58 protein-coding genes (2 of these 58 running past the window's edge) are annotated in these 54,096 nt (G+C 68.7%); 19 read left to right on the plus strand and 39 right to left on the minus strand.

Annotated elements, in window-relative coordinates; all coding sequences use genetic code 11:
• The 4 genes in view from ACFPJ1_RS23025 to ACFPJ1_RS23040 are tightly spaced (at most 26 nt apart) and all read right to left on the minus strand, a layout consistent with a single transcriptional unit that may run on beyond the window.
• On the minus strand, nt 1-98 hold the 5' portion of the coding sequence (locus tag ACFPJ1_RS23025; protein WP_380106885.1) for an alpha-amylase family protein. 1,333 nt of this gene lie to the left of the window's left edge; 98 of the gene's 1,431 nt are visible here — the first part of the coding sequence; its start codon is at nt 96-98; the stop codon falls past the left edge of the window.
• Nucleotides 99-124: 26 nt separating this feature from the next.
• Nucleotides 125-940: a carbohydrate ABC transporter permease gene (locus ACFPJ1_RS23030; protein ID WP_380106887.1), complete on the minus strand. Its 816-nt coding sequence runs from the start codon at nt 938-940 to the stop codon at nt 125-127.
• A complete protein-coding gene (locus ACFPJ1_RS23035; protein ID WP_380106889.1) occupies nt 937-1,866 on the minus strand; it encodes a carbohydrate ABC transporter permease in 930 nt (309 codons plus the stop codon). Before ACFPJ1_RS23035 ends, ACFPJ1_RS23030 begins: the two co-directional genes overlap by 4 nt.
• A gap of 5 nt (nt 1,867-1,871) precedes the next feature.
• Nucleotides 1,872-3,170: an ABC transporter substrate-binding protein gene (locus ACFPJ1_RS23040; protein WP_380106891.1), complete on the minus strand. Its 1,299-nt coding sequence runs from the start codon at nt 3,168-3,170 to the stop codon at nt 1,872-1,874.
• A gap of 169 nt (nt 3,171-3,339) precedes the next feature.
• On the opposite strand from ACFPJ1_RS23040, the gene ACFPJ1_RS23045 reads away from it, so the two are divergent.
• Complete coding sequence (locus tag ACFPJ1_RS23045; protein ID WP_380106893.1) at nt 3,340-4,359, plus strand: LacI family DNA-binding transcriptional regulator; 1,020 nt, start codon at nt 3,340-3,342, stop codon at nt 4,357-4,359.
• A 110-nt stretch (nt 4,360-4,469) separates the two neighbouring features.
• Here the strand turns inward: ACFPJ1_RS23045 and ACFPJ1_RS23050 are convergent, their stop codons facing one another.
• The gene (locus ACFPJ1_RS23050) at nt 4,470-5,336 is read right to left on the minus strand and encodes an LLM class F420-dependent oxidoreductase (RefSeq protein WP_380106895.1); all 867 of its coding nucleotides are present in this window, start codon (nt 5,334-5,336) and stop codon (nt 4,470-4,472) included.
• Nucleotides 5,333-5,896, minus strand: a complete 564-nt coding sequence (locus ACFPJ1_RS23055; RefSeq protein WP_380106897.1) for a TetR/AcrR family transcriptional regulator — start codon at nt 5,894-5,896, stop codon at nt 5,333-5,335. The genes ACFPJ1_RS23050 and ACFPJ1_RS23055 overlap by 4 nt, the downstream gene beginning before the upstream one ends.
• Before the next feature lie 171 nt (nt 5,897-6,067).
• Here ACFPJ1_RS23055 and ACFPJ1_RS23060 point away from each other — a divergent pair, with 171 nt between their 5' ends.
• Complete coding sequence (locus ACFPJ1_RS23060; protein ID WP_380106899.1) at nt 6,068-7,117, plus strand: glycosyltransferase family 2 protein; 1,050 nt, start codon at nt 6,068-6,070, stop codon at nt 7,115-7,117.
• Nucleotides 7,005-8,282 carry a hypothetical protein gene (locus tag ACFPJ1_RS23065; RefSeq protein ID WP_380106901.1) on the plus strand — a complete coding sequence of 426 codons (1,278 nt, stop codon included), beginning with the start codon at nt 7,005-7,007 and terminating at the stop codon, nt 8,280-8,282. Before ACFPJ1_RS23060 ends, ACFPJ1_RS23065 begins: the two co-directional genes overlap by 113 nt.
• 41 nt (nt 8,283-8,323) lie before the next feature.
• Here ACFPJ1_RS23065 and ACFPJ1_RS23070 read toward each other — a convergent pair whose 3' ends face one another.
• Nucleotides 8,324-8,905, minus strand: coding sequence for a TIGR03086 family metal-binding protein (locus ACFPJ1_RS23070; RefSeq protein ID WP_380106903.1), 582 nt, complete (start codon nt 8,903-8,905; stop codon nt 8,324-8,326).
• Between the two features lie 143 nt (nt 8,906-9,048).
• On the opposite strand from ACFPJ1_RS23070, the gene ACFPJ1_RS23075 reads away from it, so the two are divergent.
• Together ACFPJ1_RS23075 and ACFPJ1_RS23080 are read left to right on the plus strand one after the other, a co-directional pair.
• Nucleotides 9,049-10,029 carry an aldo/keto reductase gene (locus ACFPJ1_RS23075; protein ID WP_380106905.1) on the plus strand — a complete coding sequence of 327 codons (981 nt, stop codon included), beginning with the start codon at nt 9,049-9,051 and terminating at the stop codon, nt 10,027-10,029.
• A gap of 91 nt (nt 10,030-10,120) precedes the next feature.
• The gene (locus tag ACFPJ1_RS23080; RefSeq protein ID WP_132189322.1) at nt 10,121-10,465 is read left to right on the plus strand and encodes a YciI family protein; all 345 of its coding nucleotides are present in this window, start codon (nt 10,121-10,123) and stop codon (nt 10,463-10,465) included.
• A 49-nt stretch (nt 10,466-10,514) separates the two neighbouring features.
• Here ACFPJ1_RS23080 and ACFPJ1_RS23085 read toward each other — a convergent pair whose 3' ends face one another.
• On the minus strand, nt 10,515-11,747 hold the full coding sequence (locus ACFPJ1_RS23085; protein ID WP_380106906.1) for an MFS transporter: 1,233 nt from the start codon (nt 11,745-11,747) through the stop codon (nt 10,515-10,517).
• Nucleotides 11,747-13,156: an FAD-dependent oxidoreductase gene (locus tag ACFPJ1_RS23090; protein ID WP_380106908.1), complete on the minus strand. Its 1,410-nt coding sequence runs from the start codon at nt 13,154-13,156 to the stop codon at nt 11,747-11,749. The genes ACFPJ1_RS23085 and ACFPJ1_RS23090 overlap by 1 nt, the downstream gene beginning before the upstream one ends.
• Nucleotides 13,157-13,289: 133 nt before the next feature.
• On the opposite strand from ACFPJ1_RS23090, the gene ACFPJ1_RS23095 reads away from it, so the two are divergent.
• Both ACFPJ1_RS23095 and ACFPJ1_RS23100 read left to right on the plus strand, forming a co-directional pair.
• Complete coding sequence (locus ACFPJ1_RS23095) at nt 13,290-13,634, plus strand: ArsR/SmtB family transcription factor (protein WP_380106909.1); 345 nt, start codon at nt 13,290-13,292, stop codon at nt 13,632-13,634.
• A complete protein-coding gene (locus tag ACFPJ1_RS23100; protein ID WP_380106910.1) occupies nt 13,631-13,798 on the plus strand; it encodes an arsenate reductase/protein-tyrosine-phosphatase family protein in 168 nt (55 codons plus the stop codon). The genes ACFPJ1_RS23095 and ACFPJ1_RS23100 overlap by 4 nt, the downstream gene beginning before the upstream one ends.
• An 11-nt stretch (nt 13,799-13,809) precedes the next feature.
• Here the strand turns inward: ACFPJ1_RS23100 and ACFPJ1_RS23105 are convergent, their stop codons facing one another.
• The 7 genes from ACFPJ1_RS23105 to ACFPJ1_RS23135 all read right to left on the minus strand — a co-directional run bounded on the left by ACFPJ1_RS23105 (nt 13,810) and on the right by ACFPJ1_RS23135 (nt 21,788).
• Nucleotides 13,810-14,100 carry a hypothetical protein gene (locus ACFPJ1_RS23105; RefSeq protein ID WP_380106912.1) on the minus strand — a complete coding sequence of 97 codons (291 nt, stop codon included), beginning with the start codon at nt 14,098-14,100 and terminating at the stop codon, nt 13,810-13,812.
• Between the two features lie 63 nt (nt 14,101-14,163).
• Nucleotides 14,164-14,604 carry an acetyltransferase gene (locus ACFPJ1_RS23110; RefSeq protein WP_380106913.1) on the minus strand — a complete coding sequence of 147 codons (441 nt, stop codon included), beginning with the start codon at nt 14,602-14,604 and terminating at the stop codon, nt 14,164-14,166.
• Between the two features lie 60 nt (nt 14,605-14,664).
• Complete coding sequence (locus ACFPJ1_RS23115; protein ID WP_465261083.1) at nt 14,665-15,819, minus strand: VWA domain-containing protein; 1,155 nt, start codon at nt 15,817-15,819, stop codon at nt 14,665-14,667.
• 2 nt (nt 15,820-15,821) lie between these two features.
• Complete coding sequence (locus ACFPJ1_RS23120) at nt 15,822-17,999, minus strand: DUF5682 family protein (protein WP_380106917.1); 2,178 nt, start codon at nt 17,997-17,999, stop codon at nt 15,822-15,824.
• Nucleotides 17,996-19,084 carry an ATP-binding protein gene (locus ACFPJ1_RS23125; RefSeq protein ID WP_380106918.1) on the minus strand — a complete coding sequence of 363 codons (1,089 nt, stop codon included), beginning with the start codon at nt 19,082-19,084 and terminating at the stop codon, nt 17,996-17,998. The genes ACFPJ1_RS23120 and ACFPJ1_RS23125 overlap by 4 nt, the downstream gene beginning before the upstream one ends.
• Nucleotides 19,081-20,481 (minus strand): DUF5691 domain-containing protein, encoded by a 1,401-nt coding sequence (locus ACFPJ1_RS23130; RefSeq protein WP_380106919.1) that lies wholly within the window; start codon nt 20,479-20,481, stop codon nt 19,081-19,083. The genes ACFPJ1_RS23125 and ACFPJ1_RS23130 overlap by 4 nt, the downstream gene beginning before the upstream one ends.
• Nucleotides 20,478-21,788, minus strand: a complete 1,311-nt coding sequence (locus ACFPJ1_RS23135) for an SWIM zinc finger family protein (RefSeq protein WP_380106921.1) — start codon at nt 21,786-21,788, stop codon at nt 20,478-20,480. The genes ACFPJ1_RS23130 and ACFPJ1_RS23135 overlap by 4 nt, the downstream gene beginning before the upstream one ends.
• Before the next feature lie 384 nt (nt 21,789-22,172).
• On the opposite strand from ACFPJ1_RS23135, the gene ACFPJ1_RS23140 reads away from it, so the two are divergent.
• Nucleotides 22,173-23,576: an FAD-binding oxidoreductase gene (locus ACFPJ1_RS23140; protein WP_380106922.1), complete on the plus strand. Its 1,404-nt coding sequence runs from the start codon at nt 22,173-22,175 to the stop codon at nt 23,574-23,576.
• A 383-nt stretch (nt 23,577-23,959) separates the two neighbouring features.
• On the opposite strand, the gene ACFPJ1_RS23145 is transcribed toward ACFPJ1_RS23140, so the two are convergent.
• The 6 genes from ACFPJ1_RS23145 to ACFPJ1_RS23170 all read right to left on the minus strand — a co-directional run bounded on the left by ACFPJ1_RS23145 (nt 23,960) and on the right by ACFPJ1_RS23170 (nt 29,951).
• On the minus strand, nt 23,960-24,652 hold the full coding sequence (locus ACFPJ1_RS23145) for a GAF and ANTAR domain-containing protein (protein ID WP_380106924.1): 693 nt from the start codon (nt 24,650-24,652) through the stop codon (nt 23,960-23,962).
• Nucleotides 24,653-24,753: 101 nt separating this feature from the next.
• Nucleotides 24,754-25,704, minus strand: a complete 951-nt coding sequence (locus tag ACFPJ1_RS23150) for an amidohydrolase family protein (RefSeq protein WP_380106926.1) — start codon at nt 25,702-25,704, stop codon at nt 24,754-24,756.
• A 2-nt stretch (nt 25,705-25,706) separates the two neighbouring features.
• Nucleotides 25,707-26,597: an SDR family oxidoreductase gene (locus tag ACFPJ1_RS23155; protein WP_380106927.1), complete on the minus strand. Its 891-nt coding sequence runs from the start codon at nt 26,595-26,597 to the stop codon at nt 25,707-25,709.
• 142 nt (nt 26,598-26,739) lie between these two features.
• Complete coding sequence (locus ACFPJ1_RS23160) at nt 26,740-27,489, minus strand: SDR family oxidoreductase (protein ID WP_132287186.1); 750 nt, start codon at nt 27,487-27,489, stop codon at nt 26,740-26,742.
• Between the two features lie 100 nt (nt 27,490-27,589).
• Nucleotides 27,590-28,525: a LysR family transcriptional regulator gene (locus tag ACFPJ1_RS23165; protein WP_380106928.1), complete on the minus strand. Its 936-nt coding sequence runs from the start codon at nt 28,523-28,525 to the stop codon at nt 27,590-27,592.
• A gap of 547 nt (nt 28,526-29,072) precedes the next feature.
• Nucleotides 29,073-29,951, minus strand: coding sequence for an alpha/beta fold hydrolase (locus ACFPJ1_RS23170; RefSeq protein WP_380106930.1), 879 nt, complete (start codon nt 29,949-29,951; stop codon nt 29,073-29,075).
• 112 nt (nt 29,952-30,063) lie between these two features.
• On the opposite strand from ACFPJ1_RS23170, the gene ACFPJ1_RS23175 reads away from it, so the two are divergent.
• The 3 genes from ACFPJ1_RS23175 to ACFPJ1_RS23185 all read left to right on the plus strand — a co-directional run bounded on the left by ACFPJ1_RS23175 (nt 30,064) and on the right by ACFPJ1_RS23185 (nt 33,617).
• Nucleotides 30,064-31,995, plus strand: coding sequence for an AfsR/SARP family transcriptional regulator (locus ACFPJ1_RS23175; protein ID WP_380106932.1), 1,932 nt, complete (start codon nt 30,064-30,066; stop codon nt 31,993-31,995).
• 72 nt (nt 31,996-32,067) lie between these two features.
• On the plus strand, nt 32,068-32,340 hold the full coding sequence (locus ACFPJ1_RS23180; protein ID WP_380106933.1) for a hypothetical protein: 273 nt from the start codon (nt 32,068-32,070) through the stop codon (nt 32,338-32,340).
• 167 nt (nt 32,341-32,507) lie between these two features.
• Nucleotides 32,508-33,617 carry a serine hydrolase domain-containing protein gene (locus tag ACFPJ1_RS23185; RefSeq protein ID WP_380106934.1) on the plus strand — a complete coding sequence of 370 codons (1,110 nt, stop codon included), beginning with the start codon at nt 32,508-32,510 and terminating at the stop codon, nt 33,615-33,617.
• Between the two features lie 47 nt (nt 33,618-33,664).
• Here the strand turns inward: ACFPJ1_RS23185 and ACFPJ1_RS23190 are convergent, their stop codons facing one another.
• Nucleotides 33,665-33,838, minus strand: coding sequence for a hypothetical protein (locus ACFPJ1_RS23190; RefSeq protein WP_241994967.1), 174 nt, complete (start codon nt 33,836-33,838; stop codon nt 33,665-33,667).
• A gap of 373 nt (nt 33,839-34,211) precedes the next feature.
• Here ACFPJ1_RS23190 and ACFPJ1_RS23195 point away from each other — a divergent pair, with 373 nt between their 5' ends.
• Complete coding sequence (locus tag ACFPJ1_RS23195) at nt 34,212-34,403, plus strand: hypothetical protein (RefSeq protein WP_380106935.1); 192 nt, start codon at nt 34,212-34,214, stop codon at nt 34,401-34,403.
• A 56-nt stretch (nt 34,404-34,459) separates the two neighbouring features.
• On the opposite strand, the gene ACFPJ1_RS23200 is transcribed toward ACFPJ1_RS23195, so the two are convergent.
• Nucleotides 34,460-34,831, minus strand: a complete 372-nt coding sequence (locus ACFPJ1_RS23200) for a glyoxalase superfamily protein (RefSeq protein WP_380106937.1) — start codon at nt 34,829-34,831, stop codon at nt 34,460-34,462.
• Between the two features lie 183 nt (nt 34,832-35,014).
• Here ACFPJ1_RS23200 and ACFPJ1_RS23205 point away from each other — a divergent pair, with 183 nt between their 5' ends.
• Nucleotides 35,015-35,296, plus strand: a complete 282-nt coding sequence (locus ACFPJ1_RS23205) for a DUF4235 domain-containing protein (protein WP_380106938.1) — start codon at nt 35,015-35,017, stop codon at nt 35,294-35,296.
• Between the two features lie 191 nt (nt 35,297-35,487).
• On the opposite strand, the gene ACFPJ1_RS23210 is transcribed toward ACFPJ1_RS23205, so the two are convergent.
• Nucleotides 35,488-36,309, minus strand: coding sequence for a class I SAM-dependent methyltransferase (locus tag ACFPJ1_RS23210; protein ID WP_380106940.1), 822 nt, complete (start codon nt 36,307-36,309; stop codon nt 35,488-35,490).
• A gap of 101 nt (nt 36,310-36,410) precedes the next feature.
• On the opposite strand from ACFPJ1_RS23210, the gene ACFPJ1_RS23215 reads away from it, so the two are divergent.
• The 3 genes from ACFPJ1_RS23215 to ACFPJ1_RS23225 all read left to right on the plus strand — a co-directional run bounded on the left by ACFPJ1_RS23215 (nt 36,411) and on the right by ACFPJ1_RS23225 (nt 39,539).
• The gene (locus tag ACFPJ1_RS23215) at nt 36,411-37,283 is read left to right on the plus strand and encodes a LysR family transcriptional regulator (protein WP_380106942.1); all 873 of its coding nucleotides are present in this window, start codon (nt 36,411-36,413) and stop codon (nt 37,281-37,283) included.
• Between the two features lie 825 nt (nt 37,284-38,108).
• Nucleotides 38,109-38,936 carry a SigB/SigF/SigG family RNA polymerase sigma factor gene (locus ACFPJ1_RS23220; RefSeq protein WP_380106944.1) on the plus strand — a complete coding sequence of 276 codons (828 nt, stop codon included), beginning with the start codon at nt 38,109-38,111 and terminating at the stop codon, nt 38,934-38,936.
• A 96-nt stretch (nt 38,937-39,032) separates the two neighbouring features.
• On the plus strand, nt 39,033-39,539 hold the full coding sequence (locus ACFPJ1_RS23225) for a DNA polymerase ligase N-terminal domain-containing protein (protein WP_380106946.1): 507 nt from the start codon (nt 39,033-39,035) through the stop codon (nt 39,537-39,539).
• Nucleotides 39,540-39,543: 4 nt separating this feature from the next.
• Here the strand turns inward: ACFPJ1_RS23225 and ACFPJ1_RS23230 are convergent, their stop codons facing one another.
• The 8 genes from ACFPJ1_RS23230 to ACFPJ1_RS23265 all read right to left on the minus strand — a co-directional run bounded on the left by ACFPJ1_RS23230 (nt 39,544) and on the right by ACFPJ1_RS23265 (nt 45,735).
• Nucleotides 39,544-39,852: an AzlD domain-containing protein gene (locus tag ACFPJ1_RS23230; protein ID WP_380106948.1), complete on the minus strand. Its 309-nt coding sequence runs from the start codon at nt 39,850-39,852 to the stop codon at nt 39,544-39,546.
• A complete protein-coding gene (locus ACFPJ1_RS23235) occupies nt 39,849-40,565 on the minus strand; it encodes an AzlC family ABC transporter permease (RefSeq protein ID WP_380106950.1) in 717 nt (238 codons plus the stop codon). The genes ACFPJ1_RS23230 and ACFPJ1_RS23235 overlap by 4 nt, the downstream gene beginning before the upstream one ends.
• Entirely contained in the window at nt 40,562-41,104 is a 543-nt protein-coding gene (locus ACFPJ1_RS23240; RefSeq protein ID WP_380106952.1) for a CGNR zinc finger domain-containing protein, read from the minus strand. The genes ACFPJ1_RS23235 and ACFPJ1_RS23240 overlap by 4 nt, the downstream gene beginning before the upstream one ends.
• A gap of 78 nt (nt 41,105-41,182) precedes the next feature.
• A complete protein-coding gene (locus ACFPJ1_RS23245; RefSeq protein WP_380106954.1) occupies nt 41,183-41,827 on the minus strand; it encodes a nitroreductase family protein in 645 nt (214 codons plus the stop codon).
• A gap of 38 nt (nt 41,828-41,865) precedes the next feature.
• Nucleotides 41,866-42,837 carry a penicillin-insensitive murein endopeptidase gene (locus ACFPJ1_RS23250; protein WP_380106955.1) on the minus strand — a complete coding sequence of 324 codons (972 nt, stop codon included), beginning with the start codon at nt 42,835-42,837 and terminating at the stop codon, nt 41,866-41,868.
• A gap of 115 nt (nt 42,838-42,952) precedes the next feature.
• A complete protein-coding gene (locus ACFPJ1_RS23255; protein WP_380106957.1) occupies nt 42,953-44,464 on the minus strand; it encodes a carboxylesterase/lipase family protein in 1,512 nt (503 codons plus the stop codon).
• A 242-nt stretch (nt 44,465-44,706) separates the two neighbouring features.
• Nucleotides 44,707-45,327: an L-threonylcarbamoyladenylate synthase gene (locus tag ACFPJ1_RS23260; RefSeq protein ID WP_380106959.1), complete on the minus strand. Its 621-nt coding sequence runs from the start codon at nt 45,325-45,327 to the stop codon at nt 44,707-44,709.
• Nucleotides 45,328-45,441: 114 nt separating this feature from the next.
• Nucleotides 45,442-45,735 (minus strand): hypothetical protein, encoded by a 294-nt coding sequence (locus tag ACFPJ1_RS23265; protein WP_380106961.1) that lies wholly within the window; start codon nt 45,733-45,735, stop codon nt 45,442-45,444.
• A gap of 656 nt (nt 45,736-46,391) precedes the next feature.
• On the opposite strand from ACFPJ1_RS23265, the gene ACFPJ1_RS23270 reads away from it, so the two are divergent.
• The gene (locus ACFPJ1_RS23270) at nt 46,392-46,925 is read left to right on the plus strand and encodes a hypothetical protein (RefSeq protein WP_380106962.1); all 534 of its coding nucleotides are present in this window, start codon (nt 46,392-46,394) and stop codon (nt 46,923-46,925) included.
• Here ACFPJ1_RS23270 and ACFPJ1_RS23275 read toward each other — a convergent pair.
• The 4 genes from ACFPJ1_RS23275 to ACFPJ1_RS23290 all read right to left on the minus strand — a co-directional run bounded on the left by ACFPJ1_RS23275 (nt 46,909) and on the right by ACFPJ1_RS23290 (nt 50,811).
• A complete protein-coding gene (locus tag ACFPJ1_RS23275; RefSeq protein ID WP_380106963.1) occupies nt 46,909-47,811 on the minus strand; it encodes a 1-aminocyclopropane-1-carboxylate deaminase/D-cysteine desulfhydrase in 903 nt (300 codons plus the stop codon). The two genes, ACFPJ1_RS23270 and ACFPJ1_RS23275, sit on opposite strands and share 17 nt — an antisense overlap.
• An 89-nt stretch (nt 47,812-47,900) precedes the next feature.
• Nucleotides 47,901-49,289, minus strand: a complete 1,389-nt coding sequence (locus ACFPJ1_RS23280) for a S41 family peptidase (protein WP_380106965.1) — start codon at nt 49,287-49,289, stop codon at nt 47,901-47,903.
• A gap of 71 nt (nt 49,290-49,360) precedes the next feature.
• Complete coding sequence (locus tag ACFPJ1_RS23285; protein WP_380106966.1) at nt 49,361-49,885, minus strand: class F sortase; 525 nt, start codon at nt 49,883-49,885, stop codon at nt 49,361-49,363.
• Nucleotides 49,886-49,998: 113 nt separating this feature from the next.
• On the minus strand, nt 49,999-50,811 hold the full coding sequence (locus ACFPJ1_RS23290) for a DUF4397 domain-containing protein (protein ID WP_380106968.1): 813 nt from the start codon (nt 50,809-50,811) through the stop codon (nt 49,999-50,001).
• Nucleotides 50,812-51,035: 224 nt separating this feature from the next.
• Here ACFPJ1_RS23290 and ACFPJ1_RS23295 point away from each other — a divergent pair, with 224 nt between their 5' ends.
• Nucleotides 51,036-51,755 carry a hypothetical protein gene (locus ACFPJ1_RS23295; RefSeq protein ID WP_380106969.1) on the plus strand — a complete coding sequence of 240 codons (720 nt, stop codon included), beginning with the start codon at nt 51,036-51,038 and terminating at the stop codon, nt 51,753-51,755.
• A gap of 45 nt (nt 51,756-51,800) precedes the next feature.
• Nucleotides 51,801-53,300: an MFS transporter gene (locus tag ACFPJ1_RS23300; protein WP_380106970.1), complete on the plus strand. Its 1,500-nt coding sequence runs from the start codon at nt 51,801-51,803 to the stop codon at nt 53,298-53,300.
• Here ACFPJ1_RS23300 and ACFPJ1_RS23305 read toward each other — a convergent pair.
• On the minus strand, nt 53,284-53,499 hold the full coding sequence (locus ACFPJ1_RS23305) for a neutral/alkaline non-lysosomal ceramidase C-terminal domain-containing protein (protein ID WP_380106971.1): 216 nt from the start codon (nt 53,497-53,499) through the stop codon (nt 53,284-53,286). The two genes, ACFPJ1_RS23300 and ACFPJ1_RS23305, sit on opposite strands and share 17 nt — an antisense overlap.
• A gap of 250 nt (nt 53,500-53,749) precedes the next feature.
• Nucleotides 53,750-54,096: the final stretch of a DNA alkylation repair protein gene (locus ACFPJ1_RS23310; RefSeq protein ID WP_380107365.1), read on the minus strand. The gene runs 472 nt beyond the window's last position; the window shows 347 of its 819 coding nt (coding positions 473-819); its start codon lies beyond the right edge, outside the window; it ends in the stop codon at nt 53,750-53,752.

Raw genomic sequence — 54,096 nt, forward strand, 5'->3', positions numbered from 1 at the left:
GTGGCGAGGAACAACGCGTTCACCGCGCCCCGCTCGGCCAGGATGTCCAGCGTCTGGTCGACACCTTCGTCGACGAACGAAACCGCCCCGATCTGCATAGCCACAAGCCTGTCCGGCAAGTCGCTCACCCCTTCATTCCTGTCATCGTGATGCCCTGGATGAAATAGCGCTGTGCAAAGAGGAATACGGCGATCACCGGTACGACGGAGACCGTCGCACCGCACATCAGCAGACTGATCTGGGTGAAGTACTCGCCCTGGAACTGGGCCAGCGCCACCGGCAGCGTCTGCAGGTTCTCGGAGTTGATGTAGATCAGCGGACCGAACAGGTCGTTCCACGACTCGAGGAAGGTGAACACCCCGATCGCGGCCAGCGCAGGCTTGGTCTGCGGCAGCATGATCCGCCAGTAGATGCCGAAGGTGGACGCGCCGTCGATCTTGCCGGCGTCCTCCAGTTCCTTCGGGATGGTCAGGAAGGACTGGCGCATCAGGAAGGTGGCGAACACCGGCGTGAGCACCTTCGGCACCCACAACGGATATTGCGTGTCCACCCAGCCGATGTGCCGGAAGACGATGTACTGCGGGATCAGGTACGCGATCCCCGGGATGATCGAGGTGGCCAGCAGCACCATGAACGCGATGTCGCGGCCGGCGAACTGCAGTCGGGCGAAGGCGTAGCCCGCCATCGACGCGACGATCAGGATGCCGATCACATTGAGCCCAGCCAGCTTCACGCTGTTCCACAGGAACACCGGGATCAGCTCGAACACCTGCCGGTAGTTGTCCCACTGCGGGTCCGTAGGCAGGAACTTCGGCGGCACCGACAGCACCTGCGCCTCCGGTCGCAGCGAGGCGCTGATCATCCACACCAGCGGCGCCAGGAAGGCCACCGCGAACAGTCCCATCACCAGGTACTGCGACGTCCGGCTCGCGATCCTCATGAGTAGAACACCCATCTCTTCTGCAGTTTCCACTGCAGGAAGGTGACGGCCGCGATCACCGCGAACAGGATCCACGCCATCGCGGAGGCGTAACCGACCTTCCCGAAGCCGAAAGCGTTCTGGTAGATGTTGAAGATGTAGACGCTGGTCGCGTGGCCCGGCCCGCCCTTGGTCATCACGTAGATCAGGCCGAACACCTGGAACGACGTGATGAACTGGGTGATCAGCAGGAACAGGAAGTGCGGCGTGAGCAGCGGCAGCGTGATGTAGCGCAGCCGCGCCAAGGCACTCGCTCCGTCGATCCGGGCGGACTCGAAGTACTCCTCGGGCAGACCCTGCAGGCCGGCCAGCAGGATGATCATCGGATAGCCGATGCCCTGCCAGACGCTGACCAGGATCACCGCCGGCATCGCCCAGGTCGAGCTCGACAACCACTGCGGCCCGGTCACGCCCAACTGGCTCAGCAGCCCGTTCACCACGCCGTTGTCCGGCTGGAAGAACCAGAACCAGACGAACCCGATGGCGACCACGTTCGTCACGTAGGGCGCGAAGTACGCGGTCCGGAAGAACGACACCCCCTTGATCGGCCGGGCACACAGCAACGCCAGCACCAGGCCGATCCCGATCGTCAGCGGGATGCTGACTCCGGTGAAGTACAGGGTGTTCTTGAACGTCTGCCGGAACAGCGGGTCGTTGCCGAACAGGTCCTTGAAATTCTGCAGCCCGACGAACTTCGGCGCCGAGATGCCGTTCCAGCTGGTCAGCGACGCACCCATCGAGACCAGGATCGGGAAGAACTGGAAGACCACCACACCGACCACCACGGGGCTGATGAACAACCAGCCCACCAGGTTCTGCTTGCGTCGTTCGCGCCGGGCGTCGGCGACCGCGACGGATCGGCTCCGGGTCAAGGTCATCGTTGCCATCGACATCAACCCTTCAAGGCGGTCTCCACCTGCGGCTTGATCTGCTGCAGCACCTCGCCGACCGGCTTCTCGCAGTTGTAGGCGTTGTCGAGCGCCGGCCGGTACAGCTCGCGGGCGCCGAGCGTGTTCTTGGTCTGGTTGGTCGCGGTCAGGTGCTTGGACGCCTCACCGAACAGGCCGATGTGCTGCGGCATCTTGCCACCAGGCGCGAGCTCGGCGGCAGCCTTGTTGTTGATCGGCGTGAACGCCCCGCCCTGCAGCAGGATCCGGCCACCGTCCTCGCTGGCCAGGTACTTCAGCAGGCCCCAGGCCTGGTCGGGATTCTTCGCCTTCTTCGGGATGCAGAACACGATCACGCTGGACTCGGTCTTCTGCTCGACGTCCGCCGGTGGCGGGGCGACGTCCCAGGTGAAGTCCTTGATCGTGCTGCGCAGGTACGGCACGGTGCCGAACGTCGCGTACATCATCGCCAGCTTGCCCTGGGCGAACAGTTGCGTCTCCGCGTTGTCCTGCTGCAGCATCGACCACGGCGGCTGGACCTTGTCCTTGCAGGTCAGGTCGGTGGCCCACTGCAGCGCCTCGACCTCCTTGTCGCCGGCCAGCGTGAACTGGCTGCCGTCCGGGGAGAAGATGCCGGTCTGGCTGCCGTGGTTGACCGTGAAGGTCTGCTCGTACCCGGTGTCCAGGTAGACCAGCGCGCCCCAGCGCTTGCCCGGGATGGTCAGTTTCTTGGCCCGGTCGGCGAACGCGTCCCAGGTCCAGGCCGTGCCGGTCCAGGTGGTCGGCGGCAGCGGGACCCCTGCCTCCTTGAACAGATCGACGTTGTAGAAGACCAGGCGGGGCTCGTACCCGACCACCCAGGCGGTGTGCGATCCGTCCGCCTGCTTGGGGAACTCGAACACCTCCTTGGCGAACTGGGCGGTGTCGAGGCCGTCCTTCTCGATGTAGGGCTTCAGGTCCAGCAACGCGCCCTGCTCGGAGAAGCCGCGGACGAAGTCGTCGTTGATCCGCATCACGTCCGGCGGACTCCCGCCGGCCAGCAGTGTGCGCATCTTGGTGTCGTACTCCTGGGTGACCGCCGGCTGGACGGTGACCGACGTACCGGAGGACTTCTCGTACGCCTGGATCGCCTGCTCGAGCGGGGTCGCCTTGACCTGCTGCCAGTTCAGGAAGGTCAGACCGTTCTTGCCGCCCGCACCGCTGTCACCGTTACCGCCGCAACCGGCGAGCAATCCGCCGGCCGCGAGGCCGGACAAGCCGGCGAGAAACCTGCGGCGGCTCAGATCTGAAGGGAATGTCTGCACCGGAATCTCCCATCTACGTCGTCTCGAGATGGCCTGCGCAAGCCCTGTGTAGGACAATGTGAATACGTATACACGCGCGTCGGCACGGGGTCAACGGCACAGAACCAACGACCTGTTCATGAGACTCTCTGCTGGAGCGCGCACGGCGATTACGGGAGGGGAACCGACGATGGGCGGAACTGGGCGGCCACCGACGAGCAGGGATCTGGCGCGATTGGCCGGGGTATCGCAGGCCACGGTGTCCCGGGTGCTGACGAACAGCCCACGCGTCTCGCCCGACACCCGGGCCCGGGTGCTGCAGGTGCTGAAGGACGCGAACTACACGCCGAACGCGCTGGCCAGGGCGATGAAGACCGGGCGGACCGACACCATCGGCGTCTTCATGACCCGGGTGACGAGCCCGTTCCACGCCGCCCTGCTGGACGAGATCGGCCGGCTGCTCAGCGAGGTCGGCCTGCACATGATCCTGTGGAACATCGAGCACGACCCAGAGGAGACCGTCAGCGAGGTGATCCAGCAACGACTCGTGGACGGCTTCATCCTGACCTCGGCGACCTACGACTCCAAGCTGCACAGCATGGCCCTGGCCTCCGGTACGCCGACCGTGCTGCTGCATCGCGGCATCGACGGGCTCGACTGCGACCAGGTCGTCGGCGACAACTGGCAGGGCGCCTTCGACGCCGGCCGGTACCTGGTCGAGGCCGGTCACCGCGACATCGGCCTGGTCACCCTGGAACACACCGGCAACACCTCCCGCGACCGCGATCTCGGCTTCCGCGCGGCTCTCGCCGCGGCCGGGGTGCCGATCAAGGAGCGCAACGTGATCAGCACCGGGGTCTCGCACGAACACGGTCATGCCGCGGCGGTGCAGCTGCTCTCGGCCGAGCAACCGCCGACCGCGATCTACACGGTGACCGACCTGCTCGCGTTCGGGCTGCTCGACGGCGCCCGCGCCCAGGGGGTCAAGGTCCCCGAGGACGTCTGGGTGATCGGGTTCGACAACACCGACATGGCGTCCTGGGAGGGGTTCGACCTCACCTCCGTGAACCAGCCGATCCACGCGATCGTCGAGCAGGGCATCGACCTGCTGCGCCGCCGGATCGGCGATCCGGCGGCGGAGACCACCATCATCAACCTGCCCTGCCCGCTGGTGGTCCGTGGCTCGACGGCCAACACCGTCATCGGCTGAAACCGCCTGGCCGACAGCGGCACCCGGGTCCGGAGTACGGATTATGAATTTCTTGTTTCGGCCAGGGCACGGGAGACGTCGAGGAGGAGGGGATCACCGTGATCGGCTACTCAGCGATCCTGCAGCAATGGCAGGACGTCTCGTAGTACGGCTGCGTGCTCCTCGGGCTTGGCGAGACCCATGTTCATCGTGTTCACGCACAGGTGGGTGGCGCCGAGCTCACGCCAGCCGTCGACGAACGCGGGCCACTCCTTCTCCGGGACCGCGCCCAGACTCAGGCGCGCCTCGATCCCGACCTCGGCCGGGTCCCGCCCAGCCTCTGCCGCGGACGTGCGGATCAGCTCGACCTGGGCACGGGCTTTGTCATCCGGCGGGCTCTGCGGCATCCACCCGTCACCGATCCGCCCGGTACGCCGGAGTACGGCGTCGGCACTTCCGCCGAACCAGACCGGGATGTTCCGACGCGGCGGCAGCGGGTTGAGCCCGGCCTCGACGACCTGGTGGAAGCGGCCCTCGTAGCTGATCACCGGCTCGGCCCAGAGCTTGCGCAGTAGGTCGACCTGCTCGGTGAGCCGGGCGCCACGCTGCTCGAAGGGGACGCCGAGCGCCTGGTACTCGACCTCGTTCCAGCCGATGCCGACGCCGAGCCGGAGGCGGCCACCGCTGAGCACGTCGACTTCGGCGGCCTGCTTCGCGACGAGCGCGGTCTGCCGTTGTGGCAGCACGAGCACCCCGGTGACGAGCTCGAGCGAGGTGGTGATGGCGGCGAAGTACCCGAACAGGACGAAAACCTCGTGGAACAAGGACTTGTCGGTGTATCCCTTCCAGCCCGGGCGATTCGCCGGGCTGGCGCCGAGCACGTGGTCATAGGCGAGGGCATGGGTGTAGCCGGCACTCTCGACGGACAGGGCCCAGTCGCGGACCACCGCCGGATCCGGCCAGATCTCCAACTGCGGGAAGACGGCACCGATCCTCATGCGCTCACTCCTGCCAGCAACGTGATCAACCCTTCCACTGCCTGCTCGAACGGTTCCTCGGAGTCTGCGGCCCGCGCCAGGACATAGCCACCCTGGAGTACCGCGGCGATGGTGGCCGCCGTCCTGGTGGCGTCCAGCGCGGCCGGGTATTCGCCCTTCTTCTTGCCCTCGGAAATGATCTCGGCGAGCCGGCCGCGGAGCCACTGGAAGGTCTCGTCGATCGGTGCGCGCAGGGCCGGATCGGCGATCACGTCGGGGTCGGAGGTCAGCCGGCCCATCCGGCAGCCCCTGAGCACCTCCCGGTCGCGCTCGAGGTACCGGGTGATCCGGTCGGTCGCCGTACCGCCGCTGCTGAACTGCTCTTCGGCGGCCGCGCGCAACTCGGCACCGGACCGCTCGATCGCCGCCCTGGCGAGCTCGGCCTTGCCGCTGAAGTGGTGGTACATGCTGCCCTGGCCGGCCTCCGCGGCGAGCTGGATCGCCTTCGGGCTGGTGCCGACGTAACCCCGTTCCCAGAGCAGTTCCTGGGTGCTCCGGATCAACCTTTCCGCTGTCTCCACGCCGTCACTGTACCCACTCGTAGGTACAGCAGAATTCGCGACTATTGTTACCGGTTGATTTCAGGCTGTTGTCCAGACCGGGCCGACCGGGTGCCGCACCACAGCGGCGGCGGGGTTCGAGGCACGGCCGGATCTGACCCCGCCTGGGTCCAACAGATAGTCTCGGCCAACATGTGCACCCAGGTCGCGATCGCCGTCATCACCTTTCGGCGACCCAGCCTGCTGAAGTGCCTGCTCGACAGCCTGCTGGCCCAGGAACTTCCGGAGGGCTCCGGCTACCAGGTGCGCATCATCGTGGTCGACAACGACGACGAGGGATCAGCGAGCGAGGTGATCGCACTCGCCGCCAAGGACGGCCGTTATCCGGTCGTGGCGGCCGTGGAACCCGAGCCCGGTATCCCGTTCGCCCGGGAGAAGTCGGTCCGGCTCGCCTGGGACGACGACGCGCTGATCTTCGTGGACGACGACGAGGAGACCCCGCCCGGCTGGCTGGCCGCCCTGCTGGACGCGTGGGAGACGACCGGCGCCGATGTGGTCACCGGCCCGGTCAAGGGCATCCTGCCGCCCGGCGCACCCGCCTGGAACCGGTACAGCGACGTGCACGACTCGACCGGGCGGCACCAGACCGGCGACGCGCTGAACAAGGCGTACACGAACAACACCCTGGTCGCGCGGCACGTCTACCACTCGGTGACGCCGAGCTTCCACCCCGCCTTCCGCTACACCGGGTCCAGCGACCTGCACTTCTTCCTCCGGGTGCACCGGGCCGGGTTCCGGATCGTCTGGTGCGAGCAGGCCCGGATCCACGAGAACGTGCCGCCCGCGCGCACCACCCTGCGCTGGCTGATCCGCCGCGCCTTCCGCTCCGGCAGCGGCGACACCATCAGCCGGCTGCTGATCCGGCCGGGCGCCGGAGGCTACGTGCAGGTGCTGGCCTATTCTTTGGCCCGGATCGTCTCGGCCGCGGGTTTCGGCCTCGGCGGTCTGGTACTGCTCCGCAAGGCGTACCTGCTGAAGGCTGTCCGCCGGTTCTTCTCGGGGATCGGCAGTCTCGCGGGGATAGTAGGGATCAACCACGACGAGTACCGGGAGCGGCACCATCCTGACGGTGACGACGCTGTGCCAGGCGATCTGGAAGGTGGAGCAGGAACTGGACCTGCTGACCTGGCGGATCAACGGAGCACACCCCTGGCCGATCATCCGGATGCGGGTCTTCCATGAGCTGACCAGGCGCAGCGGACTGCACGGCAACCCGCACCCGGTCCGCCGTACCCGCTCTGACCAGGCACGACTCGTCGCCCGGCACGTCGCGGGCACCGTGACCCGCAACCCGTTCCTGGCCCGCGGCCCGTTCGACGCCCTGGTGGTCCCGCACCCGCGGAAACCGGGCGGTGTCGAGATCTACACCGACCGGTTGCGCGCCGCCCTCGGAGACTCGGCCCTGGTGATCGACTCCGGCATCAACGGGACCCCGCTGACCGGCAGCCGCAACCTCGACTTCTTCACCTCGGCCTCGGGGGCGATCCCCAGCCGCTCGGTCGACGCGCGGTGCAGCGAGATCGCCGACGCCCTGGAAGGCCTGACCGGGGTCAAGGTGCCGATCGGGGCACTCGTCGCCCGCGAACTCCCGAAGCACATCCGGCTCCGCGCGCTCTACCGCTCGCTGCTCAAGCGCCGGCGGATCAAGACCGTGTACGTCGTGGTCGCCTACTTCCACCAGCACATCGTCGGCGCAGCGCGTGATCTGGGGATCCGGGTGGTCGAGCTCCAGCACGGCGCGATCAGCCCGTTCCACCTCGGCTACAGCTACCCGGGCCGGCCGGTGGTGGCGGACCAGCCGGACGAGCTGTGGACCTTCGGCTCGTACTGGTCCGAGGTGGCGGAACTGCCGGCCGGGATGCGGACCCAGGTGGTCGGGGCGTCGTTCATCCAGCCGCTGTCGGAGGAACAACTGGCAGCGAAGGATCCGCGGCGAGTGGTGTTCCTGTCACAGGGGACGATCGGGCCACTGCTGCTCGAGTACGCCGTCGCGCTGGCGGAGGCCCGGCCGGAGCTCGAGGTGATCTTCCACCTCCATCCGAGCGAGCGCTCCAACGACTACCCCGCGCCTTCGTCGGTGCGGGTCTCGTCGGAGGACATCCTCGGGCTGTTGGCGTCGGCCACCTACCAGGTGGGCGTGGCGACCACCGCGCTCTTCGAGGGCATGGTGCTCGGGTGCCGGACGGGCGTGGCGGATCTGCCGGGGCACGAGTACCTGGACCCGGCGATCGAGCGCGGTGACGCCGTACTGGTGCCGAGCCCCGAGGTCCTGGCGACCGGGCTGGCCACTTTGCCCCGGAGCAGCGACCCCACGGCGTACTACGCGCCCCTCGCGCTGCCGCTCTGACCTCAGCCGAGCGGGCTCGCAGTACGGGCTGGGTATGGCGGCTAGGGCGTGCGGCCGATGAAGCCCAGCAGGCGGTCCTGCAGCGGCGCGTCGGCCGGAACCATGACCTCCGGGCCGAAGACCTCGACGCCTGGTCCGAAGGCATCCGGGGTGCGGTACATCTCGATCACCTCGGGCGGGATCGCCGAATTGCTCGACCACAGCCGCTCGACGTCGCCCGGGTCCATGGTCTCGTCCTGGCCGGTCGCCCGGGCCAGGTCCCAGCCGTGCAGGACCAAGTCGTCGCTGATCACCTGGTCGATGTGCGCCTCGGTCGTCATCCGGCCGGCCGGGGTGTCGGACTCCTGCTTCGCGAGCGCCGGATCGTCCAGCACCGCCTCGACCGCGGCCCGCGCCGCCTGGAACGCCGCCAGCGGGTCCTCCTGCACAGTTGTGGCACCGTCGAGGGATCGGCCGGCCGGCATCAGCATGTAGCCGTGCATGCCGACGATGTGGTCGACCACGTCGCGCGCGGTCCACTTCTCGCAGGGCGACTGGTCGCCCCACTGCTCCGGCCGCACCGCGGCGACCTTGTGCTCGAACGCCGCCGCCCGACGGCGATAGCGCTCCGCGATCTCTTCCATCTCGCCCTCCCCTTCTCGGCACCCGACTCTCGGTCGGCTGCCGTGGCGACGAGTATGCACCTCGGCTCGGTCAGTCTGAAGGCACCGGGAACACCGAAGCCGCCGACCCGGAAATGTCGGTGGAGGCTTCTACGCTCGCGGGCATGAAGTTGGTGGAGCTGGGGCGGACGGGGTTGAGGGTCAGTCGGTTGGGGCTCGGGTTGGCCTCGCTGGGTGGGATGTTCGCCGCAGTGCCGGAGCAGCAGGCCGTCGCCACGATCGACCGGGCCTGGGAGCTCGGCATCCGCCTCTTCGACACGGCTCCCGTCTACGGCTATGGGCTGTCCGAACAGCGGGCCGGGCTCGCGCTGCGCGGCCGGCCGCGGGGCGAGTTCGTCCTCTGCAGCAAGGTCGGCAGGCTGATCGAGCCGGGCGGACCGGACATCCAGCCGATCTGGGCCGAGCCGCCGGCCGGACTCGGTCCGCGACTCGACTACTCCTACGCCGCCGTCATCCGCTCCTTCGAGGACAGCCTCAGCCGGATGGGGATCGACCGCATCGACATCCTGCACATCCACGACCCGGACCTCGACTTCGCGACGGCGTCCACCGAGGCGTTCCGTGCCCTGGCCGAGCTTCGCGGCCGCGGCACGATCCGGGCGATCTCCCTCGGCATGAACCACGCGGACGTCGCGGCCCGCTTCCTCCGCGAGACGGGCCCGTCCGGCCCGGACTGCGTCCTGCTCGCCGGTCGCTACACCCTGCTCGACCAGACCGGCGCCGACGAACTCCTCCCGCTCTGCTACAACCTCGGCGTCGCAGTACTGGCCGCCGGCGTCTTCCAGGGCGGCGTACTCGCCGACTCCTCGGACGGAGCCCCGCACGGCTACGCCACAGTCCCACGAGCACTTGCCGCGCGCATCAGCGGACTACGCACGCTCTGCCGCCAGTACGACGTACCGCTGCTGGCCGCCGCGATGCAGTTCCCGCTCGCACACCCATCCGTCCCGGCGGTGGTCGTCGGCGCTCGGAGCCCGGCCGAGATCTCCGAGGTGGCGTCCCTGCTCGACGAGGAGATCCCGGCCGATTTCTGGTCGGCGCTCGAGCGGGAAGGCTTGATCGCCGCCAGCGCGTGCGCCGGCTGACCCATCCGGACTCGCTATGCCCGGCGGGTGGGGTGGCTGATGACCGGCCGGACTGGTTACGGTCAGGGTCTGGCGACCGGAGGGTGGACCGATGCGGTTCATGTTGTTGCACAAGTCCAACGAGGGGCTCGAGGCAGGCCAGCCACCTGACCCCGAGATGCTGGCGCGCGCCGACGCGGTACTGGAGGAGATGCGCCAGGCCGGCGTCCTGCTCACCGCCGAGGGCCTGCTCCCGAGTTCCCGCGGCGCCAGAGTCGCCTTCCCCGACGGCAAGGAGGCCCGCGTCATCGACGGCCCCTTCACCGAGACCAAGGAACTCGTCGCCGGCGTCTCGATCATCCGCGTCGACTCCAAGGACGAGGCCGTCCGCTGGGCCCTCCGCTTCGCCGCCGCCGACCCCGGCACCGAGATAACCATCCTCGAGATCGCCGACTGACCGGCCCCACGAGACCGCTCCCTGAAGCCGGGTCCACAGCAAGTGGAGCTCACCCCGGCGGACGCCCTAGGCGGAGCGTCAGGGCCAGAGCTGCAGCAGCGGTCAGACAGATAGCGGCGGTGGCGAGGACCAGCGAGCGGTAGCCGACGGTAGTGGCGATGACGGCCGCGCCGAGTGGGGCAGTTGCTCGGGCGATGGTGGTGGGCGTGTTGAGGATGCCCGCGATGGTCGCGTAGTCCTGGTCGCCGTACCGATCGAGCAGGATCGCAGGGATCGCGATCGAGGCGACTCCGAAGCCCAGACCGAACAGCACCAGACAGCAGGCCGCACCGGTGACGGTCCGGCCGAGAAACGGCAGCAACCCGATCGCAGCAGCTTGCAAGGCGATGATGGCCGCCGTGATCGACGCTATGCGCAACCACCGCTGCAACACCGTCGTAAGCACCCGGCCGGTGACCGACAACAGCCCGAGCAGGCCCGTGAGGCTCGCGGCGACGGTGGCCGAATGTCCGAGTCTGGTGAGCAACACGACCAGGTGAACCGCCACGATCGCGAGCGCCGCACCGTGCAGGACGAAGGCGAACGCGAGGAGCCAGAAGCCCACGTCGCGGAGCACCCGGCCCGGCGAACCACGCCGGCGCTCTCGTCCGGCAAGCGGCCGGGTACCGCGCAACGCGACCGCGTGCAGCGGAACGGTGACCACGGCAACGATCAGTGCGAGCACGACCAACGCGCCACGCCAGCCGTAGGCGTGGACGAGCAGTCCGGTCAGCGGGATGAAGATCGAACTCGCGAAGCCTGCGACCAGAGTGACGCCCAGCAACGCGTTGGTCCGCTTCCCCGCAGCGGTGACCGCGACGATCACGGCGAACGCCGGCTGGTACAGCACCATCGCCGATGCCGCGCCGACAGCGACGAACACCCCATAGAGCTCGACAGTCGTCTGAACCTGCGACCACGCCAGCACCGCCGCGGCACCAAGCAGCGAACCCGCCGTCATCAGGGCATGTCCACCATGACGATCCAGCCAGCGGCCGACGGGTATCGCCAGTGCTGCGCTCACCAGTACTGCGAGAGTCAGCGCGCCCGTGACGGTCGGCGCGGAGATCCCGAGATCCGTGCTCATCGGCTCGAGCAGCACGCTGAACGCGTAGTACAGGACGCCGTAGCCGATGGTGGTGCTGACGGCCAGTGCGGCAATTACGTCGGGCCGCGAACCGCCGCGGCGACCACCTGTCCCGGCAGAACCGGTGTCGGTGACCGTCGCGGCGGTGTGGAGCATCAGTTGCAGCAGCCCTTTTGGTTGGTGGGCTCGGAGTCGACCACTGTGAGGAGGCCGCCGGTGATTCCGGTGGCCAGGCCTCGGCTGGCTGGGGCGGCCAGGTCGACTGTCTGCGGTGCGGGACCGCAGCAGCCGCCGCTGGACTCGGAGTCGCTGTCGCCGTAGGCGAGGTTGGAGGAGCAGACGCCGGTTTCTGGCAGGGCTAGTTGGACGTCGCGGGCGGCGGCCCAGTCGCCGGCGAGGGCCGCTACCACCGAGCGGGCCTGCTCGTAGCCGGTGGCAAGGAGGAACGTCGGGGCGCGACCGTAGGACTTCGCTCCGATCGCGTAGTAGCCGGGCTCGGGATGAGCGAGCTCGTCGGCACCATGCGGCGGCACCGTGCCGCAGGAGTGCTGGTTCGGGTCGATCAACGGCGCCAGCGCCCGCGTGGACCCGAGGATCGGATCCAGGTCGAGCCGCAACTCCCCGACAATCCCGTGATCCGGACGGAACCCGGTCGAGTTCACGACCGTGTCGGCGACGACCCTGCGGTCGCCGGTGACCAGCTCAACCCGGCCGTCGGCGGTCTTCGCGACCGCTTCGATCCGGAAGCTGCTGACAAGCTCTACCCGGCCTGAGCGGACGAGTTTGTGGAGGCGGGAGCCGAGGGCGCCGCGGGCGGGGAGTTCGTCGGCGTCGCCGCCTCCGTAGGTGCGGGCCTGGTCGGCGCCGCGGACTACCCAGACCACCTCGGTGCCGGGGACCTGCTCGGCCAGTTCACCGAGATCCAGCAGCGTCGTCGCAGCGGAGTGACCCGCACCGACGACCGCAGTACGGCGGCCGGCGAAGCGCTCGCGGTCACGGCCCAGTACGTCGGGTAGCGCGCGGGAGATCGACCCTGCGGCGTCATCCTCGCCGCGCGCGGGGATGCCTGAGCCGCCGAGCACGTTCGGGCGGCGCCAGGTGCCGGCCGCGTCGACCACTGCCGAGGCGAGGAGTTCGGTGCCATCCGCCAGCCGGACGAGGAACGGCGCGTCCTCCCGGCCCGCAGTACGGATGCGGTCGAAGCCGAGCCGGGTCACGGCGACAACCGGCGCGTTGTAGCGGATCTTGTCAGTCAGCGGCGCAGTCTTCGCCAACGGCGCGAGGTAGTCGTCGATCAGGTCGCCGCCCGTGGGCAAGGTGTCGGGATCGGGCGCGTTCCAGCCGCCAGCCTGCTCCAGCAAGCGCTGCGCGGCCGAGTCGATGTCGTAGCGCCAAGGGCTGAAGAGTTTGACGTGCCGCCACTCGTCGATCGCGGCGGCCACGCCCGGACCAGACTCCAGTACGGCGAAGTCGAGGCCGCGCTCGGCCAGGTGGGACGCCGCGGCAAGCCCGATCGGGCCTGCACCGATGACCACGACCGGGAGGTCGGGCTGGGTGACGCTCATGGGTGAGTCTCCAAGCTGTGCGTGAGGTGCTCGGCGAGACGGCCGGGCTCGCCGAGTGCGGGACAAAATAGATGTTCATCTAAACAGCGATGTCCACGTTGCCTCTTGAATAGACAGATGTCAAGATAGACGCATGTCGAAACAGCAGGAGGCCGAAGTCCGCGCCGGCGGTTGTTGCGCGCCGATCAGCGTGTCTCCGCTCGACCCGGCCCAGGCCGTCGAGGGCGCGACCGTCTTCAAGGCGCTCTCCGACCCGATCCGGCTCCGGCTGATGTCGATCATCGCCTCGTCCGGCGAGGAGGTCTGCGTCTGCGACATCACCCCGCACTTCGACGTCAGCGGGCCGACCATCTCGCACCACCTACGCGTACTACGCGAGGCCGGCCTGGTCGACTGCGAACGCCGTGGCACCTGGGTCTACTACTGGCCGATCCCCGACCGCCTACAGTGGCTCTCCACCCTTCTGGCCACGCCGTGAACACCCCGGAAGTTCTCTTCGTCTGCATCCACAATGCCGCGCGGTCGCAGATGGCTGCGGCTCTGCTGGATCACGCGGCGACTGGGAGGGGCTCGACGTCGTCGCGGTTCGCCCGATCCGCGACGAGATCGACCGGCGGATGCGCGAACTACTTGCCGAGTTGATCCCAGAGTGATCAGAAATCCTCGGTGACACCTTCTTCGGCGGTGACGAGAGCATCGATCGCGGCGAAGAAGCGGGCGATGCCGGGGAGGTTGCCGCCCTTCTCGCGGGACGCGGCGAAGTCCTCGGGGGTCGCCCACTCGACGATGTCCAGCCACTCGCCGTCCGGCAGGCGCACTAACTGCGCGCGGACGAACCCGGTCCGGTCGGCCTCGAAGTCTTTCAGCATCCCCGGCCGCGAGGCGAGCAGTTCCCCGGTCTTCTCGGCCGCCACCTTGAACCGGGTCAGTTCGATCGTGCTCATCGCCATCTCCACTAGTCATCGATCCTGATAGTCACTATCGATGACTATATCCTGCGTCAGGGATCAGGAGTTGGAAAGGGCGAGGTGGAGCAGTGGGTAGGGCTTGCCGAGGCCGTCCAGGGCTGAGCGGCCGACCTGATGGAAGCCCTCGTGCAGGTAGAAGCCGACCGCCTGCGGGTTCTGCTCGTTGACGTCGACGGTGGTCGCGCCGAAGACGGTCACCGCGTGCCGGAGCAACAGCTTGCCGCCGCCCTGACCGCGGACGGCCGGGTCCAGGAACAGCATCTCGACCTTGTCCCCCTCGACCCCGACGAAGCCGACCAGCAGATCGTCGTCGTCCCGCAGTACGGCGAGGTGCCGGATCTCGCCGAAGGAGGCGTGCACCAGCGGACGGAACAGCGCGATGTCCGCATCGGTGACGAAGTCGTGCGTCGCCCGGACGGACGCCTCCCAAACCTGCGTCGCCCGGTCGTGCTCGTCGTCCCGGATCTGCGTAACCCTCACCACAACCCCCTGATCAGCCCTCCCCGACGGTAGAGCGGCAGCCCGTCGGGCGCGACCGGATTAGCTCTCCAGGTTTGTGGCGGCCCAGCCGGCGATGTCGTCGCGGCGGATGGCGGCGGCCATCAGATCGGGGAAGAGATCGGGCGTGCACGCGAAGGTCGGGATGCCGAGCTCGGCGAAGGCGGCCGCGTTGTCGGCGTCGTAGGACGGCGTACCCGAGTCGGCCAGCGCGAGCAACGCGATCAGCTGGACGCCGGAGTCGACGAGCGAACGGACCCGGCGGAGCAACTCCTCCCGCGAGCCGCCTTCATAGAGGTCGCTCACCAGCACCATCACCGTCTCCGCCGGGCGGCTGACCAGACCCTCGCAGTACGCAAGGGCGCGGTTGATATCGGTCCCGCCGCCGAGCTGGGTGCCGAAGAGTACGTCGACCGGGTCGTCCAGCTCCTCGGTCAGATCCACCACCGCTGTGTCGAAGACGACCAGGCTGGTCCGCAGCGCCCGCATCGACCCCAGTACTGCGCCGAACAGGCTGGCGTAGACGACCGACTCCGCCATCGACCCCGACTGGTCGATCGCCAGCACCACATCACGTTGCACGCTGTGATTGCGCCGGGCATAGCCGACCAACCGATCCGGCACGATCGTGCCGAGCGAGGGCGAGAAGTGCTTCAGGTTGGCCCGGATCGTTCGGTCCCAGTCGATGTCCGAGTGACGCGGCCGCCCGGTCCGGCCGGCGCGGTCGAGCGCGCCGGTCACGGCGGCCCGGGTTCGCTCGGCCAGGCGTTCCTCGAGCTCGACCACCACTCGGCGGACGACCTCACGGGCGGTCTGCTTGGTCTCCTCCGGCATCACCTCGTTCAGCGCGAGCAAGGTGCTGACGAGGTGGACGTCGGGCTCGACCGCGTTGAGGAGCTCGGGCTCCATCAGCATCCGGGTGATGCCAAGCCGCTCGACCGCGTCACGCTGCATCACCTGGACGACCGTGCTCGGGAAATAGGTCCGGATGTCGCCCAGCCAACGAGCCACCCGGGGTGCCGACGAACCCAGTCCGGCCGATCGCTTGGTCCCCGGCTCGCCCCGCTCCGCGTCGTACAAAGCAGCCAGGGCCGCGTCGACGGATCTGTCCGCGGCGGACAACGTCGTACCGGTCTCCGGGTCGGCCTCGCTGCCGAGCACCATTCGCCAACGGCGCATGCGTTCGTCTTCGGACACCGTCACACCCCCAGCAATCTCGCCACGACCGGCAACACGGATGCCGCCAGCAACGAATCCAGCTCGTTGTCGTCAGCAACCACCATGGCAGCGGGATCACCCAGCGCGCGGGCCCGGTCCCCGATCGACCGGCGCTCCGGCGAGGCGAAGGTCCCGAAGGTACGCCGGAGCAACGGCAGCGCCTCTAGGAACGCGTCGTCGGGGATCGCCGTCAGCCACGAGTCCACCAACGCGAGCAGGCGTTCGTCGTGCACCAGCAACAGACCACCACCGGCCAGGAATCCCTCGACATAGCCGGCGGCATCGGCGGTCGGAGTACCGGGGGAGAGCGCCCGGCCCAACCGGAGCGCAACCTCGGCGGCATCCAGTCGCGAGGTGTCGAGCATCAGCCGGGTCAGCCGTCCGGCGATCAACGGCGGCACCGACGGTCGCCCGCTGAGGACTTCCAGCGTCGCCAACCACTCGAGCCGGACGGCCTCGTCGAGCAAGGCGGTCGCATCCTGCACCCCGTCGATCAGTTCGAGCACCGACGCCGCGGCCTCGGGATCCAGCCCGTGCACGGTCCGCCCGAGCCCGGCGCACACTCGCGAGACCATCCGCCCGGCGACCAACCCCAGTCCCTCGGCAGAGCTTCCACGCACATCGCCATACCGAGCGGATCGCGCCAACGCGGGCAGCGCGGCCATCAGATGACCTACGTCGGCGTCCTTCGCCGCCCTGGTGTCGACGCCCTGCAGCAGAGCCGGCAACGCCTCGGCCAGATCAGCGAGCAGCGACCGCTCAAGCGCAGAAGTCACCTCGGCCAACGTGGACGACTCGTCGGCGACCCGCAGCATCACCGTCGTCGCAGCACCGAGCACGGTCGTCCCATGAGCACCGGCGGCTACGAGATCGACCTCCAGACCGGGATCCCAGGCGAGCGTCCAGGTCTCCCGGAACGTGCCCTGGTTGCGTCGCTCGTCAGCTGTCGGGACTCCCCAGTCGATACCGAGAATCCGCAACCGGTGCAACAATCTCGACTTCTCCAGGTCGTTCGGCTTCCGGAGGTCGAGCTCCACCACGCGTTCGGCGGCGTCCCGCTTCAACCGCAACCGCCTGGCCTGTGCGGCAAGGTCCGCCGCCACCGGCGCCTGCGGAGTGTCACCCGGTACCGCGCCGAGCAGCTCGCCCACCACAGCCTCGCGAGTGACCAGGTCGAGCAGTACGTCGTTGCCGCCGCACATGACCGCCCGGGTGGCCTCCGTGACTTCGCTCAACCCGGCGAGCGGTCGCTCCCGCAGCGCAGCCAGGGTTTCCGCCAACCGGACAGCCTCGATCACGTGAGCACTCGACACCGGCAGGTCCTCGGCCCGCAGTACGCGCGCGACCTTGCCGAGCCAGCGCGCGGTGATCTGGTCGGGCGCCGTGAACAGATGGTGGTACCAACCAGGCGAGGTGACGCCGGCGCCGTACCCGCTGGAGCTCGCGAGCCGGCCGTGCGTCCACGGCACCCAGGTGCAGGCGACCTTGCGTTTGGGCAGTCCCTTGAGGATGCGCGCGTCGTGAGTTGCCGGGGGCAACGGCGCTTGCAGAGCAGGCACATGCCAGGCGCCACAAATCACGGCGATCCGCTCGAATCCCTCTCGCAGCGCCTTGCGCAGCACCGTGCGCATGTAGGCCTCGCGCTGCGCCTCGCGGCCGGCCGCCGTCTCGTCCCGGCGCAGCTCACCCATCGCCTCCGCGATAACCGTGAACGGTTCGGCCCCGTCCCGCCGATGCTCGATCACGTCGTCCCACCAGCGCTCGGGATCGTCGTACCCACCAGCCGCGGCCAGCGTCGCCAGCGGATCCGCCGACAGCCCCCGCCGCTCCGAGCGATCCGAGCTGCCGAACTGGTACGCCGCCGGCAGATCGCAGAACCGTACCGGTACTCCGGCCGCCAGCGCGTGCCGGATCGCCTGCCATTCGGGGCTGAACACCGCGAACGGCCAGAAGGCGGCCCGGGTCGAATCGTCCACCGCATAGGCGAGCAACGCCACCGGCGGCACCATCTCCTCCGATGCGGCGAGCTCCACCACCTTGTCGGCCTCGGGCGGTCCCTCGATCAGCACGACGTCAGGCTGCAACTCCGTCAGGGCGGCCGCCAGCGCCCGGGCCGAACCCGGTCCATGGTGCCTGATCCCGAAGAGGTGAACGGTCATCCGGTGATGTCCCTGCAGGCCCGGTAGAAGTCGGCCCATCCGTCCCGCTCGCGGACCACCGTCTCCAGGTACTCCGACCAGACCACGCGATCCGCCGACGGATCCTTGACCACGGCTCCGAGGATGCCGCCCGCCACATCATTCGAGCGCAGTACGCCGTCGCCGAAGTGCGCCGCGAGGGCGAGACCACCGGTCACCACGCTGATCGCCTCCGCGGTCGACAGCGTGCCGGACGGCGACTTCACCGCGGTCCGGCCGTCCTCGGTCCGCCCGGCGCGGAGCTCCCGGAACACCGTGACCACCCGGCGGATCTCGTCCAGCGCGTCGTCCTGCTGCGGCAGTTCGAGCGACGACCCGAGCTGCGCAACCCGGCGCGACACGATCTCCACCTCGTCCTCGGCGGAATCCGGCAACGGCAGCACGACCGTGTTGAAGCGCCGCCGGAGCGCGCTCGACAGCTCGTTCACGCCCTTGTCGCGATCATTGCTGGTGGCAATGACGTTGAATCCCTTGCGGGCCTGGACCTCCGTGCCCAGCTCGGAGATCGGCAGCGCCTTCTCGGACAGGATCGTGATGAGGGCGTCCTGGACGTCGGACGGCATCCGGGTCAGCTCCTCGATCCGGGCGATCTTCGCGTCCGCCATCGCCCGGAACACCGGACTCGGCACCAGCGCCGCCTCACTGGGGCCCTGGGCAATCAACTGCGCGTAGTTCCAGCCGTAGCGGATCGCCTCCTCGGCGGTGCCCGCGGTCCCCTGCACCAGCAAGGTGGAATCCCCGCTGATGGCCGCCGCGAGGTGCTCGCTGACCCACGTCTTCGCAGTACCCGGTACGCCGAGGAGCAGCAGCGCGCGATCCGTCGCCAGCGTCGCGACGGCGACTTCCACGAGACGCCGCGGGCCCACGTATTTCGGCGTGATCTCCATGTCTCCCGCCTTGCCACCCAGGAGATACGTCACCACCGCGGCCGGGGACATCCGCCAGGCAGGCGGCCGCGGCCGGTCGTCCGCGGCGATCAGCGCGGCCAGCTCTCCCGCGTACTCGTCCTCAGCGTGCGGGCGCAGGATTGCAGGGCTCACGGTCATGACAGCTCCTCGTACATCTCACGACGGAAGATCAGGGTCTCGACAAGACGCCGCCGCCAGGTGTCTTCCTCACCAGTCGGCTCACGAGTGATCAGATGGTTCAGTACGTCGGCCGGAACCGCGCGCGCGGCGATGCTCGCCAGCCGGGCCCAACTGCGAGCGGCTCCTACCTTCGCGAGCTGATCGAGCACGAAGGCCCCCAGTGGCGCCGGCCACGGCACGGGTAGTCCGCCGACCAGGTCCGCGAGGTCGATCCTTGCCCGCAGCAACTCGATGGCGGACACCCACTCCTCCGGTGGCAGGGTCCGCAGCAGCTCGGCGGTCCGGTTGTCCGTCGTGGCGCCCGTGGTGAGCAAGGCGCGCGCCCAGTCGGCTGATCGCTCGCGCACGGCCGCCTCCGCCCAGGCGACCTGAAGGACCTCCGGGGCACACCCTTCGACCGGCATCCCGAGCTGCTCGAGCTTGGAGGCGGACAACGGCGCCGCGGCAAGGACCTGCCTGAACCACCAGGCCCGCTTGCCGAGCCCCTCGTGCGGTTGCGGGTCGATTCCGTCCCGCAACATCGACGGGTCAACCTTGGTCGGCAGGGTGACCGCGATGACCCCTTGGCTGACCGTCAGATGGGACCACACCCGCCGCGCCATGCGTTCGCCGTACTGCGAACCGGGGATCCGCGCGAGCAGGGTCGCCGCGGCCCGGCGTACTTCCTTCGCGCGGTCGTCGAGGGCGGCCTCGCAGAACTCCTCGTCGGCCGGCGACAACTGCTCAGCAAGCAGCCCGAGGAAGTCCAGCCGGGTGGCGGCGGGTTCGGTCGGCCAGACCTCCTGGAGCGCCTCGAGCGCAGCAGCGGGATCACGGCGACGCAACGAGCGCAACCAGCTCCGGCGCTGCAGGACGTTGCCATGCGTCCAGATCGCCGGATCGTTGCCCTCCACAACCGCATCGTGCAGGAACCGCCAGTCCGGGTTGAGCTCCGCGAGCCAGCTCGCCCGCCGCCCGGCCGCCGCGACCACCAACGGCCGGTACTCCGCGCGGTTGCGCGCGTAGTCGGCTAGCGCGGGAAGGTGTTCCGGCGGAACACCCCAGCCTCGTTCGTTCGCCGCGCGCAGCCACTCGCCGAGCGCAGCGGTCTGGAAACCGGTGAGCATCGCGGCGAGTCTGCGGATCGCCACCGGTCTTGGGAGCGGACGGTCTTCCCCCGCGGCAGGTTCGAGCGGCGTGAGGCCTTCGAGCGGCGTGCGGCCGGCTCGTTTGTAGAGGGTCGCGAGCGCGGCAGCGTCGAGCAAGCCCCCGTCGCCCAACTGCTCCTGGATCTTCTCCGGCAGCTCCTCGAACCGCGGCGGCCGCCGCTCGGTCCCGAGCAACGCCGAACTGACCAAGCCGTCCCAGCCCCTCATGACAGGATCACCGGCCGATCGCCGTCCCAGCAGGTCATCGGCTTGAACCCGGCGCGATTCCACTCGCCGGCCACCGTCACGGGATCACCGGCCGAGACCGCGAGCAGCTTCCACAGATCCACGCCGGGTAGCACCTCCAACGCGTCACCCGCTTGATCCACGAGCGCCCAGTTCTCGCCGTTCTTCGCCGGACGCACGTCTGCCAGGACGAGCGGCCAGCGCTCGTTCCAGGGATCCGCAGCCAGCGATTCGACGTACGACGCCAGCGCCTGCTTGGCGTTCAGGCCACCCGGCCTCGGGGAGGGCAGGCGGGGTGCCGTCTGAGTGAGAAGGGCGCGCATCGGCAAGGCGCCCGGGTAGAACGACAGCACGCCGGGGACAAGCTCGCCCGGACGGGCCGGAAGGGGATCGAGTTGCCGCCCGGCCGGCGCGAAGTTGAGGATCAGCGCGAGCCTGCCGGTGGTCACCCCGCGCAGCCACAAGCGCCGTACGGTCAGGCGGTCGTCCGGCTCGATCACCCGGCCGAGAACGAGCCAGTCGTCCTCGACCTTCTCCCCTTCGGCCAGAACCCGCGCGGTTTCAACCGTCCAGCCGATCCTGGACTGCACAGTGTCGGCCAGTGCGGGCGGCAGCTCGCCGAGCCTGCCGTGGGCGGACACCACCAGGTGGATGAGGGACAACTCCTCCAGCAGTTCGCCGGGCCAGCCGTGTCCGCGCCCGACCACCCCGGCGGCTCGGCGTACGGCTCCTGCCACACCTGGAGCCTGCGCGTCCACCATGCGCGCAGCCAGCCGGCTCAGCTCGGAGTACCCGCGCTGCTCGAACCCGCTCAGCCCTCGGCGTACCTGGTCGTCCAACCAGCTCTGGAGCTCGGCCATGCCCGCCGAGACCCGATCAGCCCGCCGGGACGCCCGCTGTTGGGCCGCCAACGGGTCGGCTACCTCGCCCGGCTTCTTCTCAGCCCGCTCCGCAGACCGCTCGGCCCGACCGGCGCGCTCGGCCAGCCAGCCGGACACCCAGTCAGGTTCTTCAGCGGGTGGTACCTCGCCGGTCGCCCACAGCAACAGCAGCCCCAGAGCGTGCTTGCAGGGAAACTTCCGGCTGGGACACGAACACTTGAACGCAGGCCCGGCTAGCTCCACCACCGTCTGATACGGCTGCTTCCCACTCCCCTGGCACAACCCCCAGACCGCCTGCTCAGAAGCGCCAGCACCGGCCCACTTGGCCCCCCGAGCCTGCCCCTGCCCAGCCTTGGCCGAAGCAGCATCCGGCGCCAGCGCCAGCACCCGCTCCAATTCCCAAGCCACCCCGAGAGCATGCCACCTGACGCCGACAGCTCAACTCCCGAGCCGGTCGCTAGTGCCCTACCCGAACGCCTGCCGTTCGGAGTCGTAGGCGCCGCTCTCCGCACATGTGGCTTGAGGTCGACGAGTCCACCGACCCCGAGGGCCACCTGCTGGTCCACGCCACCGCCACGGACGTTTGCCAAAGGGGCGCATGCTGCCGCACGCGAGGTGTATCCGGGTCGGTCCGGGGCCCTCACAGGAGGAACGCCGAGAAAAGAGGCCGCCAAGACTGCGGCACAGCACCTCTCGCACGGGTCAGGATTCGGGGCAGCGACATCAGTCTCCGCGAGCCCTGAAGCAGACCGCACAAGCCGGAATATTCGCATTCGCAATAGCATGTATGTGATGACTTTCAATGATTCGTCCCTGCCGCCGGTCCTGCCGGAGGATGCCGCGTCCCTCGTGGCCGCGGTGACGGGTTCGGTTCTGCTGCCGGGCGACGCCGGATACGACGACGAACGCGCCGTCTTCAACCTGAATCACGACCTGGTACCCGCGGTGATCGTGGTGGCGGAGAGCACGGCCGATGTCCGGGCCGCCGTCGCCTTCGCGGCAGGGCAGCACCGGCCGGTCCTGGTGAAGACCACCGGCCACCAGATGGTCGGCCCGGCGCACGGCGCCGTCGTGATCGCGACCCGCCGGATGAATGACGTGGCCATCGACGCGGTCGGCCGCACGGCCCGGGTCGGCGCCGGAGCGATATGGGCAGAGGTCGTCAAGAAGGCTGCCGAGGCCGGGCTGGCTCCGCTGAACGGGTCGAATCCCACGGTGGGAGTCTCCGGTTACACCCTGGGCGGCGGACTCAGCCCGACCCTCGGCCGCTCCCACGGCTACGCCGCCGACCATGTCCGCTCGCTTGACGTGGTGACCGCGGACGGCGAACTGCGCCATGTCAACGCGCAGTCCGAACCCGACCTGTTCTGGGCGCTGCGCGGCGGCAAGGGCAACTTCGGCGTGGCCACCGCGCTTGAATTCGACCTGTTCCCGGTGCCCCGCCTCTACGGCGGCGGCATCTACTTCCCCGGTGAGCGTACGGCCGATGTGCTGCGCGCCTGGACCGCCTGGCACCCGGGCACGCCGGAGACCATGATCTCGTCGTTCGCCGTACTGCGGCTACGAGCGCTGCCCCAACTGCCCGAGTCCCTCTACGGGGAGTTCGTGGTGCACCTGCGGATCGCCTACAACGGCACGGCCGCGGACGGCGAGCGTATGGTGGCGCCGCTTCGGGCGGTAGCTCCGGCACTCCTGGACACCGTGGCGGACATGCCGTACACGAAGGTCGCGTCGATCCACAACGAGACGACCGAACCAGTGCCCTACTACGAACGGAGCATCATGCTACGGGAGTTCCCCGCAGATGCACTGGACAAGCTGGTGGAACTCGCCGGCCCGGACTCCGCAAACACCCTGACGATGGTCGAACTGCGTGCCCTGGGCGGGGCGTGGGACCGGGAGCCGGCGGTGCCCAACGCCGTGGCGACCAGGGGTCTGCCGTACGTCCTGCTGGGCGTCGCGGGCGGTCCGGTGTCGGAGGAACAGCAGCTCAAGGAGTCGGTCGCGGTGCTGCTCGACGGTATGGAGCCCTGGCGGGGCGACCGACGGCTGGTGAACAACCTCGCGCCGGACGAGGCAACCGACGCCGCCGCGATCTACGGCCCAGAGCGCTACAAGCGCCTGGCGGCCGTCAAGAAGACCTACGACCCGACGAACATGTTCCGGATCAACCACAACGTGGCGCCCGCCGCCTGAGCGGACACTGGCAGCCGGGCAGAGCCGGACGTGATCGTTTCGTCGATCCTGTCCGGCTCCACCGCCTCGAGCAGAGCCCGCCCGGGGGCACCGGCACCGCCACACGACTCCCACGCAGCGACCCGCAGACCCCCAAACCCCGTCAGGCCGAAATGCTGACGCACGTGCTTCGGCCCGGCCCGACCCTGCGGGTGCCGATTAATCATCCGGCCTGGTCAGGCGGCATGGTGGTACTCGTGGAGGGTTCCGCCGAGTCGGTCCCGTCGATGAACCTTCAGACGTCTGATCGAGTGTCCTTTCTCAGCCCCCACTGACGTTCCTCACCGTAGGGACGGAGAATGACAGTTCACTGACTCAGCGCGAGGACCGCGCGCGGTATCCCTTCAGGACGGGAGTTTCCGGGTGTCGATCAGCCGCTGGGCGACGTCGCGGAGCTTGATGTTGTTGTCCTGGGAGTAGCGGCGCAGGACCGCGAACGCCTGGTCGCCGTCGATGCCGGAGCGCTCCATCAGGATGCCCTGGGCCTGGCCGATCAGCTTGCGCGCGTCGATCGCGTGCCACAGCGAGGCCTCCTGGCGCGCGTTCGACAACGCCACCGAGGCGTGCCGGGCGAGGATGTGCGCGACCGCGTCGTCGTCGGCCTCGAACGCGTCGGGTTCGGTGTTGAACAATTGCAGCACGCCCAACGTCGAGCCGCTCGTGTGCAGCCGGACGGTCAGCACACTCCGCAGACCGAGCGCCGCGGCCTTCGGACCCCACAGCGGCCAGCGATCGTCGCTCTCGGTGTCGGCGATCAGGATGGTGTCGCGGTTCGCGAGCACAGCGAGCGAAGGGCCCTCGCCGCAATCGAGCTGGAGCTGGTCGGACTGTTCGACGAGCGGATCGGTGACGGCGATCGTTTCGAACTGCCGCCCGCGTTGCGCCAAGGCCACGCCCGCATGGGTGCAGCTGACCGCCTGTAACGCGAACTGGACGACCGCCTCGACGGTCTCGGTGAGACCCGTCTCCTCGTGCAGCTCGACCGCCAGCCGGGCGAAGACGTCCGCGACGTCCGCTCCGTCATCACTTACGTCCACCAAGCCACCTCTCGTCCGGATCGCTGCTTCGGGCAGGCTGACCACTCACTTCCGATTATCGTCGATCAGTCCCCGGCTTACACGCCAACCTCGTTGCGCTCTCAGGCATCGACCCGCGCCGGCAGCAGCCGTGCTGCGTTCCCCATGGTTCTGGCTCTCCAGCCCTCGGCCGCGGGTGACGCGTCCAGGGCTGCCACCTGCTCCGCGATCGCCTCGTTCGGAGTGAAACCGTAGTCGCTGCCATAGAGCAGGCGGTCCACCCCTGCGACTGCTTCGAGGATCTGCAGTTGCCCCGGCACCGGCGTACCGGCGACGTCGTACCAGAGCTTCCGCAACTGGGAACTGACGGCGGGCAACTCGTCCACCGGCGCAGTGGAGTAGGTGTGCCGGAAGAGGTCCAGCCGATCGCCCAGCAGCGGCAGTACGTCGCCGGCGTGGGTGACGATGAACCGCACGTTCGGGTAGCGGGTGAAGATCCCGGTCAGCGCTAGGTCGGCCACCGCCCGGGCCTCGTCGAAGAGGAACTCGATCATCGGCCGCGGGCGGTCCAACGCGACCTGTCGCCACTGTGGAGGCGAGGTCGGGTGCAGGAAGACCACTGCGGACCGCGCGTCCAGCTCGCGCCAGAGGCGATCCCAAGACGGATCCCCCGGGTACTGCCCGCCCGCGTTGCTCGTCAGTACGACGCCGTCGGCGTGCAGGCTGTCGTAGGCGTACTCGAGCTCCACCAGCGCGCCGTCCACGTCCGGGAGCGGCAGGCTGGCGAAGAACCCGAACCGGCGCGGGTGGTCCTTGCCCAGCTCGGCGGCCGCCTCGTTCATCCGGCGGGCCAGCACCTGGGCCCGGAAGTCGTCCCCGAAGTGCACGCCCGGGGACGACACCGAGAGCACCGACCTGGTGATCCCGGTGTCGTCCATCAGGTCCAGCTGCCGACGCACGTTCCACTCGGGCCACCCCGGCATCCCGTCCGGGCGGAGGTGTCCGGCCCGCTCCGCCGCCGCGACGTACTCCGGCAGCAGGAAGTGGGCGTGAACGTCGATCGTCGGTTCCATGGTCACGCCGACGGGTGCAGGAGGTCGTCCAGCTCGACCCGGCGGAGGAACTCGGTCCGGACCCGGTCGGCTACCGCGTTCACCACGGCCGCGCCGTCGTCGGAGGGGTCGATGTGGACCCGGAACGGCCGCTTGCCCTTCTCGGTGTCGACCACGGTCACGATCGCCTTGGCCACCTCGGCGACGTCGGCCCATTCCGGCTCGAGTTCACGCAGCTTCTGCGCGACCTGGTCCATCAGCCCGGCGTACCGGGTCTCGTAGGCCGCGACGATGTCGGCGTCGGCCGGCTTCCCGCTGTGCGCGAAGTGGTTCGTGCCGTGGGTGAAGGAGCCCGGGACGACGATCGTGGTCTCGATGCCGAACCGAGCCACCTCCAGCGCGTAGCTGACCGCCAACGCGTCCATGGCCGCCTTCGCCGCGAAGTACGGAGCCAGGTACGGCGGGGTGCCGCCGCGGGTGCTGGAGCTTCCGACCCACAGGAGCAGGCCGTCGTGCTGTTCGCGGAGATGCGGGAGAGCCGCGCGGTTGAGGCGCTGCGTGCCGAGCACGTTCGTGTCGTACAGGTCGGCCAGTTGCTCGGGGGTGAATGCCTCGGCCGGGCCGGTGACCATGTGGCCGGCGTTGTGGATCAGGACGTCGAGCTTGCCCTGCTCCGCGAGCACCGTCTGCACTGCCTGCCGAGTGGACTCGTCGGAGCTGACGTCGAGCTCCACGGTGCGGAGGTTGACGTTGTGTTCGTCGGAGTACTGCTTGGCCTCGGCCGCGGCAGCCGCGTTCCGGCCGGCGACATCGCGCATCCCGGCGTACACGGTGTGCCCGGCGTCGGCCAGAGCGTGCGCGGTGAGAGCGCCGAAGCCGCTGGAAGCACCGCTGATCAAGATCGTCTTGCTCATCTCAGGTATCCACTTCTCGGGAATCTGGCATGGGGGTATCCGGCGGTGGACGCCGCCCAGGTTTTCGGAGGATGTGAGCCGGCCACGGGTTCGCCGGTGAGTCAGGCGGCCAGGCCGCCGGGGTGGTTCGAGGCGACGAAAGTCAGGCGGCGGAGCCGCCGTTGGCGTAGATGACCTGGCCGTTGATCCAGCGGGCCGGGCCGGCCAGGAAGGCGACGATCTCGGAGATGTCCTCGGGCTGGCCCAGGCGCTCCAGCGGCGGCTCGGCGGCGATCCGGTCGATCAGTTCCTGCGGCTTGCCTTCGAAGAACAGCGCGGTCGCGGTCGGGCCGGGGGCCACCGCGTTGACGGTGATGTCGCGGCCGCGGAGCTCACGGGCCAGGATCAGCGTGATCGCCTCGACGCCACCCTTGGTCGCGGCGTAGGCCGAGTAGTTCGGCCGGGCGAGCTTGGTGAGCGAGCTGGAGATGTTGATGATCGAGCCGCCGTTGCGCAGCCGGCGGGCGGCCTGCTGGTCGACTACGAAGGTGCCGCGCAGGTTGGTCCGGACGACACTGTCGAAGACCGCGAGGTCGAGGTCCACCAGCGGCGCCAGCGGCATGATGCCGGCCGCGTGGACGATGACGTCCACCCCGCCGAAGGCTTCCTCGGTCTGGTCGAACAGGCTCGCCACCGCGGTCTCGTCGGCGACGTCGGCCCGGACCGCGATCGCCCGGCCGCCCGCCTGCTCGACCTCCTTGACCGCTTCCTCGGCCTCGGCCTGGTTGCTGGCGTAGTTGATCACGACCGCGTAGCCGTCGCGGCCCAGGCGCGTCGCCGTCTCGCGGCCGATGCCCCGGGAACCGCCGGTCACGATCGCGACCCGCTCGGTGGTGGTGTCGTTCTGCGTCATCGCCCTTTGCTCCTTCAGATCAGGTGCTGCGTTTCTTGCTGACACCTAGATCCTGCTCCGGGCGATGCATCAAGTCCAACGACTCAAGTCGATGGATGGATCAGTTCTGGTGATCCATCAGATCGCGGCCCAGCTCGGTCCCCTCGGGGTGCCGGAGATGCGCGGTGACCAGACCGAGGAGCGCGCGCAGGGCGGCGGTCGGTTTCCGCTTCCGCAACGTCGCCATGTAGAGCGACCACTGGAAGGTGTGGTCCGAGATCGGCACCGCGCGGATCCCCTCCATCCCGGCCACCGCGTAGCCGGGCAGGATGCCCAGGCCGACGCCGTGCTGGACGAACTGGACGCCGTTGTCGATACCGAGCGCCTCCACCACGACCTGCCGCTCGATCCCGGCCGCCTCGAACTTCTGGTCGATCAGCGTCCTGGTGCCGAAGCCCGGCGGGAAGTCCACGAACGCCTCATCCGCGAGCTCGACGAGGGTGATCGACCGGCGCCGGGCCAGTCTGTGACCGGTAGGGACGGCCAGCACCTGCGGCACGCGGAGCAGCTCCCAGGCGGTCAGCTCGCGCGGCACACTCCCCTCGGCGACCCCGAGGAACCCGACGTCGATGTCCCCGTTGCGCAGCCCGACGACGACCCCCGCTGATCCCTCGGGCTCGACCCGCAGTTGCAGCTCGACGTTCTGGTGGCGCCGACGGAACTCCCCGGCCGCCGCCGGCAGGTCGATCAACCCGAGCCCCGGTAGCAGCCCGACCCGCACCGACCCACGCATTCCCGCGCCCAACTCGTCGACGACATCACGCGCGCCCTGGACCGCGTCCATCACCGCCAGTGCCTCGGGCAACAGCGCAGTACCGGCTTCGGTCAGGACGACGCGCTGGGCACTCCGCTCGAAAAGCGTCACCTTCAGATCCCGCTCCAGCGAGGCGATCGCCGCACTCACCGCGCTCTGCACGACATGCAGCCGCCGCGCCGCCAGCGTGAAACTCCGCTCGTGCGCCACCGCCACGAAGTACTCCAGTTGCCGCAACTCCACCCCCAGAGTCTGGCATCCCCTCAGCGCCCGGACGCCCAGAACAGCGCGTGCCCACCCGCGCCTTCCGGAATGAATTCCTCCCGCTCCACCACCGCCCCCGGACACTCACCCTGCGCACAAAGTGCCCCTCGGACACCAAGGCGGTTCGGGGCGGCGGAGGCGCTGGAGCCCCTGGTGCCCAGGGCGCTCACCCGGTGTGCACAAGGTGGGACCTCGGACACCAAACCGCGACTTCGGACACGAAACAGCCTGTCCCCGGTCCCCATAAGGTGTCCCCAGTCCCCACAACCCCACCGACCACCGACACCTCGCGCCCCCAGGAGGTGTCCCCGGTCCCCACGAGGTGTTCCAGGTCTCCGTGGCTACACGCCGTGTGCAGTGGGCCGGCGAATCGGCCGCCCGCTGACGGGGTGTTCGGCGGCTGGCGCCTTATAAACCGCCAGCCGGCCAACCACCTGCCAGCCCCAAGCCAAGCCCGAGTCCTCCGGATCGGCGCCATCACCACGTTCCCGGCGGGAAGCTCACCCGTGCTGCGGCGGAGACGGGTTTACCGGGTGAGGAGGTCGCGGAGGGACTTGACGACGTCCGCGGGTGATTCCTCGGCCATGAAGTGGCCGGTGGTGACGGTGGAGTGGTGGAGGTCGGGAGACCACGCCCTCCAGAGGGCGGCGGCGTCGAAGCCGAGGGCGGAGCCCCAGTCCTGCTGGAGAACGGTGACGGGCATCCGCAACTGGTTGCCCGAGGCACGGTCTGCCTGGTCGTGCTCGACGTCGATCCGGGCGGAGGCGCGGTAGTCGGCGACGATCGACGGTACGGCGTTGCGGCAGGCCTCCAGGTAGGCGGCGCGGATGTCGGCCGGGATCGCCTGCGGGTCGTTCGTCCAGAGGTCGAGGAAGTACCCGAAGAACAGATCCGGACTCGCCGCGATGAGTTGCTCGGGCAGACCGGCCGGCTGGGCCATCAGATAGAGGTGGAAGGCAACGGACGCGGTGACGCCGTGGAGCGCGTCCCACATGTCCAGCGTCGGAAGCACGTCCAGACTGGCGAGGTGGGTGATCGCGTCCGGGTGGTCGAGCCCTGCCCGGAAGGCGACCAGCGCGCCGCGGTCGTGTCCGGCCAGGGCGAACCGCTCGTGCCCCAATGCCCGGGCGAGGGTGACGACATCGGCCGCCATCGTGCGCTTGGAGTATCTGCTGCCGTCGGTCTCGGCAGGCTTGTCGCTGGCGCCGTAGCCGCGCAGGTCCGGGCAGATCACGGTGTGGTCGGCTGCCAGGTCGGCAGCGACGTGCCGCCACATCAGGTGCGTCTGCGGGAAGCCGTGCAGCAGCACGATCGGGCTGCCCGTGCCGGCGACGGCCGCGCTCAGGGAGACTCCGTCCGCGACGTTGACGCGCTGGTAGTCGAAGCCGGGGATCGTCGGTGCCATGGGTGTTCGGTTTCCTTTTCGTCGGGGTCACCTCAGAGCCTGCCGTGCGCCGATGAGCATCCGATGAGCACGGCGATACCGTGACCCGGAGATCGCGGAGAGAGGTGATCACGTGGTGCAGGTCGAGTTCGGAGTACTCGGGCCGGTGACGGCCTGGGCGGCCGACGGCAGCGCGATCGCCTTGAAGGGCCCGCAGCACCGTGCGGTACTCGCCCGGCTGATCGTCGCCCGGGGCCGCGTCGTACCGGTCGAGCTCCTGGTCGACGACCTTTGGGTGAGCCCGCCGGCCGGAGCGGTGAGCGCGGTCCGCACGTTCGTGGCCGCACTTCGCCGCGCACTGGAACCCGACCGACCCGCCCGTACTCCGGCCGAACTGCTGGTCACCGAGGGCCCGGGCTACGCGTTACTGGCCAAGCCGTGGGAGGTGGACGCCTGGCGCTTCGAGCAGGTGATGGAGGCGACGGCCAAGATGCCGCCGCGGGACGTGCTCCTCCGGCTAAAGGAGGCGTTGTCCTGGTGGCGAGGACCCGCCTATGCCGAGTTCGCCGACGCGCCGTGGACCCACGCGGAGCGTTCCCGCCTGGCGGAGGTCCGCCTGCTCGCGGTCGAACGGCAGGCCGAGGCGAGGTTGGCCCTGGGCCTCGCGGCTGAGGCGATACCGGACCTGGACGCGCATGTGGCCGAGCACCCGTGGCGCGAGGACGCCTGGCGCCTGCTGGCACTCGCCCTGTATCGCTCAGACCGCCAGGGCGACGCGCTCGCGGTACTGCGGAGGGCGCGGGCGTTGCTCGTCGAGCAGCTGGGGGTGGATCCCGGCCCGGCGCTGCGCCGGCTGGAGGCGGACATCCTCAACCAGGCGGATCACCTCGATCCAGGAGCGGGCGGAACTGCTGGGCAGGTCTGGGCGCAGGCAACTGCGGCGTACGACCGGGCTGTCGCAACTGGCGCCCGCGCGCGGCTGGAGTCGACCGTCGGGTTGTTGCGCAATCTTGCGGTGACAGGTGGCGGCGGGCTGGAGGCGGCTCGCGAGCACCGCCTGGCGGCCGTCAAGGCAGCGGAGGAACTGGGCGATGTCGAGCTCACCGCTCGCGTCATCGGTGCCTACGACGTCCCGGCCATCTGGACCCGTTCCGACGACCAGTTCCAAGCGGACCAACTCGTCGCCGCGGCACAACGCGCTCTGGCCGCCCTGCCTCCCGACCAGGACGCGGCCCGCTCACGCTTGCTGGCCACCATCGCCATCGAGTCCCGTGGTGTGAGCGCGGAGCGTGGTGGTGAGGCGGCTCGGGAGGCGGTGCGGTTGGCTCGGGGGCTGGAGGACCCCGCGCTGCTGGCGTTCGCGCTGAACGGGCTGTTCATGCAGAGCTTCCATCGCGCGGGACTCGCCCCCGAGCGGGATGCGATCGGCGCGGAGTTGATCGCGCTGTCCGCCCGGCACGGCCTGGTCACCTACGAGGTCCTCGGCCACCTCGTCCGCCTGCAGGCGCGCAGCGCTGCGGGGGATTTCACCGGCGCCGACGAGTACGCCGCAGCGGCCGACCGGCTGGCTGAGCGGCATGAGCTTCCACTCGTCGGCGTGTTCACCCAGTGGTACCGCGCACTCCGCCTTGCCGTGTTCGAGCAGCCCGGCGCGGAGGCGGCGTACCGGGAAGCCGCAGTACTGCTGGATGGCTCTGGGATGCCGGGGCTGGAGCGGGGGCTCCTGCCGCTGGCTCTGCTGTCCCTGAACGGGTCCCCCGCAGGCGAGGACTGGGGGCCGTACGAGCCGTGGGTCCGGCCGCTGGCGCTCCTGGCCGAGGGTCGTCGCGCCGAGGCCGCTGAGGCTCTGGAAGAGGCCCCGGATCCACCTGGAGATCTGTTGCTCGAGGCAATGTGGTGCCTCACTGCCCGGGCGGCGATTGCGCTCGGCAACCGTCCGGTCATGCAACGAGCCGCGGCCGCACTCGCGCCCGCCGCAACGGAACTCGCGGGCGCGGGCAGCGGCTTGGTTGCCTTCGGCCCGGTATCGCGACAGCTCGACGAACTGGCCGCCGTACTGCGCTGAGGCGGCCGCGCGCGTAACACACCCCGACCCCGTCCTCAATCATTCAAGAGACGGACGAAAGCGCTTCGAGGCGTGCCGGAGAGCTGCCTTACTGGAGGTGTCAGCGCAATTCTCAACGCAGTTCCCGGGAAATCCGGGAACGCCCAGGCGGCACCGGCGCCCGCGACGGTCGTCTCGGAGGCGACCGCGGCGGACACCTGGGAGTACGTCGGCGACTTCTTCTGGCAGTGCGACTGCCACAACGCGGGCAAGGCCGGCATCGACGGCGGCGCCTGGAAGAAGTACAAGTGCATCAACGGCAGCGCATTCCCCGGCGACGACTACGAACTGCACGTCGTTTACTGAGCCGGCAACAACTTGACGCTCTGAAGAGCGACCCCCGGACCGGCCCTGGCCTGATCACCCAGGGCCGGTCCGGCCATGTCCGGGAAAGCTGATGAAGGATGTCAAGGAGCGCCCGGAGGCTCCGACCTACCCGTGACAGATGCCTCTCTGCGTAGTAAGGACGACCGATGAGCGACAACCTCCAGGACCAGGTCCAGCACGCCATCGACGAACTGGTGGCGTCCGGAACCGAGATCGGCCTGCAGGTCGCGGTCTACCACCAGGGCGAACTCGTCGTCGACGCCGTCGCGGGCGCGGCTGACCGGGATACGGGCCGGCCGGTCACCTCGGACACGCTCTTCTACGCCGCCTCCACCGGCAAGGCGGCCACCGCGACCGTGGCGAACGTGCTGGTCGACCGCGGTGTCCTCGAGTACGACGCGCCCATTGCCGACGTCTGGCCGGAATTCGCCGCATACGGCAAGGGCAAGGCCACCCTGCGGCACGTGCTGACCCACTCCATCGGGCTGCCCGCGATCCCGCTGACCACCACCATCGAGGACCTGACGAACTGGACCACGATGACCGAGGCGCTGGCGGACTCGGAGCTGTGGTGGGAGCCGGGTACCAAGATGACCTACCACGCGCAGACCTTCGGTTTCCTGGTCGGCGAACTGGTCCGCCGGGCCACCGGCAAGCCGATCTCCCAGGTCCTCCGCGAGGAGATCACCGAGCCCCTCGGCATCGCGAACGAGCTGTACTTCGGTGTACCGGCGAGCGAGTTGCCCCGGGTCGCCACGCTGCACGAGGCCGACGGGATCGAGGAGATGATGGCGATGGTGGGTCAGCTGTTCGCCAAGGTCGCCCCGGCCGCGGTGATGCCGACCGCCGACTTCGCCAACCGCCCGGACGTGCTGATGGCGGACCTACCGTCCGGCGGCACGCTGACCGCCCGCGGCATCGCGAAGCTGTACGCCGCGCTGCTCGGCGAGGTGGACGGGGTGCGGCTGGTCGGCCCGGAGCGGTTCGCGCAGATCTCGAGCCCGGCCCTGGCCGCGAACGACGAGTTGATCGGCAACCCGGCCACCTGGGCCCTCGGTTATCCGATCGGCCGGCTCGGCTCCACCGCGGAGGAGACTCCGACGGTCTTCGGCATGCCCGGCATGGGTGGCAGCGCCGCCTGGGCCGACCACGCCACCGGCACCACCTTCGCCCTCACCAAGAACCACTTCAACCCGACCCAGGCCGACGCCGCCATCCAACTCGGCACCCTCGTAGCCGAAGCCTTTGCCCGGTAGAACCCGCGCAGAAGCAGACCGCAGCCTGCGCGGGGAGTGGAGGGAGGTCAGGGGGTGCGGACGGACTGCTGGTCCACCCAGACGAGGTGGCCGTGGTGGCTGACCAGGACCTCGCCGCTGCGGCGGGCGAGGGCCTGACCGGCGATCCAGCGGCCGCCGATGTGGACCTGGACGGCTTCCGGCCGCGTCGTGTCCGGCCGCGGGGAAGTGGCAACAGGCATGGCACCAGCATTCTGAACAGGGGCGGCAGCGGATTTGCGACGTCGGACAGCAGGTTTGGTGTGGTGATGCAGATCGGCCATAGTCGTCCTCGGCAGAAACCGCAGTCGTCGGCGCATCCAACGCCGGCTGGCTGCTCAACCAAAGGCCACCCTACAACCGGTGACCAGTGCTGACCCAGCGGTATCTCGAACTGTCCGATCCTCGGAAGCAGGTCATCGCCAGCCCCCCTTTCTTCACCTCTTGAACCACAACGGTTAACCCCAGACCCCTTGCACACTTGGCGGTTTGGGCTTGGCGGTTCTGGCTGCGATCGGCGGGTACCGGGGCGGCGACGGTCCTTGAGAGCGCGGATCGACGGTGAAGGAGGCAGTGATGAGCACCAATCCGATCCCGCCGGTGCCGCCGATGGGTCCGGGCAGTGATCCGGAGAACCCTGATCTGGTCGATCCCGGCCTCGGCAACCCCGACATCGGCTCCCGGCCGGGCGACGACAGCCCGCTGACCGTGCCCGAACCGGAGCCCGACGCCGACGAGGACCCGAACGAGCAGCTTCCTCGCGAATGACCTACCGATCGTATCCCTCAACCAGACCAGAACTTTCGAACCGTCCGTCTGGCCGATCAGTTGTAGACGGGGACCTGCTGGAGTGCCCAGCCGTTGCCGTCGGGGTCGTCGAAGAAGACGAAGCTGCCCCAGGGCATCTCCTGGACCTCCGTGACCTCGACGCCACGCTCGACCAGCTCCGCCCGGGCGGCTGCCACGTCGGCCACCACGATCTGCAGACCGCGGACCGAGCCCGGCTCCGCCTGCGGCATACCGGTGCCGATGGCAATGGAACAGGCCGAGCCCGGCGGGGTCAGCTGGACGAACCGGAGTTCGTCGGTGACCTTGTGGTCGTGGTCGGCGTTGAAGCCGACCTTCTCGGTGTAGAAGGCCTTCGCGCGATCCACGTCCGACACCGGCACAGACACCAGTTCAAGCTTCCAGTCCATAGTTCCCCTCCCAGGAGTTCGCCTCCCCGCAACCTAACCCGCCACAGTGCCACCAGAAGCCGACGCCCACCACCCCCAGAACGCCGCCACCTTGCACAGGTGGAACTTGTGCGGTTGCTTGGTGTGATCGTCCGTGGGTACCGGGGCGGCATGGCAGTGAACAGCCGGCATCCGGGAGACACCATGACGAGTAGCAACAAGGCAGTGAAACTGGCCTACCGCCCGTTCGGCCTGATCTCCGGGATCGCCGGCGGTCTGGTCGCGGGCGCGATCTTCAAGCAGGTCTGGCGCCGGATCAGCGACAAGGACGACGCCCCCGACGCGCTGCAGTCCGAGTACCCCTGGCGTGAGGTCCTGCTGGCCGCCGCACTGCAAGGAGCCGTGTACGCCGTCGTCAAGGCGGCGGTCGACCGCGGCGGCGCCAAGGCCTTCGAACGCTGGACCGGCGAATGGCCGGGCAACTGACACCCACAGAGCCACAGCAACACCCCCAGCCTGATCCCCGGCCGCTCCACCCCCCTTCGGCCGGGGATCAGTCCGTCCGGGCGCATGAAACCGCACTTCAGGGGCACTTGAGGGATGCAAGTACTGGTTGCCCAAAGCCTCGGCGTTGAGCAGACAGCGCCGGGGCCGCCACCGGTGTCAGGCGAGCGGTTTCAAGGGCTGACCTCAGGTCTGGGGGTCTCGTCGAGCAGGTCGTCCACCATCGCCTGAGCACTCCGCCCGCGCAGCGCGATCAGGAGCGCGTCGTTTCCCCGACGCCAGACGACGCCGGCTCGCTCGAAGCCGCATCGCCGCAGTAGGGCGAGGTGCCACTCCTCCGGTTCGAGCAGATCGCCGGACCAATGCGCGAACACCTCGCGCCTCACGTCCCACCAGCCCTCGTACCGCGGATCGGCGTAGGCGCGTTCGTACCACTCGTCGCAGCTCTCCACCCCGGTCGCGAAGGTCTTCCGCAAATACTCCGCGTGCAACCCGTCCGCTGCGTCACGCAGTACGGGGTCGGCCAGCGGCAGGTGGTCCGCGTTGGCGAACAACCCGCCAGGCCGGAGCAGCCGCGCGACGCCGGCGTAGACCCCGGACAGCGCGCACGGCGGCAACCAGTGCATCGCCGTCGCCGTCAGTACTGCGTCGAACTCTCCGCCCAGGTCCTTCCACCAGTCGGCCTCGGCGAGTTGCCGCGTCACCACCTCGACCCGCGCATCCCCCGCGAAGGCGTTGCGCGCCAGTTCCAGCAGCAGCGGATCGATGTCAAGGGCAACTACCTCGGCGAACGGGAACCGGTCGAGCACCCGGCGGGTGATCGACCCCGGACCACAGGCCAGGTCGAGAACCCGCAATCCCGAAGCCCCTGAAGAGGAATCACTCAAACGCTCGATGTAATCCAGCATCAGCGCGAAGCGGAGCTCGCGATCAGGCGCATGAACACTCTGTTGCTGTTCCCAGCTGGAGCGGAGTTCCCCGGGCGATGTCGTCATGGAATCACCTTCGGTGCGCTCAGGGCTCGACGTCCAAGACAGAGTCGCACTACGGTCACAACTTCTGGTTATCACTGCAGGTGGGGAAGGTCCTGAAAGGCATGGACGTCGACTTACGGTTGGTGCGGTACTTCCTGGTGATGGCGGAGGAACTGCACTTCACCGCAGCAGCGCGCAGGCTCTACGTGTCACAGCCGGCGCTCAGCAACCAGATCCGCCGGCTGGAGACGCAGCTCGGAGCCCAGCTCTTCAACCGCTCGCCCCGCGGCGTGACCCTGACCGCGGCAGGCGACGCTTTCCTGCCGCACGCCCAGAGTGCGCTCGCCGCGATCAGGTCGGGTGTCGCCGAGGCGACCGCCGCGGCCGGCCGGGACCAGGTGCTCCGCATCGATGTCCTGCACACGGATCTGGTCACGCCGCGCGCGGTGCTCACCCGGCTCCGGGAGCGGCTGCCCGGGTTCCGCCTCGAGGTCAGCAGTCGCGGCAGCCGCGATCAGGAGAAACGCCTGCTCACCGGCGAGCTCGACCTCGCACTGTGCGGCTCCACGGCCGCCTGCCCGGACGGCGTCCTGCAGCGGGTCATCCGCCGCGAGGCTCTCGGAGTCGCGCTGCCGAGGAACCACCCGCTCGCGGCGTCGGACGCGGTCGCGGTACGGGAGCTGACCAACGAGACGCACTATCTTCCGCGCGACGACTTCGCCCCCGAATGGAACGAGTTCATCCTTGCTTGCTGCCGTACTGCGGGATTCGCGCCGCGGCGGCACCCCGCGAGCACGGACAGCACGAGCTCGGCGCTGGAGCTCGTCCGGGCCGGCGAATGCGTCGCGCTCGGGTTGCTCTCCACGCCCTTCCCCGACGGGGTCGTGGTCAAACCTCTCGCGGCCGGCGTCCCGCCGTACGGGTGGTCGCTGCGCTGGCGTGACTCTTCGCGCGTTCCGGCCGCGGCCCTGGCCGCGCTCCGGTCACTCGACTAGCGGTGCTTGGCCGCTACGCCATAACCCGACTGCCCCGCGCCATGACACCCACGCCAGCCCCACACTCGGCGGTCAGAGGCGAAGCCTCACTGGCGCTTCTGGAGGCTCACTGCCTCCTCAGGGGGTTACCCCACTGCTCTGACAGTGGGGTAACCCCCACAGCACGGGCGGAGCACACTCTGCGGCTGCGGCCGGCGAGGTTCCGCGCCCTCCGGGGGGTTCGCTGCCTCCTCGGGGGGTCCGCTGCCTCCTCGGGGGGTCCGCCCACTGTTCTGACAGTGGGCGAACCCCCACAGCACGGGCGGAGCACACTCTGCGGCTGCGGCCGGCGAGGTTCCGCGCCCTCCCGGGGGTCCGCTACTGCTCTGGGGGTTCGCTGCCTCCTCAAGGGCTTACCCCACTGCTCTGACAGTGGGCGAACTCCCACAGCACGGGCGGAGCACACTGTGCGGCTGCGGCGGGCGAGGTTCCGCCCTCCGGGGGTGGTCCGCTAGCGGTGCGTGGGTCGGATGTTGTTTGAGTGATTGCGGTGGTCAGGTGCGACGCAGGGCACTAGCTCAGCCCTGCGTCACGAGGACCTCGGGTCCTCCGAGATTGCTTCAGTTGCGTGACGGACAGTCGCGACGCCGGATACCGGACTGTGCTCGGCCGGGCGGTTTCGTCAACCAGGGCAGTGTTTCAGGCGTATCTCGACGCTGCGAATCCGCCTCGTTCGGAGGTCGGATGCATAACTTCGCAATCCATGGGGTAGGAATGACCTCACAGATATTGACCGCGGTCCAGACATGTGCCGCGCCGTGACTAACAGTCGCGAGGTCAAGAATCATGGTTACCGTACTTGCACGCACCACCGTCGACGAGCAGACTGCAGCAACCGATCCGAAGCAGCGCCGCGACCAAGCCACCCGCTCCCTTCTCGAGCGGCGAGCCGACACCACGGACGAAACACTCCGGCAGTCCCTGCTGGAGCAGGCGATCGAGCTCAACCTCGGCATCGCCCACAGCATCGCGAGCCGGTTCCGCGGCCGCGGTGTCGAGGCAGACGACTTGGACCAGGTCGCCTACCTCGGGTTGCTCAAAGCGGCCCGCAGCTATCGCCCCGACACGGAGACGCCGTTCCTGGCGTACGCCGTGCCGACCATCCGCGGTGAGGTGAAACGGTACTTCCGCGACTGCTCGTGGACCGTTCGCATCCCGCGCAGACTTCAGGAGCTGCAGGGCTCGATCGCGTCCGTGCGGCCGCAACTCGTGCAGGACCTGCAGCGTGATCCCACCCTGGAGGAGCTCGCCGCGGAGCTCGGCACCACCGTGTCCGAGGTCGAGGCCGCGATCGCCGCCGACGGCTGCTTCTCCGTGCTGTCGCTGGACCGTCCCGTCGACGGTGAGTCGACCGCCAGCCTGGCCGACACGATCGCGGACGAGGAAGACAGCGCTTTCGAGCAGACCGAGGCGGTCGCCGTGCTCGAGCCGGTGCTGAACGAGCTCGCCCCGCGCGAACGCAGGATCCTCGAACTGCGGTTCGTCGAGGGTCACACCCAGGCCGACATCGGCGCCGAGATCGGCGTCAGCCAGATGCAGGTCTCCCGCCTGCTGCGCGGCATTCTCGACCGGCTGCGCGACCAGATCGAGCCCCCCGCCGCTGCCGCGGCCTGATCCCCTCCCGATCAGCCCGGTAGCGCCCTCCCCGCAGTGGTCCGCCGTACGCTTGACTCACGGCGGACCACCAGCGGAGGAGTAGTAGGGCACTAGATGCCAACGGCACCGATCTTTGTGGTTCAGCTGCACGACGCGCGCAGGCTGCACTACGACGTCCGGCTCGAGGTGGAAGGCGTGCTGAAGTCGTGGGCGGTGCCGCGCGGGCCGTCGCTGGACCCGACCGTCAAGAGACTGGCGGTCCCGACCGGCGACCACTCGATCGAGTACGCGGAGTACGAGGGCGTCATCGCCGGCAGCGTGTACGGCAGTGGCGCGGTGATCGTCTGGGACGCCGGCGTCTACCAGAACCAGACCAGGGACAAGCGGGGCAAGCCGGTGTCGCCGGCCGACGCGATCGAGGGCGGCCATTTCCGGTTCCGGTTGCAGGGCGTCAAGCTGAGTGGTTCCTGGGCCTTCACCCGCACCGGACGCGACGGCGACTGGCTGCTGGTGAAGGTCCGCGACGACGCCGCGAATCCCTCGCTCGACCTGACCAGCGCCGAACCACAGTCGATCCTCAGCGGCCTCACCATCGAGGAGATGGCTGCCACGAAAGACTGATCGGTCAGGCCAGGCCGAACCGGATCAGGGCTGTCACCGCGATGCCTGCCGCCACCGCGAGCAGCATCGGCACCTTGACCAGGAACAGACCTCCCGCAGCACCGACACCGACCACCTGGGTCCAGTCGAGCTCGCTCCAGCCCTCGCCCCCGAGTTCGGTGACGATCAGTCCCGCCAGCAGCACCGGCGCCGTCAAGGCGGTCATCCTGATCGCTGTCGGTGGCAACTTGCGCTTGCCGATCACCAGCGGCGCGCTCGCCTTCATCAACCAGCTGATCACCGTCACGGCCAGTACCGAGAGCCACAACTTCATGCCGTCTCACCATCCTCCGGGAGTACGCCGAGCAGCGCGGCGGCAGTTGCTCCGAGCAGCGCATAACCAGGACTGGTCACGAAGAGCAGAGCCCCGGCGATGGCTCCGCCGAGCAAGCCTGCGACCAGTGCCCGCTTGGACCGCCTGAGCTCGTCCAGGGCAAGCAGCAGGAAGAAGGCCGGGAAGGCGACGTCAATCCCCAACTTGTGCATGAGGTCGGGCGAGGGCGAAGTCAGGGCGCCGATCGCGGTACCACTCACCCAGAGCAGCCACTGTGGCACGCTCGCACCGATCAACCGAGCCACGTCGAAGCCACCATCGTTGCGATGGGCAACGACAAACGAGGCGTCCACGAGAGCCTGCGCCTGCAGCGCCCGGGACAGCCGACCGCCCTGCAGGCTGTTGTTGAGGGCCACGCTCATCACCAGGTACCGAGCGTTGATCAGCGTCGCGGACGTGATCGCGGCCAGCGCGGAGCCACTGGCCAGCGTCGTCAACAGGGTGAACTGCGCCGACCCCGAGAACGCGAACATCGAGAAGAGGACCGGCAGCGCGAATCCCCAGCCGCGCGCCTGCGCCTCGGCACCGAAGCTGAGGGCGAGTACGAAGGCCGCGCTGCCGGGCCCGATGCCCAGCCGCATCCCGTCGATGAACTCCGCCCTGCGATCGCCGGAGGCGGCTCGGCCAAACTTGCTGGACGCCCAACGGCTCATGACTGCACCGCACGGACCCGCTGGTAGTGGCGCTTGGCTCTGGCCCGGTTGCCGCAGTCCCGCGAACTGCACCAGCGCCGCGAGCCGTTCTTGCTGCGATCCATGAACAGCCAGCCACAGTCGTCGTCCTGGCATTCGCGGAGCCGGCTGAGATCCTCATGCTCCAGCAACCTCGCCGCTGAAAGCGCCAGCGTCCCGGGCAGGTCATGCGTCGTCCAATCGAGTGGCCGAAGCCCCGTCGGCTTCGCCCGGGACAACGCATCAACCAGCAACTCTTGCAGGGCCTGCAGTTCGACCTTTGCAGGCTCGTCGCCGCGCGCCAGCGGGAGAACCACCAGGTACGCCGTCTCGCGCACCTGGGTGACGTCTTCCAGCTTCGCGCGCCTGCCCGCACTCAACCCGACCGCCGCACACCAGTCATCCAGGTCCGCCGGGGTGGACAGCCGGTCGATCCACCGGGAGTCGTCGAGCCGCCACGAGACCGTGTTCACCAGGTCCAGCAGCAGGTGGCCGCCGATCAGTTCGGGCTGGTAGCCCATCGGTCATCACCTCACCCCTAACAAGCTAAAGCTGTTTTGCTCGTTAGGCAATGCAGAGTGCGCCTGACTCCGCGCGACTCACCAACCGTCGAGGTGAAGGACCTCGTCGACGGGCTGCCGCGCGGCCGGCTTGAAGGTGTCGCCGGAGTAGTACGCGGTAGGGATCAGCACGGACTGCCGGATGTGCTCCGGCAGCCCGAGCAACTCCGAGATCTCCCGCTCATAGGTCAGGTGCAGGGTGGTCCACGCAGTTCCCAGGCGGCGTGCCCGCGCCGCGAGGCAGTAACTCCACGCGGACGGGAGGATCGAGCCCCAGATGCCTGCCTGGTTGACCGCGCCCAGCGACTTCACCTGCAGGCACGGGATGGCCAGGACCGGCACTTCGCCCATTCGCTCACCCAGGTACTCGACACTCGACCCGACCCTCTGCTGGACCGGCGCCCGCTCGGGGTCGTCGGAGTACAGGCGGCCGGCCGCACCCGAGGACTCGAGGTACGACGCGACCGAGCGCCGGTAGTACTCACCGATCGCCGCTCGCTTCTCCGGGTCCGTGATCACCACCCAGTGCCACGTCTGCCGGTTGCTGCCGGAGGGCGCCTGGAGTGCGATCTCGACGCACTCGCGGATCAGCTCCGGCGGCACCGGCCGCTCGAGGTCGAGCCGCTTACGGACGGTCCTGGTGGTGGTGAGCAGTTCGTCGGGGGTCAGGTCGAGTGTCGTCACCTGGGCAGTTTGTCAGGATTTCCACCCGTCCTGGGTGGTCAGCAGACGTACATGCTGTTCGGGTGCACCTTCTCGCAGTACCGGACGTGCAGGTGGTTGTCGTGCGCGGGCCACTCGGCGGTCAGGCCCTCGCTGATCAAGGTCGGGTCGTTGAACCAGATGAACTTGACATGGCCGGGCGCGGCCGCGCGGATCGCCTGGACCAGTTGCCGGGTCGCGGCCCGGTCGTACGTCGCTGACTGCCAGGTGATCCGGCCGGCGGTGCACTGCGCGTTGTCGGTGCGGATCGGCCAGACGTCGATGTCCATCCCGCTCTCGTGACTGCCGTGACCGGGGATGTCGCCGCCGTGCTCGAACCCGGCGTCGCCGTACCCGACCTGGCCCTGGTTCGTGCTGCCGAAGGAGCGAGTGCCCTGCTCCAGTTGAGCCACGGCGGCTGCGGCGGCCCAGTTGGCGGCGGTCCCGTTGCCGTCCGGGTCCTGGTCGCAGAGGTTGGCGTTGAAGTCCGGGTAGTCGTAGTGCCAGGTGAGGTTGCGCCAGGTGATCGGGCCGACGATGCCGTCCGCGCCGATGCCCGCGTGCGACTGGAACGACACCACCGCGTCGCGGACCGCAGTACTGAAGACGCCGTCGACGGGGAGGCTCAAGCGGCGCTTCGCGTTGAGCTCGACCTGCAGCGCCCTCACCGCCGCGTTGTTGTCGCCGGAGCGGATCGTCGGGACCAGCGCACCCCAGGTCAGCGGACCGACGATGCCGTCGGAGCCGAGACCCTTGGCGGTCTGGAACGCCTTCGCGGCGGTCACCGTGGAGGCGCCGAAGACTCCGTCCGCCGGGGTGGACTGGCCGTTGTGCTGCAGCAGGTACTGGATCGCGAGAACGTCGGCGCCGCGGTTGCCGCTGCTCTGGGTCGGGAAGAACGCGTTCGCGTACGCCTGCGCGGTACCGGGGATGAGGCCGACCAGGAGGATCGCGGCCAGCAGGGCCGGTCCGATGCGTTTGAGGGAGGGCACGGTTGTCTCCATTCGGGGCGGTGAGCGGTTGATCTCCGTGAGTGACTTACCTCTCGCCGCCACCTTCGGGGAGAAACTTCCCGCCCGCAAGGTTTCACCCTCCCGCTCGGCCAATTCAGCGGCCGATCAGCGGCACCACGGGAAAGGCGTGGTCCTGCCAGATCAGGCGGGAGGCCTCCTCCGGGTAGGCGGTGACGACCGAGGGGGTGTCGAAGATCTGGGTCAGGCGTTTCTCGGTGTCGTAGGCAGGCCAGCCAGGGTCGCCGTGGGCGGCGAACGTCGTCCATGCGGTGCGCATCTCCGCGGACAGCGTTTCTGCTTCAGGGAATGGGCTTTCGCCGATGAGCATGGCGGTCTGGCCGCTGTCGAGGTTGCCGAACACGAGTGGTACGTCGAGGCCGTGGCAGGCGCCGAGGCCACCGCCCATGCCCGGGGCCGGCCAGGTCAGCTCGTAGACGTGGACCCGGCCGCCGCCGGCGGTCTGTGCCTGGGCGAGTTGCAGGCTGGGCATGCGGAACAGCCAGTCCGAATGGACCAGTTCGTACAGCTCGTCAGGGCCCGCGTCCGGAAACGCGTCGCGGTAGCGGCGTTCTCCGTCCGCGCCGGGAGCGAATACGCGCAGGGCGGCGGCCGCCTGCTCCGGCGTCACCTCGCCGAGCAGGCTGTCGAGGGCGGTGAACAGCCGCTGCTCGTCGCGTGTGTGGCCGACCAGCAGGTCGATGTCCCGGCCGGCGCCGTCGGCGACTGCCCGCCATGGGATGACCGGCAAGACGTCACCGTCGACGACCGGGGCGAACAGGATCGACCGGTGCGCCACCTGGCCCCACCGCGGCACCCGCTCGGCCATCGTGGCGGTGACCGCGTCACCGGCGACGACCAGCAGCGCCGGATCCACGGTGGCCAGCTCCGCCACTGTCGGGCGCAGCCCCAGCTCGTCGGCGCAGGCGGTGGCGATGTCGGCGGCGAGCTCCGTCGAGAAGAATGTGCCCGGCACACTCTGTGCGATGGCCCGATGGAACAGTCCGGCCGCCCGCGGCATCGCCAGCAGGGCGGCGATCGAGCCGGCGCCCGCCGACTCACCGAAGACGGTGACCCGGCCCGGGTCCCCGCCGAAGACCTGGATGTTGTCGTGCACCCACTCGAGCGCGGCGATCTGGTCGAGCAGGCCCCGGTTGGACGGCGCCCCCGCGATCTGTGCGAATCCTTCGACACCGAGGCGGTAGTTGAACGTCACCACGACGACGCCGCCGTCCCGCGCGAGGCGGCCACCGTCGAGTTCGGGACTGCTGGACGTGCCGATCGCGTAGGCGCCGCCGTGGACCCACACCATGACCGGAAGTTTCGCGCCCGGGTCGGGATCGGGCGACCAGACATTGACCGTCAGCCAGTCGTCGCCCGCGGCGCCCTCCGACACCTCGTGCCTGCCGAACACGTCTGGCTGAGGGGGCGGCGGGCCGTACGACACGGCCGCCCGTACCCCGTCCCAGCGCCGTACCGGTCGCGGTGCGGCAAAGCGGAGTTCGCCGACCGGCGCCTCGGCGAACGGGATACCACGGAACACCGCCACGCCGGCCTCACGCCTGCCACGCAGCACCCCGGCTGCCGTACGGACCTCAGACAGCGTCATGGGTTCCCTTCAGGGTCTCCCTCTGAGCGGCTACGAGGGCAGACAATCGCCCAGGGCACAGCCGATTCTGCCGCCGGGTCGAGATGCGGGCCAGCCATTTTCCGAGGGTCGGCGCCCGTGCGGGCGGCGCTGCACGAGTGTCAGGTCCGGCCGTCTGCGCGGATGATGCCGGAGGCAACGATTCTGCTGGCACTGGAGTTGGCGGATCCGTCGGCGAGCCGGCCCTGCGTCGGAGGAACTGGCTACTCGAACGGCTTGGGGTCGCCGGCGCCGATCCGGACGATCTCGGGGACGTCCTCGGAGAAGTCGATCACCGTGGTCGGCTCGGTACCGCAGTCGCCGGAGTCGATCACCGCGTCGATCTGGTGGTCGAGCAGTTCCTTGATCTCCCAGCCCTGCGTCATCGGCTCCTCCTCGTCCGGCATCAGCAGCGTGCTGGACAGCAACGGCTCGCCGAGCTCCTCGAGCAGCGCCTGGGTGACGACGTGGTCGGGGATCCGGACACCGACCGTCTTCTTCTTCGGGTGCATCAGCCGGCGCGGCACCTCCTTGGTCGCGGGCAGGATGAACGTGTAGCTGCCCGGCGTGGCCGCCTTGATCGAGCGGAACACCGCGTTGCTGATGTGCACGAACTGCCCGAGCTGCGCGAAGTCCTGGCACACCAGCGTGAAGTGATGTCGGTCGTCGAGGTGCCGGATGGTCCGGATCCGGTCGATCCCGTCCTTGTTCCCCAACTGCACCCCGAGCGCGAAACAGGAGTCCGTCGGATATGCGATCAGCCCGTCGTTGCGAATCAGATCAACAACCTGCCCGATAGCACGCTTCTGCGGATTCTCCGGATGCACATCGAAATACCTCGCCATCCCCCGAGCCTAGTGCCCACCTACCCGCGCCCCGGACCGACCGGCCCGGCATTCCGACATGGAGCGGCAGGGCCGGCCCGGACGCAGGGATCAACGAACCGGCCCCGCCGGATCTCAGCCCCCTGCCACCAGGACCTGCACCCCGGTCCCACTCTCCACATCCGCCTTGACCTGCAACGGCGAGCCCAAGATCCCCAGGTGATGGAGATTCGGCACGACAACTGCTTCGGGGCGGTCTCGCAGTATCGACTCGATCAGCTCACGAAACGCATCGGGCGCCGTATGAACCTGTTCCATGAACACCCGGCCGAGGATGAAACCCTCCCTCTCCGCGAAGACCTTCAACTGGTCCTTGATCCCCACCAGCTCGGCCGCCGTCATCAACAAATGCACCCGCACGTAGCCCACAACTATCGCAGTACCGTTCATTGCTGACTCCCCGCATCGTGACAAACCACCTGCCACGACTCTGTCTCGCAGGGCCCGAGCAAACCACCGAGTACGGCACTGATGATGCCGCGCGGAGTCTCCCCGCCGAACGGGGACGTTCCGTATGCTGGCCTTCACAAAAAGCAACCTTGGTCGAGGCGTGAGGAGACCCATTGGCAACCGCGACGAGCCTGCGCCGAGAACGTCGCGCTCTGATCGACTCACTGCGCGACCAGCAGCGGACCTGAGTCGAGATAGCGATCGTCCTGGCCGATCGCTATGGCCTGAACCACCGGGTCGCGCTCCGGCTCGCTCATGACTGGAGCCAGCGGGAAGCCGCGGAGGCATGGAACGATCACTGGCCTGATGACCCCAAGACCTTCAAGAACTTCTCCTACTGGGAACAGTGGCCGGCGGCAACCGGCTATGCGCCGTCCCTCGACGTCCTCACCCGGCTTGCAGAGCTCTACCACTGCTCGATCGCTGACCTGATCGCCGATTGCTCCGACTTCCGAAGTCAGGACCCGGTCCATCGAGCCAATGCCGAACTGACCACGCTCGACACGGCTCTCAACGAACTAGATGAGCGGGGAACGCGACCTGCACTTGAGCCGCTCGCCCGCCGGCTCGACGGTATGGGAATCGAGGAGATCGCGGCCATGGTCAAGTCGTGGATGAGTCACTCCTCCTCGCCGCGACCGGACCTGCTGCTGAAGATGGCAGCTGCTCTGTCGCTCGCCGCCTCCGCAGCGCCGGCCGTAACCGGTGGCGAAGGGCTAGCACACCTCGATGACAACGGTGCTGCACTGTCCGGTCTCTGGTTGTCCCGCTACAGCTACTACTCCAGCGGACGAGCCGAGAACCTGTACGGCGAGCATCGGGTGCACATCCGGCGGCACGGGGACCGATTGATCGGACGAGGTGAGTCTGCACCGGGCGAATCGAGGTTGAAGTTCAACCTGTCCATCAGCGGTGCCATTGCCACCGGCACCTGGACTGAACGAACGGCTACGAATGGCTACTACAAGGGGGCGACGTATCACGGCACCTTGCAGATGATCGTCAGCCCACAAGGCCGGACGATGAACGGCCGCTGGCTCGGGTTCGACAAGGAGTTCAAGGTCAACACCGGCGAGTGGTCCCTCGAGCTCCTCAAACCGTCGGAATGAGATCCGATCCGCTGATGAGTGCCACGAAAGTCTTCCCGTGGTCGATCTCGCCTCGGCCGACCTTGGCGAAGACGGCGTACAACATCTTCGCGACATAGACCCAGTCGAGCCGCAGACCATGACGGCGCTGGAAGTCCTCGATGAACTCGTTGAGGGCTGACGTCCTCTTCGCATAGCCCCCGAAATGGAAGTCGCAGTCCAGGGACCAGTTGTCCGTTGGCGCGCCGAACGCGTCGCGCTGCAACTCCCTGACCTCGGCGCTCAGGTAGCGGCCGCCTTTGAGCACAGGGATTCCGACAGCCTGCTGACCGGCTTCGAGGCCGGCGGCAACCCCTGCGAGTGTGCCGCCGGTGCCGACCGCACAGAACAAGAGATCGAACGGCTGGTCGATCTCGGCAGGCAGTTCGGCGCACCCGCGAACTGCGTCAGCGTTGCTGCCTCCTTCCGGCAACAGGAAGAAGTCGCCGAACCTTTCGCGCAGTGGTGCGATGACCTCCTCGCTGCGTTGATCCCGATAGCTGGTCCGATCGAGATAAGTGAGCCGCATGCCTCGGCTTGTCGCATAGGCCAGAGAGGGGTTGAGCGGCAGGTGCTCTTCGCCTCGGATCACCCCGATCGTCCGGAAGCCACCGTAGTAGCCCGCGGCTGCCGTCGCGCGAATGTGGTTCGAGTAGGCACCGCCGAAGGTCAGAAGCCTCTCGTGACCACCGGCTCTCGCTGCTTCGAGGTTGTACTTCAGCTTGCGCCACTTGTTTCCCGGCAGCTCTGGATGGATCAGGTCATCCCGCTTGAGGAGCACGCGAACGCCACTGGCGGTGAGCCGCTCGTCGATCAGTTCGACCAGGGGCGACGGCACCCGCAGCTCGATCGATGGCAGCCCGCTCACCTGCCCAGCATCTCACCTGGCCGACTGGAGCACCCCCGGGGCCGTGGAGCTGCGACGGAGGAGCAGCGTGGGGTGTTCTCCCCGCAGTACTACTTCTTGAGCAGGTTAAAGGCTGTGGTGAAGGCGGGGTCTTGGTGGTTGGTGATGTCGGTGGGGGTGAAGACGGGGCGGTGGAGGTCGGGTGGGATGCCGGGGCCGTCGTAGGTCTGCCAGGTGCGGGTGCGGAACTCCTCGTTCGGGAGGGTGTACTGCCAGCCGTTGGGGAGGGTGCGTACCAGGACGTCGGAGAAGACGCCCTGGGTGTTCTCGCCGATGCGGACCGGGCGCGGCGAGCGGTTCATCATCGCCTGGGTGAAGGTTTCGCCGGCGCTCATCTGGGAGCCGCCGGTGAGCATCGCGATCGGACCCGTGTACTTCGTACTGCGTGACGGGTAAAGCGTGATCGGCTGCGGGGTGGTGAAGGCGGCCGGGTCGTCCGGGTCGTTGCGGGCGCGCTTGGAGTACGCGAAGAACGGGTGCTCCGTCAGCCTCGAGGCGAAGTCGAGCGCAAGCTGGTCCGAGCCGCCGCCGTTGAGACGGAGGTCGACGATGAGCCCGCGCAACTTCGAGGGACCGGTTGTTCGTTCCTTCGTCAGGATCCGGTCGAGTGTCCGGTTCAGCGTGTTCAGCTCGGCGGTGTAGTCCGGGATGTTGCCGTAGCCGAGGAACGCGATCACCCGCAGATACCCGATCCGCCCCGGCAGGTCGGCGTACCCGATCCGGTCGTTCGCATAGGAGGTGAACTTCACGCCCTTCAACGCGGTCTGCTCGATGTACGGCCGGATCCGGGCCTCGAGCTGCTCGTCCGGCAGCGTGGTCCCCGGCCGAACGCCGGCGAACGTCTGCCCCGACGGCGTACGGATCGCTGCGTGCGCGTCACCCAGCGGCTTGATCGTCGCCGACAGCAAGTCGAACAACGCCTCCTCCGACATGTCCGCCTTCACCATCGGCCGGTACTGCGTGCGCACCGAGTCCCAGTCGATCCCCTTGGCCCGGAAGAACGGGTAGTTCTCGGCATAGTCGGTCCAGAATTGGTCGAACACCGCGAGCGGACCCGTCGGCCCGCGCACCATGCACAAAGCAGGCAGTTTCCTCAACGACCGGAGCCGCTTCTCGCCGACATTTCCCTCGACCCGTAACACAGCATGACCTCGAGCCGGCTGAACGGTGAAGGCCTGCTCCCCTTCGGCCGTGAACCGACTACCGTCCCGCACGAACTCGCCGGCCGGCGTACAGCTGATCCTGGTGGTCGAGTAGAGCCGGGCCGAGCCGTTGTCGATAGCAACGATCGTGCCGTAACCGTCGCTCTGCCAGATCCCGTCGATCGACGTCGCGGCGGTGGCCGCGAGGGGAGCCGACAGCGGGGCCGCGACCAGACCGGCCGCGACCCCGACGGCGAGCAACGACCTGCGCGTGGGGCGGAGGCTGTGAAAGTCCATGCCGACAACTCTCGCCGCGACGGGCAGTCCCAGACAGGGAGCGACCACCCCACAAGGGGGTGGACCTAGGTCTACCGCGCCAGCCCCATCGGCTCAGCGGACACCACGAGGTTCTGCTCGTAGCCGCCGCGCGCCCGGTCGTACGCACCGGTGCAGGTGATCAGCACCAGCCGGTGATCACCGGTCTGGTCGAAGGCGCCGCTCTCGGTCGCCAGCGCGTTCTTCGGCACCGACACCACCGAGTTCACCTTGTACGACGCGCTGTGGCCGTCGCCGCGCAGTACGACGACCTCGCCGGCCTTGACCTTCAGGAGCCGGGCGAAATACCCGATTCCGTCGGTCGCGGAATCGACGTGACCCGCCAGCACCACTGACCCGAACGGGTCGCCGGCCTCGGCGCCACCGTCCCACCAGCCCACCCGCTGGACGCGCTCCGGCACGACCAACTGCCCGTCCACCGTGCTCGCCGGAAGGACCGGCGCGTGAGACCCACCGGGCAGAACGACCTCGGTCGGGACGAAGCGGATCCGCTGGCTCGCGGCCGGCGTACCGACGCGGCCAGGCTGAACGGACGGCGGCACCGAGGCCGACTCCATCGGAGCCGGGGTGCCGCCGTCCGTGCCGGGACTCGAAACCGCTCCGCTGCTCTGCGTGGCGCACCCCTCCAGGGCCACGCAGAACAACAGGAGTAGTCCGAGCAGGTACTTCCTCAGCGACGGACCGCCTTTCGGACGGTAGCTGTCAGCAGCAGACCGGCCGCGATGACCAGAGCCGCCAGCGGCCACGGCGACTGCGAGTCCTGGCCGTCCATCAGGCCGGCCGCCTGCCCACCGGTGCCGGTGTTCACCATGCCGGGCTTGTCACTGCCGGTGGCGGACAGTTTGAGCGTCGCCACCGCGACGTTCATGGTCTTCGAGGCCGGTTCCCCGACCGCGTACACCCGGGTCAGCTCTCCCGCCTTGACCGGCAACGGGAGCGGCCCGAGAACAACCGGGCTATTCGCACCCGTGGGCACGATCTCGACCTGATAAGTGGCGGCCGGAACGACCACGCTGAGCGATTCCCCGTTCGCCACGTTGGAGAACAGCACCTTGCCGTTCACCTTGATGTCAGCCGGTCCGACCGCGGCCGTGTGAGCCACCCGAACGGACGCCTTGTCCTTGGGTACGGCCGTCAGTTTGTTGGCGTAGGTGGTGATCACCGGGGCCGCCGTCGGCGATGCCGGGCGGTGGATGACGACGTCGGAGTTGCTGTTGGCACCTACTGTGACCTGGCGCTCGACCAGGACCTTCCCGCCGGCCCGCGCGGTGATCTTGCGACTGCCGGCGGCCAGCTTCATCGGACCGACGACCGCCGTCGCCCTGACCCCGCTCGCCACCGCCTTGCCGTCGACGAGGATGTCGATGGTCTGCCCGGGCAGACCCTGGACGAAGTACACCGAACCGTTGCCTGCGGCATGCGCCGGCACCGTGACGAGGCCGCCGAAGCCGGCGACGATCACGGCCAGCGCCAGGGAAATCACCCTGAGATAACGCGGACCTCGAATTCTCGAAATCATTGTCCTAATATTCCCCAGACCCCAGTTAACCGTTTGAGATTGGCCGGATACGCTCTGTCCCCGCATTTTCCCCACCCCTTCGGAAATGCCATCCGAAATTGCCTCACTAGGCTAATTCCGGCGTATCGTATGCCCAAGTCGATCCGGCCACCAGAGGAAGTGGCCGGGTCCTTGGGGGGCGGTGTCTCATGTCCACAGGAAGGCCCCTGGCGGGCACCGTGCTGGCGGCCGTCACGCTGGCACTGGGGCTGGCCGGCTGTTCTCCGGATCTCGCCGGTTCTCCGACCGCGCCCAGTCCCGGTCCGCTGTCCAGTGGAGGCGGCGCCGGGCCCGTGGTGGCGCCACCGACTTCCGAGGGCCCCGGTCTGACCGCGCCCGGCATCCGGCTGTCCGCGGTGCCGAAGGGCGACGGGACTTTCGACATCACCGAAGAGGTGATGCTGCGCAACCCGACCAGCATCCTCAACCTGCGCCTGCCCCAGTCGGGCGAGCGGCTGGTGGGGATGATGACGAAGACCAAACCGGTCGCGAGCAGCCTGCAGGTCACCGCGGACGACGAACTCCAGACCGTGGACGACCCCAAGGTCACCCAGACCCGCGACCTGCAACTGGTCGAGCCCGCCACCAAGCTGAGACTGACCTACCGCCTGTCCGGCTCGACCGTGCGCAGCATCCCGTCCGAGGCCGGGCGTGCGTCCTCCGCACTCAGCCCGCTCACCGCCGGGACCGACGGCACCCTGCCGACGAACATCGTGGTGGCCGGCGACGGGCTGCTCAACGCGGTGTGCCCGCAACTGACCGAGACCCGCTGTGCGGTCGGGGAGCCACCCGGCATGGGCGTCCAGCAGGGGATCCCCGCCGACCGGGCGCTCGCAGTACTGCAACTGAACCTACCGATGCAGCCGTAGCTGGCAGGGTCCTCTCGAAAGAGGTTGTGGCCATAGTCTGTCGTCATGGTCGCCGCACAGCCTGAGGATCGGATCGCGTTCGGTACCGCCCGGGCCAGATGGGTGCTGGCCGCGACGGCGCTCGGCTCCGGTATGGCGTTCCTGGACGGCACGGTGGTCAACGTCGCGCTGCCGAAGATCGGCGAGGATCTCAACGCCGACATCGCCGGTCTCCAGTGGATCGTCAACGGCTACATGCTGATGCTGTCGTCGTTGATCCTGATCAGCGGCTCGCTCGGCGACCGGCTCGGACGGCGGCGGACCTTCGTCGCCGGCGTGATCTGGTTCGCGCTGGCCTCGCTGATCTGCGCGGTGGCGCCGAACCTCGAAGTGATGGTCGCGGGACGGATCCTGCAGGGCATCGGCGGCGCCCTGCTGACCCCCGGCAGCCTGGCCATCCTGCAGACCAGCTTCCAGCAGTCCGATCGCGCCAGGGCGGTCGGCGCCTGGTCCGGGCTGACCTCTGTCGCCGCGGCCATCGGCCCGTTCGTCGGCGGCTACCTGGTCGACAGCGGCTCGTGGCGGCTGATCTTCCTGCTCAACCTGCCGCTGGCGCTCGCCACCGTCCTGATCACGATGCGACACGTCCCGGAGAGCCGCGACGAGACCGCGACCGGCAAGCTCGACGTCGCCGGCGCCGCGCTGGCCACGATCGGCCTCGCCGGGCTGACGTTCGGCCTGATCAGCGCGGGCGATCGCGGCTTCGGTGATCCGGTGGTGATCTCGGCCCTGGTCATCGGGGTCCTCGGGCTGGCGGCGTTCGTCGAGGTCGAGCGGCGCGGTTCGCACCCGATGCTGCCGCCCGGCATCTTCGCCAACATCCGATTCACCGGCGCCAATCTCGTCACCGTCGCCGTGTACGGCTCACTGGGCACCGCGACCTTCCTGCTGGTCGTCTACCTGCAGACGGCACTCGGCTACTCGGCGCTCGAGGCCGGCGCGTCGTTGTTGCCGATGACACTGCTGATGCTGGGTCTGTCGAGCTACGCGGGCGGACTTTCCGAGCGGATCGGCGCGAGGATCCCGATGACGATCGGGCCACTCCTGATGGCCGCGGGCTTCCTGCTGATGATGCGGGTCACGCCGGGCGCCGACTACCTCACCGCGGTACTGCCCGCGGTGGTCGTGCTCGGCCTCGGTCTGGTGTCCACGGTCGCACCGTTGACCGAGACCGTGCTCTCTTCGGTCGACGACCACCATGCCGGGATCGCATCCGGCGTGAACAACGCGGTCGCCCGGTCCGCCCAGTTGATGGCGGTCGCGGCGATCCCGCTGGCGGCCGGGATCACCGGCGACTCCTACCGCGATCCGGTGGCCTTCGATGAGGGATTCCAGATGGCGATGTGGATCTCGGCGGCGCTCGCGGCCGCGGGCGCGGCAGTGGCCTGGGTGACGTTGCGACAGCCGCAGCCGACGCCTCGCGTTCCCGAGAAGGTCCACCGCCGGCACTGCTCGCTGGATTCGCCGCCGCTGGCCAACAGCCCTTCGACTACTGCGTCACGGTGAAGGTCCGCGAGGTGCCGGTGAACGGCGTGATCGTGCCGTTCAGCGCCTTCGCCTCACCGCGGTGGACGATCCGGTAGGTGCCCGGCCCGGCGGCATTCCAGGTGATGGTCGCCTTGGCATCGGCCAGCCCGGTCCCGCGTCCAGCGGTAGGTGGTGTCCCACTCCCCGTCGTCGGCAACTCGTTGCCATTGGCCCCCATTCAGCCAGGACCTTGGTGACCTCGCGGCCAACCGATGGCAGCGGCGGCAGCGGCGGTTGTGGTGGGTGGGGACACCAAGACGGGACCTCGGACACGTAATTTCTTGTCCACGGTCCTAGACGGGGGCTGGTGAGTGGACGGGCCGGACCGCCAGCACTCACCAACCACGCCCGACCCTCAGGCGCGCCGCCTCGCGACGCCGGGTTCGGGAGCAATCGGCGAGGTTGTTGAGTGGTGGGCGTCCGCTGGATCACCAGTCAGGTGCCCGCGGCCTACGTCTAGCGCTTGAGCTTGCGAGGAAGGAGCGGTAGTGCGTGCGGGTTTCCGGGGGGAGGTGTTCTACGGCGTAGGAGAGCATGGTGCGGGGCATGGCGGCGGCGTGGGTGTCGAGGAAGGCGAGGAGTGCATCCGGGGAGCCTCGTTTGCCGGCTTCGCGGAGCATCCAGCCGGAGGCTTTGTGGATCAGGTCCTCGGGGTCGTCGAGGACCAGCGCGGCCAGAGCGAAGGTGTCGTCGGTCTCGCCGGCCATGATCAGGCGGTGGGTGGAGACCAGTGCGATCCGGCGTTCCCACAGGCTGGGTGAGGCGATCAGGTCGT

Source organism: Kribbella qitaiheensis (assembly GCF_042657745.1).
In the GTDB taxonomy this organism is placed as follows: domain Bacteria; phylum Actinomycetota; class Actinomycetes; order Propionibacteriales; family Kribbellaceae; genus Kribbella; species Kribbella qitaiheensis.

Excerpts from the sequence above, each read along its gene's own strand:
- ACFPJ1_RS23300 (WP_380106970.1), top strand. The coding sequence starts at position 51,801 with ATGGTCGCCGCACAGCCTGAGGATCGGATCGCGTTCGGTACCGCCCGG.
- ACFPJ1_RS23255 (WP_380106957.1), bottom strand. The coding sequence starts at position 44,464 with ATGACGCTGTCTGAGGTCCGTACGGCAGCCGGGGTGCTGCGTGGCAGG.
- ACFPJ1_RS23155 (WP_380106927.1), bottom strand. The coding sequence starts at position 26,597 with ATGAGCAAGACGATCTTGATCAGCGGTGCTTCCAGCGGCTTCGGCGCT.
- ACFPJ1_RS23080 (WP_132189322.1), top strand. The coding sequence starts at position 10,121 with ATGCGGTTCATGTTGTTGCACAAGTCCAACGAGGGGCTCGAGGCAGGC.
- ACFPJ1_RS23060 (WP_380106899.1), top strand. The coding sequence starts at position 6,068 with ATGTGCACCCAGGTCGCGATCGCCGTCATCACCTTTCGGCGACCCAGC.
- ACFPJ1_RS23185 (WP_380106934.1), top strand. The coding sequence starts at position 32,508 with ATGAGCGACAACCTCCAGGACCAGGTCCAGCACGCCATCGACGAACTG.
- ACFPJ1_RS23285 (WP_380106966.1), bottom strand. The coding sequence starts at position 49,885 with ATGGAGTCGGCCTCGGTGCCGCCGTCCGTTCAGCCTGGCCGCGTCGGT.
- ACFPJ1_RS23205 (WP_380106938.1), top strand. The coding sequence starts at position 35,015 with ATGACGAGTAGCAACAAGGCAGTGAAACTGGCCTACCGCCCGTTCGGC.
- ACFPJ1_RS23160 (WP_132287186.1), bottom strand. The coding sequence starts at position 27,489 with ATGACGCAGAACGACACCACCACCGAGCGGGTCGCGATCGTGACCGGC.
- ACFPJ1_RS23280 (WP_380106965.1), bottom strand. The coding sequence starts at position 49,289 with ATGGACTTTCACAGCCTCCGCCCCACGCGCAGGTCGTTGCTCGCCGTC.
- ACFPJ1_RS23215 (WP_380106942.1), top strand. The coding sequence starts at position 36,411 with ATGGACGTCGACTTACGGTTGGTGCGGTACTTCCTGGTGATGGCGGAG.
- ACFPJ1_RS23210 (WP_380106940.1), bottom strand. The coding sequence starts at position 36,309 with ATGACGACATCGCCCGGGGAACTCCGCTCCAGCTGGGAACAGCAACAG.
- ACFPJ1_RS23075 (WP_380106905.1), top strand. The coding sequence starts at position 9,049 with ATGAAGTTGGTGGAGCTGGGGCGGACGGGGTTGAGGGTCAGTCGGTTG.
- ACFPJ1_RS23200 (WP_380106937.1), bottom strand. The coding sequence starts at position 34,831 with ATGGACTGGAAGCTTGAACTGGTGTCTGTGCCGGTGTCGGACGTGGAT.
- ACFPJ1_RS23125 (WP_380106918.1), bottom strand. The coding sequence starts at position 19,084 with ATGACCGTGAGCCCTGCAATCCTGCGCCCGCACGCTGAGGACGAGTAC.
- ACFPJ1_RS23190 (WP_241994967.1), bottom strand. The coding sequence starts at position 33,838 with ATGCCTGTTGCCACTTCCCCGCGGCCGGACACGACGCGGCCGGAAGCC.
- ACFPJ1_RS23240 (WP_380106952.1), bottom strand. The coding sequence starts at position 41,104 with ATGGGCTACCAGCCCGAACTGATCGGCGGCCACCTGCTGCTGGACCTG.
- ACFPJ1_RS23305 (WP_380106971.1), bottom strand. The coding sequence starts at position 53,499 with ATGGGGGCCAATGGCAACGAGTTGCCGACGACGGGGAGTGGGACACCA.
- ACFPJ1_RS23220 (WP_380106944.1), top strand. The coding sequence starts at position 38,109 with ATGGTTACCGTACTTGCACGCACCACCGTCGACGAGCAGACTGCAGCA.
- ACFPJ1_RS23225 (WP_380106946.1), top strand. The coding sequence starts at position 39,033 with ATGCCAACGGCACCGATCTTTGTGGTTCAGCTGCACGACGCGCGCAGG.
- ACFPJ1_RS23090 (WP_380106908.1), bottom strand. The coding sequence starts at position 13,156 with ATGAGCGTCACCCAGCCCGACCTCCCGGTCGTGGTCATCGGTGCAGGC.
- ACFPJ1_RS23050 (WP_380106895.1), bottom strand. The coding sequence starts at position 5,336 with ATGAGGATCGGTGCCGTCTTCCCGCAGTTGGAGATCTGGCCGGATCCG.
- ACFPJ1_RS23095 (WP_380106909.1), top strand. The coding sequence starts at position 13,290 with ATGTCGAAACAGCAGGAGGCCGAAGTCCGCGCCGGCGGTTGTTGCGCG.
- ACFPJ1_RS23140 (WP_380106922.1), top strand. The coding sequence starts at position 22,173 with ATGACTTTCAATGATTCGTCCCTGCCGCCGGTCCTGCCGGAGGATGCC.
- ACFPJ1_RS23150 (WP_380106926.1), bottom strand. The coding sequence starts at position 25,704 with ATGGAACCGACGATCGACGTTCACGCCCACTTCCTGCTGCCGGAGTAC.
- ACFPJ1_RS23270 (WP_380106962.1), top strand. The coding sequence starts at position 46,392 with ATGGGAATCGAGGAGATCGCGGCCATGGTCAAGTCGTGGATGAGTCAC.
- ACFPJ1_RS23120 (WP_380106917.1), bottom strand. The coding sequence starts at position 17,999 with ATGACCGTTCACCTCTTCGGGATCAGGCACCATGGACCGGGTTCGGCC.
- ACFPJ1_RS23085 (WP_380106906.1), bottom strand. The coding sequence starts at position 11,747 with ATGCTCCACACCGCCGCGACGGTCACCGACACCGGTTCTGCCGGGACA.
- ACFPJ1_RS23235 (WP_380106950.1), bottom strand. The coding sequence starts at position 40,565 with ATGAGCCGTTGGGCGTCCAGCAAGTTTGGCCGAGCCGCCTCCGGCGAT.
- ACFPJ1_RS23030 (WP_380106887.1), bottom strand. The coding sequence starts at position 940 with ATGAGGATCGCGAGCCGGACGTCGCAGTACCTGGTGATGGGACTGTTC.
- ACFPJ1_RS23230 (WP_380106948.1), bottom strand. The coding sequence starts at position 39,852 with ATGAAGTTGTGGCTCTCGGTACTGGCCGTGACGGTGATCAGCTGGTTG.
- ACFPJ1_RS23035 (WP_380106889.1), bottom strand. The coding sequence starts at position 1,866 with ATGGCAACGATGACCTTGACCCGGAGCCGATCCGTCGCGGTCGCCGAC.
- ACFPJ1_RS23295 (WP_380106969.1), top strand. The coding sequence starts at position 51,036 with ATGTCCACAGGAAGGCCCCTGGCGGGCACCGTGCTGGCGGCCGTCACG.
- ACFPJ1_RS23105 (WP_380106912.1), bottom strand. The coding sequence starts at position 14,100 with ATGAGCACGATCGAACTGACCCGGTTCAAGGTGGCGGCCGAGAAGACC.
- ACFPJ1_RS23170 (WP_380106930.1), bottom strand. The coding sequence starts at position 29,951 with ATGGCACCGACGATCCCCGGCTTCGACTACCAGCGCGTCAACGTCGCG.
- ACFPJ1_RS23130 (WP_380106919.1), bottom strand. The coding sequence starts at position 20,481 with ATGAGGGGCTGGGACGGCTTGGTCAGTTCGGCGTTGCTCGGGACCGAG.
- ACFPJ1_RS23195 (WP_380106935.1), top strand. The coding sequence starts at position 34,212 with ATGAGCACCAATCCGATCCCGCCGGTGCCGCCGATGGGTCCGGGCAGT.
- ACFPJ1_RS23070 (WP_380106903.1), bottom strand. The coding sequence starts at position 8,905 with ATGGAAGAGATCGCGGAGCGCTATCGCCGTCGGGCGGCGGCGTTCGAG.
- ACFPJ1_RS23260 (WP_380106959.1), bottom strand. The coding sequence starts at position 45,327 with ATGGCGAGGTATTTCGATGTGCATCCGGAGAATCCGCAGAAGCGTGCT.
- ACFPJ1_RS23045 (WP_380106893.1), top strand. The coding sequence starts at position 3,340 with ATGGGCGGAACTGGGCGGCCACCGACGAGCAGGGATCTGGCGCGATTG.